Annotated in this window: 59 protein-coding genes, 1 other RNA gene, 1 pseudogene and 1 other annotated feature (2 of these 62 only partly in view); of the genes and pseudogenes, 52 read left to right on the top strand and 9 right to left on the bottom strand. The window is 39.9% G+C overall.

All coding sequences use genetic code 11. The features are described 5' to 3' along the window. The 4 genes from FBF83_RS13580 to yajC form a co-directional block, all read left to right on the top strand. Window positions 1–169, top strand: the 3' portion of a protein-coding gene (locus tag FBF83_RS13580; RefSeq protein ID WP_136947674.1) for a DUF2905 domain-containing protein. The gene continues 23 nt to the left of window position 1, outside the view; the window shows 169 of its 192 coding nt (coding positions 24–192); its start codon lies beyond the left edge, outside the window; it ends in the stop codon at window positions 167–169. Between the two features lie 98 nt (window positions 170–267). Then, window positions 268–1,314, top strand: coding sequence for a tRNA preQ1(34) S-adenosylmethionine ribosyltransferase-isomerase QueA (gene queA / locus FBF83_RS13575; protein ID WP_136947816.1), 1,047 nt, complete (start codon window positions 268–270; stop codon window positions 1,312–1,314). Next, entirely contained in the window at window positions 1,311–2,453 is a 1,143-nt protein-coding gene (gene tgt, locus FBF83_RS13570) for a tRNA guanosine(34) transglycosylase Tgt (protein WP_136947673.1), read from the top strand. The genes queA and tgt overlap by 4 nt, the downstream gene beginning before the upstream one ends. A 39-nt stretch (window positions 2,454–2,492) precedes the next feature. After that, window positions 2,493–2,765, top strand: a complete 273-nt coding sequence (gene yajC, locus FBF83_RS13565) for a preprotein translocase subunit YajC (protein ID WP_048312648.1) — start codon at window positions 2,493–2,495, stop codon at window positions 2,763–2,765. 44 nt (window positions 2,766–2,809) lie between these two features. Here the strand turns inward: yajC and FBF83_RS13560 are convergent, their stop codons facing one another. After that, window positions 2,810–3,199, bottom strand: a complete 390-nt coding sequence (locus FBF83_RS13560) for a TIGR04086 family membrane protein (protein WP_136947672.1) — start codon at window positions 3,197–3,199, stop codon at window positions 2,810–2,812. A 127-nt stretch (window positions 3,200–3,326) separates the two neighbouring features. Here FBF83_RS13560 and FBF83_RS13555 point away from each other — a divergent pair, with 127 nt between their 5' ends. Continuing rightward, on the top strand, window positions 3,327–4,616 hold the full coding sequence (locus FBF83_RS13555; RefSeq protein ID WP_136947671.1) for an ArsB/NhaD family transporter: 1,290 nt from the start codon (window positions 3,327–3,329) through the stop codon (window positions 4,614–4,616). A gap of 100 nt (window positions 4,617–4,716) precedes the next feature. After that, a complete protein-coding gene (locus FBF83_RS13550) occupies window positions 4,717–5,382 on the top strand; it encodes a DUF421 domain-containing protein (RefSeq protein WP_136947670.1) in 666 nt (221 codons plus the stop codon). Window positions 5,383–5,692: 310 nt separating this feature from the next. Here FBF83_RS13550 and spoVB read toward each other — a convergent pair whose 3' ends face one another. Then, window positions 5,693–7,246: a stage V sporulation protein B gene (gene spoVB / locus FBF83_RS13545; RefSeq protein WP_136947815.1), complete on the bottom strand. Its 1,554-nt coding sequence runs from the start codon at window positions 7,244–7,246 to the stop codon at window positions 5,693–5,695. Between the two features lie 120 nt (window positions 7,247–7,366). On the opposite strand from spoVB, the gene FBF83_RS13540 reads away from it, so the two are divergent. The 9 genes and pseudogenes from FBF83_RS13540 (at window position 7,367) to dtd (ending at window position 17,687) form a co-directional block, all read left to right on the top strand. After that, complete coding sequence (locus FBF83_RS13540; protein WP_136947669.1) at window positions 7,367–7,852, top strand: COG2426 family protein; 486 nt, start codon at window positions 7,367–7,369, stop codon at window positions 7,850–7,852. A gap of 20 nt (window positions 7,853–7,872) precedes the next feature. Then, the gene (locus FBF83_RS13535) at window positions 7,873–8,133 is read left to right on the top strand and encodes a post-transcriptional regulator (protein WP_240688096.1); all 261 of its coding nucleotides are present in this window, start codon (window positions 7,873–7,875) and stop codon (window positions 8,131–8,133) included. A gap of 110 nt (window positions 8,134–8,243) precedes the next feature. Next, window positions 8,244–10,458 (top strand): annotated as a pseudogene (gene secDF / locus FBF83_RS21365) (protein translocase subunit SecDF). Between the two features lie 107 nt (window positions 10,459–10,565). Then, window positions 10,566–11,465: a cation diffusion facilitator family transporter gene (locus FBF83_RS13525; RefSeq protein ID WP_136947667.1), complete on the top strand. Its 900-nt coding sequence runs from the start codon at window positions 10,566–10,568 to the stop codon at window positions 11,463–11,465. A gap of 47 nt (window positions 11,466–11,512) precedes the next feature. Continuing rightward, window positions 11,513–11,839 (top strand): LapA family protein, encoded by a 327-nt coding sequence (locus tag FBF83_RS13520; RefSeq protein ID WP_136947666.1) that lies wholly within the window; start codon window positions 11,513–11,515, stop codon window positions 11,837–11,839. A gap of 162 nt (window positions 11,840–12,001) precedes the next feature. Beyond that, entirely contained in the window at window positions 12,002–14,359 is a 2,358-nt protein-coding gene (gene recJ / locus FBF83_RS13515; RefSeq protein WP_136947665.1) for a single-stranded-DNA-specific exonuclease RecJ, read from the top strand. Then, a complete protein-coding gene (locus tag FBF83_RS13510) occupies window positions 14,360–14,872 on the top strand; it encodes an adenine phosphoribosyltransferase (RefSeq protein ID WP_048312657.1) in 513 nt (170 codons plus the stop codon). It begins immediately after the preceding gene. 187 nt (window positions 14,873–15,059) lie between these two features. After that, window positions 15,060–17,225, top strand: a complete 2,166-nt coding sequence (locus FBF83_RS13505) for a RelA/SpoT family protein (protein WP_420875136.1) — start codon at window positions 15,060–15,062, stop codon at window positions 17,223–17,225. 18 nt (window positions 17,226–17,243) lie between these two features. Beyond that, the gene (gene dtd, locus FBF83_RS13500; protein WP_136947663.1) at window positions 17,244–17,687 is read left to right on the top strand and encodes a D-aminoacyl-tRNA deacylase; all 444 of its coding nucleotides are present in this window, start codon (window positions 17,244–17,246) and stop codon (window positions 17,685–17,687) included. A gap of 38 nt (window positions 17,688–17,725) precedes the next feature. On the opposite strand, the gene FBF83_RS13495 is transcribed toward dtd, so the two are convergent. Then, the gene (locus FBF83_RS13495; protein WP_136947662.1) at window positions 17,726–19,159 is read right to left on the bottom strand and encodes an N-acetylmuramoyl-L-alanine amidase; all 1,434 of its coding nucleotides are present in this window, start codon (window positions 19,157–19,159) and stop codon (window positions 17,726–17,728) included. A gap of 144 nt (window positions 19,160–19,303) precedes the next feature. On the opposite strand from FBF83_RS13495, the gene FBF83_RS13490 reads away from it, so the two are divergent. The 4 genes from FBF83_RS13490 (at window position 19,304) to ssrS (ending at window position 23,238) form a co-directional block, all read left to right on the top strand. After that, window positions 19,304–19,477 (top strand): RNA polymerase subunit sigma-70, encoded by a 174-nt coding sequence (locus tag FBF83_RS13490; protein ID WP_240688095.1) that lies wholly within the window; start codon window positions 19,304–19,306, stop codon window positions 19,475–19,477. 80 nt (window positions 19,478–19,557) lie between these two features. Then, window positions 19,558–19,780: a binding site (T-box leader), on the top strand. A gap of 107 nt (window positions 19,781–19,887) precedes the next feature. Continuing rightward, entirely contained in the window at window positions 19,888–21,174 is a 1,287-nt protein-coding gene (gene hisS, locus FBF83_RS13485; RefSeq protein WP_136947661.1) for a histidine--tRNA ligase, read from the top strand. Then, a complete protein-coding gene (gene aspS / locus FBF83_RS13480) occupies window positions 21,171–22,958 on the top strand; it encodes an aspartate--tRNA ligase (protein ID WP_136947660.1) in 1,788 nt (595 codons plus the stop codon). Before hisS ends, aspS begins: the two co-directional genes overlap by 4 nt. Before the next feature lie 96 nt (window positions 22,959–23,054). After that, window positions 23,055–23,238, top strand: a non-coding RNA gene (gene ssrS, locus FBF83_RS13475) — 6S RNA. A gap of 499 nt (window positions 23,239–23,737) precedes the next feature. Here the strand turns inward: ssrS and FBF83_RS13470 are convergent. Beyond that, the gene (locus FBF83_RS13470) at window positions 23,738–24,406 is read right to left on the bottom strand and encodes an RsfA family transcriptional regulator (protein WP_136947659.1); all 669 of its coding nucleotides are present in this window, start codon (window positions 24,404–24,406) and stop codon (window positions 23,738–23,740) included. A 146-nt stretch (window positions 24,407–24,552) separates the two neighbouring features. Continuing rightward, entirely contained in the window at window positions 24,553–25,896 is a 1,344-nt protein-coding gene (locus FBF83_RS13465) for an AAA family ATPase (RefSeq protein WP_136947658.1), read from the bottom strand. Between the two features lie 146 nt (window positions 25,897–26,042). On the opposite strand from FBF83_RS13465, the gene FBF83_RS13460 reads away from it, so the two are divergent. The 18 genes from FBF83_RS13460 (at window position 26,043) to FBF83_RS13375 (ending at window position 44,422) form a co-directional block, all read left to right on the top strand. After that, complete coding sequence (locus FBF83_RS13460; RefSeq protein WP_136947657.1) at window positions 26,043–26,747, top strand: YczE/YyaS/YitT family protein; 705 nt, start codon at window positions 26,043–26,045, stop codon at window positions 26,745–26,747. Further along, window positions 26,680–27,099, top strand: a complete 420-nt coding sequence (cymR, locus tag FBF83_RS13455; RefSeq protein WP_136947656.1) for a cysteine metabolism transcriptional regulator CymR — start codon at window positions 26,680–26,682, stop codon at window positions 27,097–27,099. Before FBF83_RS13460 ends, cymR begins: the two co-directional genes overlap by 68 nt. 39 nt (window positions 27,100–27,138) lie before the next feature. Continuing rightward, window positions 27,139–28,281, top strand: coding sequence for a cysteine desulfurase family protein (locus FBF83_RS13450; RefSeq protein ID WP_136947655.1), 1,143 nt, complete (start codon window positions 27,139–27,141; stop codon window positions 28,279–28,281). A 44-nt stretch (window positions 28,282–28,325) separates the two neighbouring features. Continuing rightward, window positions 28,326–29,441 carry a tRNA 2-thiouridine(34) synthase MnmA gene (gene mnmA, locus FBF83_RS13445; protein ID WP_136947654.1) on the top strand — a complete coding sequence of 372 codons (1,116 nt, stop codon included), beginning with the start codon at window positions 28,326–28,328 and terminating at the stop codon, window positions 29,439–29,441. A 108-nt stretch (window positions 29,442–29,549) separates the two neighbouring features. Then, a complete protein-coding gene (locus FBF83_RS13440) occupies window positions 29,550–30,218 on the top strand; it encodes a tetratricopeptide repeat protein (protein WP_136947653.1) in 669 nt (222 codons plus the stop codon). Window positions 30,219–30,245: 27 nt separating this feature from the next. Further along, window positions 30,246–32,516 (top strand): ATP-dependent RecD-like DNA helicase, encoded by a 2,271-nt coding sequence (locus FBF83_RS13435; RefSeq protein ID WP_136947652.1) that lies wholly within the window; start codon window positions 30,246–30,248, stop codon window positions 32,514–32,516. Between the two features lie 389 nt (window positions 32,517–32,905). Beyond that, entirely contained in the window at window positions 32,906–33,094 is a 189-nt protein-coding gene (locus tag FBF83_RS13430) for a hypothetical protein (protein WP_048312679.1), read from the top strand. Window positions 33,095–33,119: 25 nt separating this feature from the next. Continuing rightward, window positions 33,120–34,184 carry an AI-2E family transporter gene (locus tag FBF83_RS13425; RefSeq protein ID WP_240688094.1) on the top strand — a complete coding sequence of 355 codons (1,065 nt, stop codon included), beginning with the start codon at window positions 33,120–33,122 and terminating at the stop codon, window positions 34,182–34,184. Window positions 34,185–34,551: 367 nt separating this feature from the next. Then, on the top strand, window positions 34,552–37,185 hold the full coding sequence (alaS, locus tag FBF83_RS13420) for an alanine--tRNA ligase (protein WP_136947651.1): 2,634 nt from the start codon (window positions 34,552–34,554) through the stop codon (window positions 37,183–37,185). A 78-nt stretch (window positions 37,186–37,263) separates the two neighbouring features. Further along, window positions 37,264–37,527, top strand: coding sequence for an IreB family regulatory phosphoprotein (locus FBF83_RS13415; protein ID WP_048312684.1), 264 nt, complete (start codon window positions 37,264–37,266; stop codon window positions 37,525–37,527). A 9-nt stretch (window positions 37,528–37,536) separates the two neighbouring features. Next, a complete protein-coding gene (gene ruvX / locus FBF83_RS13410) occupies window positions 37,537–37,956 on the top strand; it encodes a Holliday junction resolvase RuvX (protein ID WP_136947650.1) in 420 nt (139 codons plus the stop codon). 12 nt (window positions 37,957–37,968) lie between these two features. After that, the gene (locus FBF83_RS13405) at window positions 37,969–38,259 is read left to right on the top strand and encodes a DUF1292 domain-containing protein (protein ID WP_136947649.1); all 291 of its coding nucleotides are present in this window, start codon (window positions 37,969–37,971) and stop codon (window positions 38,257–38,259) included. Window positions 38,260–38,716: 457 nt separating this feature from the next. Next, entirely contained in the window at window positions 38,717–39,871 is a 1,155-nt protein-coding gene (mltG, locus tag FBF83_RS13400) for an endolytic transglycosylase MltG (RefSeq protein ID WP_136947648.1), read from the top strand. 85 nt (window positions 39,872–39,956) lie between these two features. Next, window positions 39,957–40,601, top strand: coding sequence for an O-methyltransferase (locus FBF83_RS13395; protein ID WP_136947647.1), 645 nt, complete (start codon window positions 39,957–39,959; stop codon window positions 40,599–40,601). A gap of 57 nt (window positions 40,602–40,658) precedes the next feature. Further along, window positions 40,659–41,297: a uridine kinase gene (udk, locus tag FBF83_RS13390; protein ID WP_169525481.1), complete on the top strand. Its 639-nt coding sequence runs from the start codon at window positions 40,659–40,661 to the stop codon at window positions 41,295–41,297. Window positions 41,298–41,379: 82 nt separating this feature from the next. Next, window positions 41,380–41,856: a transcription elongation factor GreA gene (gene greA / locus FBF83_RS13385; RefSeq protein WP_136947645.1), complete on the top strand. Its 477-nt coding sequence runs from the start codon at window positions 41,380–41,382 to the stop codon at window positions 41,854–41,856. A gap of 95 nt (window positions 41,857–41,951) precedes the next feature. Then, the gene (locus tag FBF83_RS13380) at window positions 41,952–43,679 is read left to right on the top strand and encodes a peptidoglycan D,D-transpeptidase FtsI family protein (protein ID WP_136947644.1); all 1,728 of its coding nucleotides are present in this window, start codon (window positions 41,952–41,954) and stop codon (window positions 43,677–43,679) included. 83 nt (window positions 43,680–43,762) lie between these two features. Further along, window positions 43,763–44,422: a YrrS family protein gene (locus FBF83_RS13375; RefSeq protein WP_169525453.1), complete on the top strand. Its 660-nt coding sequence runs from the start codon at window positions 43,763–43,765 to the stop codon at window positions 44,420–44,422. A 293-nt stretch (window positions 44,423–44,715) separates the two neighbouring features. Here FBF83_RS13375 and FBF83_RS13370 read toward each other — a convergent pair whose 3' ends face one another. Beyond that, on the bottom strand, window positions 44,716–44,922 hold the full coding sequence (locus FBF83_RS13370) for a YrzA family protein (RefSeq protein WP_136947642.1): 207 nt from the start codon (window positions 44,920–44,922) through the stop codon (window positions 44,716–44,718). Between the two features lie 159 nt (window positions 44,923–45,081). Here FBF83_RS13370 and FBF83_RS13365 point away from each other — a divergent pair, with 159 nt between their 5' ends. The 6 genes from FBF83_RS13365 (at window position 45,082) to FBF83_RS13340 (ending at window position 49,331) form a co-directional block, all read left to right on the top strand. Beyond that, window positions 45,082–45,720, top strand: coding sequence for a class I SAM-dependent DNA methyltransferase (locus FBF83_RS13365; RefSeq protein WP_136947641.1), 639 nt, complete (start codon window positions 45,082–45,084; stop codon window positions 45,718–45,720). A 19-nt stretch (window positions 45,721–45,739) separates the two neighbouring features. Further along, window positions 45,740–46,444: a 5'-methylthioadenosine/S-adenosylhomocysteine nucleosidase gene (gene mtnN / locus FBF83_RS13360; RefSeq protein WP_136947640.1), complete on the top strand. Its 705-nt coding sequence runs from the start codon at window positions 45,740–45,742 to the stop codon at window positions 46,442–46,444. Next, the gene (locus FBF83_RS13355) at window positions 46,437–46,904 is read left to right on the top strand and encodes an S-ribosylhomocysteine lyase (RefSeq protein WP_136947639.1); all 468 of its coding nucleotides are present in this window, start codon (window positions 46,437–46,439) and stop codon (window positions 46,902–46,904) included. The genes mtnN and FBF83_RS13355 overlap by 8 nt, the downstream gene beginning before the upstream one ends. A gap of 14 nt (window positions 46,905–46,918) precedes the next feature. After that, complete coding sequence (locus tag FBF83_RS13350) at window positions 46,919–47,842, top strand: PLP-dependent cysteine synthase family protein (protein ID WP_136947638.1); 924 nt, start codon at window positions 46,919–46,921, stop codon at window positions 47,840–47,842. Between the two features lie 3 nt (window positions 47,843–47,845). Beyond that, window positions 47,846–48,979, top strand: coding sequence for a bifunctional cystathionine gamma-lyase/homocysteine desulfhydrase (locus tag FBF83_RS13345; RefSeq protein WP_136947637.1), 1,134 nt, complete (start codon window positions 47,846–47,848; stop codon window positions 48,977–48,979). A 118-nt stretch (window positions 48,980–49,097) separates the two neighbouring features. Continuing rightward, on the top strand, window positions 49,098–49,331 hold the full coding sequence (locus FBF83_RS13340) for a YrhC family protein (protein ID WP_169525452.1): 234 nt from the start codon (window positions 49,098–49,100) through the stop codon (window positions 49,329–49,331). 74 nt (window positions 49,332–49,405) lie between these two features. Here FBF83_RS13340 and FBF83_RS13335 read toward each other — a convergent pair whose 3' ends face one another. Then, a complete protein-coding gene (locus tag FBF83_RS13335) occupies window positions 49,406–50,095 on the bottom strand; it encodes an OmpA/MotB family protein (protein ID WP_136947635.1) in 690 nt (229 codons plus the stop codon). Then, on the bottom strand, window positions 50,092–51,630 hold the full coding sequence (locus FBF83_RS13330) for a hypothetical protein (RefSeq protein ID WP_136947634.1): 1,539 nt from the start codon (window positions 51,628–51,630) through the stop codon (window positions 50,092–50,094). Before FBF83_RS13330 ends, FBF83_RS13335 begins: the two co-directional genes overlap by 4 nt. Before the next feature lie 518 nt (window positions 51,631–52,148). Here FBF83_RS13330 and FBF83_RS20940 point away from each other — a divergent pair. The 6 genes from FBF83_RS20940 to FBF83_RS13310 all read left to right on the top strand — a co-directional run bounded on the left by FBF83_RS20940 (window position 52,149) and on the right by FBF83_RS13310 (window position 54,769). After that, complete coding sequence (locus FBF83_RS20940; RefSeq protein WP_169525450.1) at window positions 52,149–52,295, top strand: hypothetical protein; 147 nt, start codon at window positions 52,149–52,151, stop codon at window positions 52,293–52,295. 25 nt (window positions 52,296–52,320) lie between these two features. Beyond that, window positions 52,321–52,467 carry a hypothetical protein gene (locus tag FBF83_RS20935; RefSeq protein ID WP_169525447.1) on the top strand — a complete coding sequence of 49 codons (147 nt, stop codon included), beginning with the start codon at window positions 52,321–52,323 and terminating at the stop codon, window positions 52,465–52,467. A 119-nt stretch (window positions 52,468–52,586) separates the two neighbouring features. Further along, window positions 52,587–52,730 carry a YrzI family small protein gene (locus FBF83_RS13325; protein WP_136947633.1) on the top strand — a complete coding sequence of 48 codons (144 nt, stop codon included), beginning with the start codon at window positions 52,587–52,589 and terminating at the stop codon, window positions 52,728–52,730. 137 nt (window positions 52,731–52,867) lie between these two features. Continuing rightward, window positions 52,868–53,689: an ammonia-dependent NAD(+) synthetase gene (gene nadE, locus FBF83_RS13320; protein ID WP_136947632.1), complete on the top strand. Its 822-nt coding sequence runs from the start codon at window positions 52,868–52,870 to the stop codon at window positions 53,687–53,689. A 92-nt stretch (window positions 53,690–53,781) separates the two neighbouring features. After that, on the top strand, window positions 53,782–54,228 hold the full coding sequence (locus FBF83_RS13315; RefSeq protein WP_136947631.1) for a hypothetical protein: 447 nt from the start codon (window positions 53,782–53,784) through the stop codon (window positions 54,226–54,228). Window positions 54,229–54,322: 94 nt separating this feature from the next. Further along, window positions 54,323–54,769, top strand: coding sequence for a hypothetical protein (locus FBF83_RS13310; RefSeq protein ID WP_136947630.1), 447 nt, complete (start codon window positions 54,323–54,325; stop codon window positions 54,767–54,769). Window positions 54,770–54,821: 52 nt separating this feature from the next. Here FBF83_RS13310 and hmpA read toward each other — a convergent pair whose 3' ends face one another. Further along, the gene (gene hmpA, locus FBF83_RS13305; protein ID WP_136947629.1) at window positions 54,822–56,036 is read right to left on the bottom strand and encodes an NO-inducible flavohemoprotein; all 1,215 of its coding nucleotides are present in this window, start codon (window positions 56,034–56,036) and stop codon (window positions 54,822–54,824) included. 194 nt (window positions 56,037–56,230) lie between these two features. Between hmpA and FBF83_RS13300 the strand changes: the two genes are divergently transcribed. The 3 genes from FBF83_RS13300 to sigK form a co-directional block, all read left to right on the top strand. Next, on the top strand, window positions 56,231–56,671 hold the full coding sequence (locus FBF83_RS13300; RefSeq protein ID WP_136947628.1) for an Rrf2 family transcriptional regulator: 441 nt from the start codon (window positions 56,231–56,233) through the stop codon (window positions 56,669–56,671). A gap of 54 nt (window positions 56,672–56,725) precedes the next feature. Next, complete coding sequence (locus FBF83_RS20930) at window positions 56,726–56,881, top strand: hypothetical protein (protein WP_169525445.1); 156 nt, start codon at window positions 56,726–56,728, stop codon at window positions 56,879–56,881. 132 nt (window positions 56,882–57,013) lie between these two features. Then, a protein-coding gene (gene sigK / locus FBF83_RS13295; RefSeq protein ID WP_136947627.1) for an RNA polymerase sporulation sigma factor SigK crosses the window boundary here: on the top strand, window positions 57,014–57,671 show its 5' portion. 56 nt of this gene lie beyond the right edge of the window; the window shows 658 of its 714 coding nt (coding positions 1–658); the start codon lies at window positions 57,014–57,016; its stop codon lies off the right edge, out of view.

The raw sequence follows: 57,671 nt of genomic DNA, 5'->3' as shown, positions 1-57,671 counted from the left end.
AGGGATTTCTTTTCTATTGATCGGAGTACTCTGGTCTTTTATCGGTAAATTACCTGGTGACATTGTTATTAGGAAAGGAAACACAACTTTCTTTTTCCCGATCGTAACGTCAATTGTCGTAAGTATTGTTCTTACATTAATTTTCTTCATCATCGGTAAGTTTCGATAAGAGATGTTTTGAACACGATTGTTGTTAGGGTGGGATAACAGAAGTAGCTGTGGTAAAATCATTTAAGTTGAACTATTAGAAGGACAGTGGTGAAGAAAATGAAAGTAAATGATTTTGATTTTGAACTTCCAGAACGTTTGATTGCTCAAGTACCTTTAAAGGAACGAACCAAATCCCGCTTAATGGTATTGGATCCTGCTGAACAAAAACTAGAGCATCGAGAGTTTTCGAACCTGGAAGATTACATAAAGCCTGGCGATTGCCTCGTTCTAAATGATACAAGAGTAATGCCAGCAAGACTTTATGGTACAAAAGAAGAAACTGGAGCCAAGATAGAAGTACTCCTTCTTAAACAATTAGAAAATGACAGCTGGGAAACGCTTGTGAAACCTGCAAAGCGCGTAAAGCCCGGAACTGAAATTTCATTTGGTGATGGAAGACTAACTGCTATATGCATTGAATCGTTGGAGCACGGTGGACGAGTCCTTGAATTTAAGTATGATGGGGTTTTCTATGAGGTTCTCGATCAGCTTGGCGAAATGCCATTGCCTCCATATATAACTGAAACGCTTGATGATCAGGAACGTTATCAAACTGTATTCGCAAAAAATCGAGGCTCTGCTGCAGCGCCAACAGCTGGCCTTCATTTTACTGAAGAAATGCTTGAACGTCTTGAGAATAAAGGTGTGCATGTCGCGTTTATTACGCTTCACGTTGGGCTAGGAACATTTCGTCCAGTTTCCGTAGACAATATTCTTGAACACGAGATGCACGGTGAGTTCTACCAATTAACCAAAGGGACAGCCGAATTGTTAAATCGGGTAAAAGATGAAGGCGGTAGGATTATATCAGTTGGTACAACCTCCACAAGAACCCTTGAAACAGTAGCATCGTCCCATGAAGGACGATTTGAAGAAGCATCTGGTTGGACAGATATTTTCATTTATCCAGGTTATACATTTAAAGCAATCGATGGACTGATTACGAACTTCCACCTGCCTCAGTCAACATTGATTATGCTCGTAAGTGCACTCGCGGGAAGAGAGTTTATTATCTCCGCTTATCGTAAGGCCGTAGAAGAGGAGTATCGCTTCTTTAGCTTTGGTGATGCGATGTTGATTTTGGAAGGGAGTACGAAAGAATGACAGAACCAATTCGGTATGAGTTAATTAAAACGTGCAAGCAAAGCGGAGCGCGTCTCGGTAAGCTTCACACACCACATGGAACGTTTGAGACGCCTATGTTTATGCCAGTAGGAACACTCGCGACTGTTAAGACGATGAGTCCTGAAGAGTTAAAGGAAATGGGAGCGGGCGTTATTCTAAGTAATACGTACCACCTCTGGCTTCGCCCTGGACACGATATTGTGAAAGAGGCAGGCGGTCTTCATAAATTTATGAACTGGGACCAGCCTATATTAACTGATTCTGGTGGGTTTCAGGTGTTTAGTTTGAGCGATCTTAGACAGATTGAGGAGAAAGGTGTACATTTCCGCAATCATCTTAGTGGAGAAAAGCTATTCCTATCCCCTGAAGGTGCAATGGACATTCAAAATGCGCTTGGTTCTGATATTATGATGGCATTTGATGAGTGCCCACCATATCCAGCAGAATACGATTATATGAAGAGCTCAGTTGAACGAACAAGCCGATGGGCAGAGCGCTGTCTAACTGCTCATGCTCGTAAAGATGTACAGGGCTTATTTGGAATTGTTCAAGGTGGAGAATACGAAGAGTTAAGAAAACAAAGTGCACAGGATCTAGTATCGCTTGATTTTCCAGGGTACGCTATCGGCGGACTTTCAGTTGGTGAACCGAAAGATGTGATGAATCGTGTTCTAGATTTCACAACACCACACCTTCCAAGCGATAAACCTCGTTACTTGATGGGAGTTGGTTCACCGGACTCTCTTATCGATGGCGCCATTCGTGGCGTTGACATGTTCGATTGTGTCTTGCCAACGCGCATTGCACGTAATGGGACATTAATGACAAGTAATGGACGTCTTGTTGTTAGAAATGCGAAATACGCTCGTGATTTCGGACCGCTTGATGAGAATTGCGATTGCCGTGTTTGTCGTAACTATTCAAGAGCGTACATTCGTCATCTCGTAAAAGCCAATGAAACATTTGGTTTTAGATTGACAACTTACCATAATCTCTATTTTCTGTTAAACTTGATGAAGCAAGTTAGGCAGGCGATCATGGATGACCGTCTTCTTGACTTCAAGGAAGAGTTTTTTGAGCAATATGGTTTCAATAAACCGAATGCGAAAAACTTTTAATCTATAGATGGGTCACTTTTAGAAAGGGGGGAAAAGAGTATGGGTTCAACGTTAATGAATTTAATTCCGCTACTACTTATGTTTGCGATTTTCTATTTCCTTTTGATACGTCCTCAACAGAAGCGCCAAAAGAAAACAAGAGAAATGCAGGCAAGCCTTGAAAAAGGAAATAAAGTTGTTACTATTGGTGGTATGCATGGCATTATTGATGCAATGGATGAAGGTACAATTACAATCCGCACAACTGATGGTACAAAGATGGTGTTTGACCGAGCGGCAATCCGTGAATCAATCACTGAGAATACTAAGTAATACATGCAAAAGAGCGTCCTCACGAGAGGACGCTCTTTTCATGTTTAAGCTTCTCGTTGACTTCCTCCTTTTAAATTGACACCGATAATGCCACCGAGAATACAAACAAGCCCATATCCTCCATGATAAAGGAGTTGTTCACCATTCATACTGACTCGGTATCCAAGGTACTGGATAAGAAAGAGAAGGATCATATACATACACGCAGTTCCTCCACCGAGCAACCACCCGCGTTCTCCACCCTTTCCACCTGCAATCAATCCACCTATGAAAAAGGCGATTACAGAAACAACAATAATAATAGGACTGATACCCTGTTGTGATACGGCTGTGAATCGAAGAATGAGTGATAATAACACGCTTGTTGCTAATACAATTACGACGATCGTTAGTAATCCTGATCCCATACTCGAGAGTGCATGTTTAGACCTCATCGTACTCCCCCTTTATATGAATGGTTTGTACATTCTATTCATTGCGTTGTGAAATAGAAGTCCAATCATGAATTCGCACAGCTCGTCATACGATGTTAGAAAAGGGACAAGGAAGGGGCAGCAGGGATTGGAAATGATCATCGCGCTTATCATATTTGTTCTTGCGTATGTTGGCATCATTACTGAAAAAATAAATCGAGCCCTTGTTGCCTGCGGTGGCGGGTTGCTCATGCTACTTAGTGGGATTACAACCACTGATTCAGCATTTATGAAGCATGTGGATTGGAATACCATTGCTCTTCTTTTTTCAATGATGATTCTTGTGTCCATCACAAGTCAGAACGGATTATTTGAATACATTGCAATTAAACTTGCTCAGCAAGTAAAAGGTAAGCCATTACCATTATTAGCTGTTATCGGAACGCTTACGGCAGTTGGATCAGCACTTCTTGATAATGTAACGACAGTTCTTCTTCTCGTACCAATTACATTAACGCTTACCAGAATATTAAAAGTCACTAGCCTTCCTTTTCTTATTGTCGTTATATTATCTTCAAATATTGGTGGGACGGCTACACTAATTGGTGATCCTCCAAATATCATGATTGGTCAGGCTGTTGATCACCTTGATTTTAATGATTTTCTTTATAACCTTGCTCCAATCGTAGTCGTCATCTATGCGGTTATCATTACTTTGCTATTGTTTTTCTACCGAAAACGACTTAAAGTAGACGATCAACACCGTCAGTCATTACTCAGATTAAATGCAGAGGATTATTTGAAAAGAGGTCCTTTATTATATAAATCATCTATTGTATTGTTGATGACGATATTTGGGTTTCTCCTACACCCTTTTCTTCACACGGACCTTACGAACATTGCAATGGCGGGTGCAGTTCTTCTATTATTACTAACGCAAAATGAACACAAAATTGAAGAAGTATTTGAATCAATTGAATGGGTGACACTATTTTTCTTTATTGGCCTTTTCATACTAATTGGCGGATTAGAAGAGGTAGGGATAATTGACGAAGTAGCAAGAGCGATTTTGCTTTATACCGATGGTGATATGCCCAAAACATCTTTAGTCATTCTTTGGGGGGCTGGAATTCTATCTGCCTTTCTTGATAATATTCCATTTGTCGCTGCAATGATTCCTGTTATAACTGAGTTTTCAGGATATGGTATGACAAATCTTGATCCGCTCTGGTGGTCTCTTGCATTAGGATCCTGTCTAGGTGGAAATGGCACATTAATCGGTGCATCGGCCAACGTTGTTGTAGCAGGTCTCGCTTTAAAAGAAAAACAGGAAGTTCGCTTCATCGAATTTCTCAAGATTGGTATCCCTGTTGTGTTTATCTCATTAATAATCAGTACCATATATGTTTATTTTCGTTATTTGCTTCCTTATTATTAGAGGGAAGCTTTTTTATTTTCGTCTTTTTCCAATACCTTCCTTTATGCTGGATCAATCACATGGTCACACTAAACAAAAGAAGATGAAAGGAGGGCTCGAAATGGAGTATATGACGATAATTTTGAGGACGCTTGTTCTTTACTTCTTAATCATTGTTGTGTTTCGAATAATGGGGAAACGAGAAATCGGTCAGCTCAGTATCCTTGATTTTGTTGTTTCGATTATGATTGCGGAACTAGCGGTTACGTCAATCGAAGATCCCAACACGCCGATGATTCGGACAATTGTACCAATGGGAATTCTTGTGATGATTCAAATCATAATGGCATATGTTTCTCTCAAAAGTGAGAAGGTGAGGGAAATTGTCGATGGCAAACCCACTGTATTAATTGATCGAGGTAAAATTGATGAGACAGCAATGAAGAAACAACGCTATAACTTTGATGATCTCCTCATACAACTGAGAGAGAACAACATTGCATCCGTTTCAGATGTTGAATTTGCCATTCTCGAGCCTTCCGGAAAGCTTTCTGTTATCAAAAAAGAAGATGATACTAAACAGAAAGATGCTGGAACTTTATTACCGTTACCACTTATTCTTGATGGTAAAGTGCAAGAAGAACATCTCGAACGAATTGGTAAGACGTCACTATGGCTTCGTCAGGAGTTAAGAAAAGTAGGTCAAAAGGATATTAAATGTATTTCCTACTGCTCACTTCATAAGAATGGAAGTTTTTTTATAGATATAAAAAACGAGAAAAAGTAACCGATATTGGTTACTTTTTTTAGGTTCTTATGAAAAGGCTCTTTTCGTAGACATGGTTGTTATAATGTAGTGGTTGACTTCCACTCCAGGATGCTCGCTTTCCGCGGGGCGGGCGGTAAGCCTCCTCGTCGCTTACACTCCTGTGGGGTCTCACCTGTCCCGCTAGTCCCGCAGGAGTCGAGCATCCTTCCGTTCCAATCAATTAAGTGTGGTTCTTTATACAAAACTTTTTAAAAGCAACAATCTTTTAGAAAAGAGCTTTTAGAAAAAAGACTTTAAAAATTCACCTATATAAAATTCCAAGTCTTCCTCAGTGTACGAACTTCCCGATAAATGGAAGTCTTCTTAAATCATTTCGATTAACTAGACCAAGGAGTAGTAAAAGTAAAGTATAAACGATGGATGTTGCGCCAATGGCTATAACCGTTCCGAAGATATCTGATGATGATGTAGCAAGAATTTGGTAGAAGAAATGCCCTGCGAAGGCAGCAAGAATAATTGCTGCAACACCTTTAAGTAAATCACTAACTACGATGGAAAAGCCAATAGCTTTCACTAAAGTGGCGAAGTGAAGTAGTGTAACGAGTAATATACCTATAACAATTGCGAGTGCTGCTCCCATTATCCCGAGTTCTGGTCTAGTTGCTAAGAAGAAAATAGCAGCCAGTTTAACTGCAGCTCCAATGAAGCTGTTAATCATCGCTGCCTTTGCAAGATCGAGCGCTTGAAGTGCTGCTCCAAGAGGTCCTTGAAAGTAATAGAAGAAAAAGAATGGTGCCATTACTTGGACATAGATCGCTACTTGAGGTGCATTGTACATGATATCCATCAATGGTACAGCGAAAATATATGTGACAACGACTGAGAGACCTCCTGCAACCATGGAAAGACGAATAGCTTGACTTAATCGGTGTTGAATTTGTTTATATTGTTTCTGAGCATGTGCTTCACTTATTGCGGGTACGAGTGACACCTGCAAAGAGTATGTGATAAAAGTCGGGAGAAAGAGGAGTGGAATGGCAAGCCCTGATAAATGTCCATACTGTTTTGTAGCAAGGCTTGTAGCTACCCCTGCAATTGCAAGACTATTTGCAACCATAATGGGTTCAAAAAAATAGGAAATTGAACCGATTAATTGACTTCCTGTCGTAGGGAGAGAAATTCTCATTAAATCGTTAAATGTTTTTCTGCCGCCTTTTAAATAATTGAAAAAGCCTTTCCTAATCTTCACTCGCTTTTTCATTTTAAACATTGAGAACATAAAGAGAAGGGAAGCAAGTTCACCTAGCACGACGGAAACCATTGCACCTGCAGCGGCATATTCAACCCCATAAGGAAGGAAAGCGCCTGTTAAGATAGCAACGAGACAAATTCGCACAATTTGTTCAATAACTTGAGAATAAGCAGAAGGTCGCATATTTTGAAGGCCTTGAAAATAGCCGCGAAGGACAGAGGAAAGGGCAACGATAGAAACGACAGGTGCTATAGCTATAAGAGGATAGAAAGTGCGCTCGTCTGTGAAAACAGTCTTTGATAAGAGTGGAGCCGCTAGTACCATAACGGTCGTAAAAATAATGCTAAGTACGGTTGTGATGGAGAGTGAGACAATTAGTATTCGTTTGATTTTCTGGCGATCACCTTCTGCATCAGCTTCAGCAACCATCTTTGAAATAGCAACAGGTAGTCCCATACGTGTTAACGTAATGGTTAGAATTAGGGTCGGAACAGCCATCATGTATAGACCGACACCTTCTTCTCCCATAACTCGAACCATCACAATACGGTTAATAAATCCGAGCACCTTTGTAATCAGCCCAGCAAGAATTAGAAAAAGAGTCCCTCGTAAAAAGGTTTGCTTTGACATATTCACCCAACTTTCCATCCAGAATACCCCTGCAAAATTGTAGAAAAGTCTAGATATTTTTTATCACTATGTATATGCTTATTAGGGGACAAAGCATGACAGGCATATAGGAGTGTTTTAATGAAAGAAGCAATTAAACAATTCGTTGTAGAGAACTTAGGTTTTCTTCCACAGGAAGTGATTGTAGTGATCATATCTGCACTTCCAATATTAGAGTTACGAGGAGGATTGCCTCTGGCATATGCTTTTGATTTCTCGTTTCTAAAAGCCTTATTTCTAAGTTTACTTGGAAACGCACTGCCGATCATTCCATTACTGCTTCTCTTTCAACCGCTTAGTAATTGGTTCATGAGGTTTGAGTGGTATAAGAGATTCTATGATTGGCTTTATCACCGCACACTGAGCAAAAGTAAGAATGTCGAGAAATATGGAGCAATAGGATTAATTCTATTCACCGCTGTTCCGCTTCCAACTACAGGAGCATACAGCGCATGTGTAGCAGCAGCGCTTTTTGCGATACGATTTAAATACGCCTTTCTATCCATTCTTACAGGAGTGGTTATTGCTGGTTTAGGTGTAGGTGCAGCGATTTACTCGATTTTCTAAAAATGAGAGGAGACAGAATGATGGAAGAGTGGAAGAAAGAAGTATATCCGGCGCTAGAAAGTAAGCTAGATGAATTTCATTTGTTAGGATACAACGGGGCGACCACAGATGAAATCTGGGAATGTCTCCTTGCTCGTCTGAAACGAAATAAAGATTTAGACGATATTCAAATGCATCGTCTTGTAAACGAAATAATGCGCCTTTCTACAAATGAATACATGAACTGGCTTACAATTCATGCTTATAAAGGGACAGATATGTTCAGAAAGCAAGAAGCTTAGTCACACTGAAATTGACAGAAAAATTCATATATCTGTATAATAACTAGTATTGTGGCATTTTGACCTACATAAGAAATAATGCTGGGTGTTTAGAGAGGAGTTTTTGTTCCATGGTAAAAAAAGGCCGGATCGTAGCGTTCTTTTTGATCGTCCTTCTGCTTGGTGGATTGATCGGGACAACGGTTATGGGTGTAACAAAAGAAATTAAGTTAGGCCTTGATTTGCAGGGGGGGTTTGAAGTTCTGTATGAAGTAACGCCTGCTCAAGAAGGTCAGGAACTTAGTCAAGACCTTTTAAATAGTACTGTAAGTGCTTTGTACAAGCGTATTAATGTTCTCGGGGTTTCAGAACCTCGTATCACTATAGAAGGCGAAGACCGTATTCGCGTTCAGCTTGCTGGTGTTAAAGATCAGAACCAAGCGCGTGAGCTACTCTCAACACAGGCGGAGCTAACGTTCCGTACAACTGATGATAAAGAGCAGATGAGCGGTGCTGATTTGAAGGAAGGCGCTGCGAAAGTAGTGTTTGATAACAATCAGCCTGTTGTCCAAGTAACGCTTAAAAATCCTGAAAAATTTGCTAATATTACTCGAGAAATAAGTCAATTACCACCACCTGATAATCGCCTTGTGATTTGGCTTGATTATGAAGAAGGCGACTCATATCAAGAGGAAGTTACTAAGCCTGCTGATGAGCAGAAGTTCATTTCAGATCCTGCTGTTAGAACGGTTCTCTCACAAAATACAGTAGTGATTTCAGGACCTCCATTCCAGCTTGAAGAAGCTGAAAATTTGAAGGAGTTGCTAAATGCAGGATCTCTTCCAGTCCAGCTCGAGGAAATCTATTCAACATCTGTCGGTGCTCAATTTGGGGAACAGTCGCTTAATAAAACTGTCCTAGCAGGATTTATCGGTATAGGATTGATTTTCTTATTCATGCTATTTTATTACCGTCTACCTGGAGCGATTGCTGTTATTACGCTAAGTGTGTATATCTATCTTATTCTTGTTGTATTTAATTGGATGAATGCCGTGTTAACACTCCCTGGTATTGCTGCCCTTATTCTTGGGGTCGGGATGGCTGTTGATGCTAATATCATCACATATGAAAGAATTAAAGAAGAGATTCGTTCAGGAAAGTCGATCATGTCAGCTTTTAAAGCGGGTGGAAGACGCTCCTTTACCACAATCTTTGACGCAAATATTACAACCCTTATTGCTGCTGGTGTGTTATTCGCCTATGGAACAAGTTCTGTTAAAGGGTTTGCGGTAATGCTCATTACAAGTATCGTTGTCAGCTTTTTGACTGCTGTTTGGGGTTCACGAATACTACTTGGCCTATGGGTTAAGAGTAGGGCATTAAATAAGAAGCCCGGACTTTTTGGCGTAAAGGAGAGTGAGATCGATGAGCTCTAAAGTAAGAGATATTAAATTTGATTTTGTTAAACATCGTAATAAGTTCTTTGCGATTTCACTTGCACTTATCGTTCTTGGTGGTTTGGCAATTGCTATATTTGGTCTAAACTTGGGCATCGACTTCTCAAGTGGCTCACGCGTGGATATACAGTCGGATAGCACGTTGACTACTGAAGAAGTAACCAAAGAACTTGAAGAACTTGGGCTTGAGCCAGAATCCGTCACCCTTGCAGGTGGTGGCGAGATGGCAGTTGCTGCCTTCAAAGATGAGTTAAATAAAGATGAAGTGGCTGAAATTAAAAACCAATTCACGGATTTATATGAAATAGAACCAAGTATAAGTACGGTATCACCTGATGTAGCCGTTGACCTCGCGAAAAATGCGTTCATCGCAGTTGCAATTGCATCAGTTGGAATTATCTTATATGTTGCCCTTCGATTTGAATGGCTACAGGGCTTTGCTGCAATAGTTGCACTTTTTCATGATGCATTCTTTATTATTGCAGTGTTCAGCATCTTGCAGATTGAAGTAAATATAACTTTCATAGCTGCTGTTCTCACAATCGTTGGTTACTCCATTAATGATACGATCGTTACATTCGATCGAATCCGAGAGAACATGAAATTTGAGAAGAAAATCAAAACATTTGATGATGTTGCTCGTGTCGTTAATAAAAGCCTCGTTCAAACATTGGCAAGATCAATTAATACAGTGTTAACAGTTGTATTTGCGGCTCTTGCGTTAACGATTTTTGGCGGTGAAGCCATTCGACCGTTTGCTGTTGCATTGTTAATTGGTCTTATAGCAGGAACGTACTCTTCGATCTTTATTGCCTCTCAATTATGGGCGGTTTGGAAAGGGAAACAACTTAAGAAGAAAAAGTTCGCTCCAGTTGAAAGCGAAGTATAGAGTGAAAGAGAGCCATGGCTATGCCATGGCTCTTACATGTCGCTATCAGCAAGATTTAGAATTTGGTATTAAGGGAAATGCTATAAGGAATTGTTAGAGGTGAGAGAATGAACAAAGAAGAACGTTTTCGGAAAGCAGAGATTGCAGCTATTGTTGGGATTTTAGGGAATATTGTCCTTGCTGTATTAAAAGGGGTTATTGGTTATATAGCCAATAGTCGGGCTCTTATTGCTGATGCAGCCCATTCTGCTTCAGACGTTGCCGGTTCGTTTGCCGTTTTTGTTGGCTTGCGTGCTGCAAAACTCCCCCCTGATAAAGACCACCCTTACGGTCACGGGAAAGCAGAATCCATTGCGGCAATTATCGTAGCTGTATTGCTTCTACTCGTAGGTGTTGAAATTGGGATTAGTTCAGGTAAAGCTATTTTTCAGCCAATTGAAGCACCTGGCACACTCGCTTTATATGCTGCCCTTGTTTCCATTATTGTTAAAGAAGCAATGTTTCGTTATAAATATCGTTTAGGTACAAAAATTAAAAGTGATGCCCTGATCGTCAATGCATATGAGCATCGTTCTGATGTGTATTCTTCAATTGCTGTTCTCATCGGGATCGCTGGTGCTATTTTAGGAAGTAAATTCGATTTATCATGGCTTATCTATGCAGACCCCATTGCAGGGATTTTTGTTTCTATTCTGATTGGGAAGATGGCAATTAAACTTGGTTTCGAATCAATTCATACAACACTAGATCATGTTTTGCATGAAGAAGATACGGTTCAATATAAGAAAGTAATTGAAGAGATGGATGGCATTGTGAATCTCGATGAATTTTATGCTAGAGAGCACGGTCACTATGTTATTATTGATGTGAAGCTCGGTGTCGACCCAGACATTTCAGTGAGAGAGGGGCACGATATCGGTAAGGCTGTGAAAGAACGTTTGCTGCAAGAAGATGAAGTACATGATGTGCTTGTCCACATTAATCCTTATGAACCAAAGGAAAAATAGATCTAGTAATGGAATAGGTATAGAAGTAGAAGGGGAGGTAGATGTGGATGAAAGGACAATGGGGATTGGTTATTGCCCTTGTTTTCGCTCTAATTATTGCAGTATTTTCAGTTGTGAACGTTGATCCGGTTCAAGTGAATTATGTTTTTGGTACGTCAGACTGGCCACTTGTACTAGTTATTTTAGGATCAGTATTAATGGGAGCCATTCTCGTACTAGGTTTTGGGATGGTCAAGTATTATAGATTGAAAAAAGAGCTTAAGAAGTTGCAAAAGGAAAACGCGCAGCTTCGAGCTGATGCTGAACAAAAACCTGTTGACGTTCCCTTAGATGGTCCTACCGAGGATGAAGGAATGGATTCAGACGGAGAATAATTGATTTGCCCCCCATTCTCATGGGGGCTTATTTTTTGGTTTTGATTATAGTACGAAGCCGGAATCATATAGCCCATCATTTGTAAGAATAAGATTCCTCCTCTCAAACTATGGTCAAATATGTCCAAACTATATATAATGAACTGGTTAAGAGGTGATTCGATGTTAAGATCTAAAACACGCTGGAAACTAGCTGAAACAGATGAAACAAACATTGATCGGCTCCAGAGTGAACTAGGTATTTCTCGACTAGCTACCTCATTACTTGTGAATAGAGGTATCGAGGGAGAGGAAGAAGCAAGAAGGTTTTTATATAAAGAAAATTTATCCTATCATGATCCTTATTTAATGGATGGTATGAAAGAATCTGTTGATCGTATTCAACATGCTATAGCAAAGAATGAAAGAATTTTAATTTATGGAGATTATGATGCTGATGGCGTAAGTAGTACGACCGTTCTCGTTTATACGCTCCGAGAGCTTGGTGCTAGTTTTGACTATTACATTCCAAATCGTTTTACTGAAGGATATGGACCAAATGAAGCGGCATTTCGCCAGGCAAAAGAAGACGGCTACGATCTAATCGTTACAGTTGATACAGGTATATCAGGAGTTCATGAAGCAGAAGTGGCAAAGGAAATAGGTATTGATCTTATTATTACAGATCACCATGAGCCACCTCCTGTACTACCTGATGCATATGCAACAATTAATCCTAAGAAACCTGGTTGTGGTTATCCATTTAAAGGGTTAGCAGGAGTTGGAGTTGCGTTTAAACTTGCTCAGGCCCTGCTTGATCGAATTCCTGGCCATTTACTAGAAATTGCTGCAATGGGTACGATTGCTGACCTTGTTCCATTGCAGGATGAGAATCGTTTAATTGCAAGTGAAGGGATTCGTGCACTGCAAAACTCGAGCAAACCAGGCATTAAAGCTCTACTTGATGTTTGTGGATTAAAAGGACAGGAATTAAATGAGGAGCATCTTGGATTTGGTATAGGACCACGTCTAAACGCAGTAGGACGGCTTGAAAGTGCAGATCCTGCTGTTGAGCTGTTAACAACGGATGATTTTGAACTTGCTGAACAGCTTGCTAGCGAGATTGATGCATTAAATAAAACACGTCAAGAACTTGTGAATACAATGACACAAGAAGCGATTGAAGAAGTAGAGACGAATGATCTGCTAAACGAAAACAATCGTGTTCTTATTATCGCAAGAGAAGGATGGAACGCAGGTGTAATCGGAATCGTTGCTTCAAGGCTTGTCGAAAAATATTATCGTCCAACCATTGTTATGAGTATTGACCGTGAAAAAGGGGTTGCGAAAGGGTCTGCACGAAGCATTGAAGCATTTGATATGTTTATGAACCTCTCTGAATGCAGAGATATTCTCCCACACTTCGGCGGGCACCCTATGGCAGCTGGAATGACGATTGACCTTACGTATCTTGAAAGTCTTCGTGAAAGATTGAATGAACAGGCATTAGAGAAATTAACCGAGAAGGATTTAATGCCACTTACGAAGGTGGATTTGCACTGTAAAGTAGAAGACATTACGCTTGAAACGATTGAAGAGATGAATTTATTAGCTCCTTTTGGAGTAAGTAATCCGAAGCCTGTTGTGATGTTGAAGGATGTTCATTTGTCGCAAATTAGAAGAATCGGTAGCAAAGACAATCATTTGAAAGTAGCGCTTGAGGAAAATGGTGCCACTCTTGATGGCGTAGGCTTCAACTTTGGCTATGTCTTTGAAGAGATTGCTTCTAGAGCTGCAGTAAGTGTTATTGGGCAACTATCTGTTAATGAATGGAATGGGTTAAGAAAGCCACAAATCTTCGTTAAAGATATGGCAGTAAATGAGTGGCAGTTATTTGATTATCGAGGTATTCGTGACTTAAAGAAGCGGCTCGAATCCTTACCTCTAGATAAGTTATTGATGATCTCTTTTCAGGAAAGCACAGTTACTAAACTTGGCATTGAGCAATGGAAGGATTTCGTTATAACATCACCACTTAAAGAAAAGAATTTAACGTTCGATAATAAGTATGTCGTGCTTCTTGATCTACCAGACTTAGAAGAAGATCTTGTTGAGTTGTTCAAAAAGGGTGGCTTACCAGAGCGAACATACGCTGTTTTTGAGCATGAAGAAGATCATTTCTTTTCAACACTGCCTTCGCGTGAAGATTTTAAATGGTACTATGCATTCTTAATGAAAAAGGGAAGCTTTCACTTAAGAGATGCAGAAAAGCTTGCTAAACATAAAGGCTGGTCAAAAGAAACCGTTCACTTCATGTCACAGGTGTTTTTTGAGTTAGATTTTGTTACAATGGATGATGGACTGATTTCTCTAAATCCACAATCTGTTAAAAGTGAATTAACTTCTTCCAAAACGTATAGGAGTAAGCTTGAGAAGGCAAAACTTGAAAATGACTTTTGCTATTCCTCCTATCATGCTTTGAAAAGTTGGTTCGATCAATCAGTTAATTGTTCCAATAGCACTGAGGAGGCCATAAAGTAAATGAATTATAAAGATTATATTGCAGTTGTTGAAGACTATCCAAAAGAGGGTATTCGTTTTAAGGACATTACCCCACTTATGCAAAATGGAGAAGCTTACAGCGCTGTTGTGAATGACATTGCAGACTTTGCAAAAGATAAAGATATCGATGTAATTGTTGGACCAGAAGCAAGAGGGTTTATTGTAGGTTGCCCGGTTGCTTATATTCTAGGTATTGGTTTTGTACCTGTACGTAAAGAAGGCAAACTTCCTCGCGAAGTAGCAAAAGTAGATTACGGTCTTGAATATGGTAAAGACGTACTTACAATTCATAAGGACGCTATTAAGCCAGGACAAAGAGTTTTAATTACTGACGATTTGCTTGCAACAGGTGGAACGATCAATGCAACGATTGAATTGGTAGAACAGCTTGGTGGAGTAGTTGTTGGCCTAGCGTTTATGATTGAACTTTCTTATCTAGAAGGACGTAAAAACCTTGACCGACATGATATATTTACGTTGATGACATACTAAAGTGTGGAGTGTCCGAATTGCCGGACGCTCTTTCTCTTTATGATGTATTGTTAAGCCTATCCAGTGCTTACCAGTTAGGAAAAACGACATTTTTCTCTTATTCTCTTTACATGGTGACTTTTTTTAACGATAATAGAAGCAATATACCAACAGTAATCAAGGTGATTTGATGACGATAGAAGAAGTAATGGAAAGAGCGGAGCAGTATCTGTCTGAAGACGATCTCTCCTATCTTAATAGAGCTTATGAATACGCGCGCAATGCACATGAAGGCCAGTACCGCAAATCGGGTGAACCCTATATTATTCATCCTATTGAGGTTGCTGGCATTCTTGTTAATCTTGAAGTGGACCCTGTCACAGTTGCTGGGGGCTTTCTTCATGATGTCGTCGAAGACACCGACGTGACGCTTGAACAAATTTCTGATGAATTCAGTCCCGAGCTTGCCATGCTAGTTGATGGCGTAACGAAACTGAAGAAAATCAAATACAAGTCCAAGCGTGAACAGCAAGCTGAGAATCACCGTAAGATGATGATTGCCATGGCGCAGGATATCAGGTGTATTCTCATTAAACTAGCTGACCGCCTTCATAACATGCGTACGCTTAAACATATGCCTAAAGAAAAGCAGATGCAGAAAGCGAATGAAACGCTTGAAATATTCGCACCCCTCGCTCATCGTCTCGGAATTTCGACGATTAAATGGGAGCTAGAGGATACAGCACTTCGTTATTTAAATCCTCAGCAATATTATCGGATTGTTAATTTGATGCAAAAGAAACGAGCAGAACGTGAAGGGTTCGTTCATGAAGTAGTGGACGAGATTCAAGAGCGGGTGAAGGATGTGTCGATTGACGCTGAGATATCTGGTCGTCCTAAACACATCTACAGTATCTATCGCAAGATGTCCAAACAGCATAAGCAATTTAATGAAATCTATGACTTGCTAGCAGTTCGTATTGTCGTCAATAGTATCAAGGATTGCTATGCTGTTCTTGGTATCATTCATACGTGCTGGAAGCCTATGCCTGGTCGTTTTAAAGATTATATCGCGATGCCTAAAGCAAATATGTACCAATCTCTTCATACAACGGTTATTGGACCGAAGGGTGACCCACTCGAGGTTCAAATTAGAACGTCTGATATGCATAAAGTAGCTGAGTACGGAATCGCAGCTCATTGGGCTTACAAGGAAGGCGATGAGAATCAAGTAAATAGCTCTTTTGAGAAGAAACTTTCTTGGTTCAGACAAATCCTTGAATGGCAAAATGACGTTTCCAATGCAGAAGAGTTTATGGAGTCTCTTAAGATTGACTTATTCAGCGACATGGTTTTCGTTTTCACACCTAAAGGCGACGTGTTTGAGTTGCCTACAGGTTCTGTGCCGCTTGATTTCGCATATCGAATTCATACCGAAATCGGTAACCACTGTATCGGTGCAAAAGTGAATGGTAAAATGGTACCTCTTGATCACCGTTTAAAAACAGGAGATATCGTTGAGGTTCTAACATCAAAGCATTCTTATGGACCGAGTAAAGACTGGTTGAAAATCAGCCAAAGTTCTCATGCCAAGAACAAGATCAAGCAATGGTTTAAGAAAGAAAAGCGCGAAGAGAATGTTGAAAAAGGCAGAGAACTGGTTGAGAAAGAAATTAAAAGCCATGGTTTTGAATTAAAAGCAGTTCTTACAGCAGATAACATTGCAAATGTATCGAAAAAGTTTAACTTTACTAGTGAAGAAGATATGTATGCAGCCGTTGGGTACGGTGGGATTACTGCAGCGCAAATCGCGACAAGGTTAACAGATAAAGCTCGTAAAGAGAGAACGAAGGAACAAGAAGAAGAGCTTGCAAAATCAATCATTGAGGGTAAAACCACTCATACCCCTGCCCGTCCTCCAAGAAGAGCGGAATCTGGTGTGCGCGTAAAGGGCATTGATAATCTCTTGATTCGTCTTTCGAGATGCTGTAATCCTGTACCTGGTGATGATATCGTAGGATACATTACAAAGGGCAGAGGTGTCTCGATTCACAGGAAAGATTGCCCGAATGTGAATGAGGACAATGCTCAGGAGAGACTTCTTGAGGTTGAGTGGGAAAGTGACTCGCCCAAAAATTACAATGTCGATATTGAAATTAGTGGTTTTGATCGCAGAGGATTGTTGAATGAAGTACTACAAGCTGTGGCAGAAACCAAAACGGATATGACGTCAGTATCAGGCCGTTCAGATAATAATAAAATGGCGACCATTAGTATGACAGTGTCGATTCGAAATACTGCTCACCTTCAAAAAGTAGTCGAGCGAGTAAAACGAATTCCTGACATCTATGCTGTTCGCAGAATTATGCAGTAGTTTAGAAAGGAAGTCTTTATGAAAGCCGTTGTGCAGCGTTCAAAGCAAGCGTCAGTTACTGTTGATGGGAATGTGACTGGAAGTATTGATTCTGGTCTTGTCGTTCTTTTAGGGGTTACACACGACGATACAGAGAAGGATGCCGCTTACCTTGCGGGTAAAATTGCTAACTTGCGAATCTTTGAGGATGAGAATGACAAAATGAATCTTTCCGTAAAGGATGCAAATGGGGCAATTCTGTCGATTTCACAATTCACGCTTTATGGCGATTGCCGTAAAGGAAGGCGTCCTAACTTTATGAAAGCAGCAAAGCCTGATGAAGCAAACGTATTGTATGAAAAGTTTAATGCTTTTTTGCAAGACGAGGAGCTTGATGTGCAGACAGGTATTTTTGGGGCGATGATGGATGTCCAACTAACAAATGATGGACCTGTTACGCTTATTATTGATAGTAAGGAATAGGGAAAAGCCGCGGAGCAGTCTATGCTCCGCGGCTTTTTTTATTGTAAAAAGGAAAGAATACCATCTGCAATTTCGGTTGTGATTTCTGCCTGGTAGTCTATTCTGTTTACTAACTGTTCCTCCCATGGATTAGATAAAAAACCAAGCTCCAGTAGAACGGAAGGCTGTCTATTATTTCGAAGCACGTAGTAATTACCAAACCTTATTCCACGATCTCTAAGTGAAGTATCATCTCCAATTTTATTATGAATGGCAGATGCTAAGGACATGTCACTCTGTTCATAATAATAAGTGGTCGTTCCGTTAGCCGTTGGATCGACAGTGCTGTCGAAGTGAATACTGACAAATGCATCCGCATTATATTGCTCTGAGATAGTGGTTCTCTCACCTAGTGAAATGTAGGTGTCGCTGTCTCTCGTTAATATTACCCTGACACCAGCGCTTTTTAGTTTTTCAGCAATGGTTGAAGTTGTACGCAGTGTAAGGATTTTCTCGAAAGTTGTAATGCCTTGAGCCCCGCTGTCATTTCCACCATGTCCTGCATCAAGAACAACAGTTTCTTTAGAATTTAGATTCTGTTTGGTGGAAAGCTGAGATGCAGTCGAAACAACCCACTCCGCTACATAAGCAGACATTCCATCATGTAAAGCAACTTGATACCATTGTCCTTCCTTTGTTACTATTTGATATTTTTCATGGAGACTTGCTTGTGCAATCACCCCATGTTCTAATCCAGGTCCGCTTCGTAAATTTGTTGCTTGATATAGGATCGTTGCATAACCAGAAATTCCGCTTTTCTGGGTTTCTTTAAGAAAAGAGTTGTCTACCCAACCTGTTTGGCCATTCTCATAGCGGATGAAACTCCAGTCATTTTCTTTCTTTACTTCCTCTACAACTGAACCTGAAGGAAGTTGGGAAATAATGCGGTTATCCATTCCTGGAGCTTCACGTACATTCAAAATTCTAGCCTGAACTTCTTTAGTTGTAGGAGAAGATTTGCCTTGATTAGATTCGTTGGTTGAGTTGACTAACCAGGATGCAACCCAGCCTTCTTGCCCATTGTAGTCGATTGCAATCCAATCCTTCTCTGTTTTAACTACATTCCATTTAGTACTTAAATCGATGCTCCCCAAAACAGTAAATTCTTTCCCTGGACCAGCACGAACCTGAAGGTCGGATACGGTTGATTCAATGGTTTTGGCGGAATCATCTTCTATCGTTACCGTGACAAGTCTGCGCGCAACCCAACCGACTTTGTCTGAATCTAATTTAATCTTTATCCATTCACCATCCTCTTCTAAGATCGGATGTGAGTCGTCTTGATGAACCTGAGTGATAACGGAAGAAGAAAGAGTTGGAGCTGATCGAACATTAACCGTTTGATTAAAATCCGCCATTTTTTCAGCAGAAGCTACTGAAGGCAACGTGAATAAAATAATAAATAGCAATATGAGTACAGGATAACTTTTCAAAAGAAGACTCCTTTCAGTTTGTCTTGATGACCGTACACAGCATAAGTTCTTTATCGGTTAAAAAGATTCCTTCGTTAAGTAGTAAATCCTCTGTTTTTTGGTGAAACTAATAGTACAATTCACATAAAAAGAGGATGAGATCTGTTGAGATCAACAAATAAAGAAATGATGAGTTATAATGTATCCCAACCAGAGTTCGGTGTGGACTTTCATGATTTTCTTCAAAAAGAACAGTGCTTATCAAATATGGAACTTGCTGAAGAATTTGGACTGTCATTGAAAAGTATAAAAATTATGAAACAAAAAATGAAGCGATAATGTTTGTAAAAGCGAGTGAAATGGACTTGACAAAAAAAACGCTGACTCGTATGATAGAAAACAATTCAGTAAATCGATACGAAGCTCCGATGAGGAAGAAAAGTAAAAAAATTTCGGATTGATCAGAGAGGAAATGCCTTTGGCTGAGAGCATTTCTCAATACCGCTTTTTTGAAAGACACTTCCAAGGATCATCTCCGAACAGATTGCTCAGTAGGGGATGACGTAAACAGGCGTTAACTGTTTAAGCGGAAGGACTCGTCCTTCCATTAGGGTGGCACCGCGGGTAACTCTCGTCCCTGAATTTCGATTCAGGGATGGGAGTTTTTTTTGTATTCAAAAAGGATCAGCGCAATAGGTGCCCTAACGTAACTGTAGGCTTCTCGGTAGTGATTAAAGGAGGACAAAGACATGAGTTTTCAAATCCCTAGAGGTACTCAGGATATTGTGCCTGGTACATCTGAGTTATGGCAATATATTGAAGGTAAGGCAAGAGATATTTGTCGTCGATATAATTATCACGAATTACGCACACCTATTTTTGAACACACAGAACTCTTTCAACGTGGTGTAGGAGATACAACGGATATCGTTCAAAAAGAAATGTATACCTTTCAGGATCGCGGCGATAGAAGTCTAACTCTTCGTCCAGAAGGAACAGCATCAGCAGTACGTGCATATGTGAACAACAAAATGTACGGTTTGCCAGAGCAACCTGTAAAACTTTATTACATTGGCCCAATGTTCCGGTATGAACGCCCTCAGTCAGGTAGAATGAGACAATTTGTTCAATTTGGGATTGAAGCACTTGGAAGTAACGATCCATCAATAGATGCTGAAGTAATAGCACTAGCAATGGGACTATATCAAGAATTAGGACTTAAGAAGCTTAAACTATACTTAAATAGTCTTGGTGATAAGGAAAGTCGTGAAGCACATCGTAAAGCACTTATTCATCACTTCGAGCCTCGCATTGGCGAATTCTGTAGTGATTGTCAAAATCGTTTAGAGAAAAACCCACTTCGAATTCTTGATTGTAAAAAAGACAGAGATCATGAATTGATGGCAACTGCTCCTTCAATTATTAATTATTTGAATGAAGAGTCAGCGCAATATTTCAGTAAAGTGAAGGAAGCGTTGGATCATATGAATATCGAATATGTCCTGGATGATCGTCTTGTTCGGGGATTAGATTATTACAATCATACTGCATTTGAGATTATGAGTGATGCTGACGGCTTTGGCGCTATTACAACACTTAGCGGAGGTGGCCGCTACAATGGTCTAGTCGAAGAAATGGGTGGTCCATCAACACCTGGTATCGGTTTTGCAATGAGCATTGAACGGTTGTTAATGGCTCTAGAGGCGGAAGGTATTGAATTGCCAGTAGAGAAAACGATTGATTGCTATGTCGTTACAATGGGTGAGGAAGCTCAAGCTGTTTCAAATGGTCTTGTTCAAAAGCTTAGAAAAGCAGGGATTTCTACAGAACGAGACTACCTTGATAAGAAAATGAAAGGTCAGTTCAAAGCAGCTAATCGTCTTCAAGCGAAGTATGTAGCTATTCTCGGTGATGAAGAAATCGAGCGAAACGAAATTAATGTAAAAGATATGATAACTGGTGAACAAGAAGCCGTAAGTCTAACTGAAGTGTCATCATATCTCAAAGAGAAATTAAAGGAGGAAGATGGAGAATGATCGGAAGAAGCCATTCATGTGGGAAAATTCGTAAGAGCGAAATTGGAGAAACAATAGAATTAAAAGGATGGGTGCAAAAACGACGCGATCTTGGTGGACTAATTTTCATTGACTTTAGAGACCGTTCTGGAATTGTCCAGGTTGTTTTTAACCCGGATGTATCTAAGGAAGCGCTAGAACTTGCTGAGAAGGTAAGAAGTGAATATGTTCTAGGTATTAAAGGGAAGGTAGTTGAACGTGGAGAAGGTACGGTTAATGCAAACCTCCCTACAGGTTCTATCGAAGTACATGCTGAATCGCTTGAAATACTCAATGCTGCTAAAAACCCGCCGATCAGTATTTCAAACGATGTTGAAGTAGGAGAAGATATTCGCCTTAAGTATCGTTACCTTGATCTTAGACGACCTGTTATGCAGGATACATTTAAACTTCGTCACCGCACGACGAAAGTAATCCGTGACTACCTTGATTACAATGAATTTCTAGAAATTGAAACGCCTATGCTAACAAAAAGCACGCCAGAAGGAGCACGTGATTACCTTGTACCAAGTCGAGTACATGAAGGAGAGTTTTACGCTCTTCCTCAGTCTCCACAATTGTTTAAACAACTCCTGATGGTATCAGGCTTTGAACGATATTACCAAATTGTACGTTGTTTCCGAGATGAAGACCTTCGCGCGGATCGCCAACCTGAATTTACGCAGGTGGACATTGAAACATCATTTCTTCCTAAAGAAGATCTCATATCCATGATGGAAGAAATGATGACAGCTGTTTTAAAAGAAACAAAAGGAATAGAAATTGAAAAGCCTTTCCCTCGTATGTCTCATGCTGAAGCAATGAATCGCTATGGATCTGATAAGCCAGACACACGTTTTGGAATGGAATTCGTTGATGTATCTGAGCTTGTAAAAGACTCTGACTTTAAAGTATTCTCTGGTGCTGTATCTTCTGGAGGAGCGGTTAAGGGGATTAACGCGAAGGGTGCAGCAAGTAAGTATTCACGTAAAGACATCGATGCACTAACAGAGTATGTGAAAACGTACAAGGCAAAAGGACTTGCATGGCTTAAAGTTGAAGAAGATGGTTTAAAGGGACCAATTTCTAAATTCTTTGATGAAGCACTTTCAGCACAGTTACAGGAAGCGTTCGATGCAGAAGCGGGAGACCTTCTTCTCTTTGTAGCTGACAGCAAATCTGTTGTAGCTGACAGTCTTGGATCTCTTCGTTCAAAACTAGGGAAAGAGCTTGATCTGATTGACCAATCCAAGTTTAACTTCCTATGGGTGATGGACTTCCCACTTATGAGTTACGATGAAGAAGCGGATCGTTATTTTGCAGAGCACCATCCGTTTACTATGCCATTAAAAGAAGATCTTCATCTTCTTGAAGATGAGCCAGGTCAAGTTCGTGCTGATGCGTATGACCTTGTTCTTAATGGATATGAGCTTGGTGGCGGATCTCAGCGTATCTTCCAGCGCGATATCCAAGAAAAAATGTTTAAAGCGCTAGGATTTACTAAAGAAGAAGCTGAAGAAGAATTTGGTTTCCTACTTGATGCTTTCGAATATGGCACTCCACCACACGGAGGAATTGCGTTTGGTCTTGACCGTCTTGTGATGCTACTTGCTGGAAGAACAAACTTACGTGACACAATTGCATTCCCTAAGACAGCTAGTGCAAGCTGCTTGTTAACAGAAGCGCCTTCTCCAGTTAGTCAAGAGCAGCTCAAGGAACTGAATCTTGAACTTGCTAAAAAGCCTGTTACCGCTGAAAAAGAATAGAGTGTTCAAGCAAATGGTAAAATAATAAAAAGGACCTAAAACGCGAGCGTTGAAATCGTTTTGAAGGTCTGCTATAATTCAATTACAAGTTAACGAAGAGTCCTGAAGTGTACGTTTACTTCCATAATAATTTGAGCCAACACTTTTACAACGGGAGCCTGATCCTTTCCGTCCAGAGTACATGCCTCGGTAGCTGAGGACGTACGAAGGATGGAATAGGGCACCCACCTGCCAATGCAGGTTCAACGATTATGGAAAGGACGGCACAGTTGGGGCTCTTCTTTTTTTATGACAAATAACAAAGCATCAGTTCAATGAACTGATGCTTTTTTTTGTATGAGAAATTGTTTTGTCGATAGTGTGTTCTCATCTAAGAGTTTTAGTATTTCAGTTTCTAAACGCTCGTCTCCGCTTTTCGTGTCTAGCTGCGTGGCCAGACCCTCTGGCACTTCACCCTATAACTCGAACACAAAGAACGTGTTCAAAATATAGGGCTCCAGTGCCTGCCGTGTCTAAACGCCCACTTCCGCCTTTCGTGAGATCCAGCTACGACTCGCAGAAACTCCGATATTTCACTCTTTCATCGGAACACAAAAAGCGTGTTCCAATTCAAGAGTTCCAATATCTTCGTTTCTAAACGCTCGTCTCCGCCTTTCGTGAGATCCAGCTGCAGTGGGCAGACACTCGGTCACTTCACCCTATAACTCGAACACAAAGAACGTGTTCAAATTATAGGGCTCCAGTGCCTGCCGTGTCTAAACGCCCACTTCCGCCTTTCGTTATCTCGCAAGTTTTTCTAAATTCCCGTTCTTGTCCATTTTAAAGCCGGGTACGTTGTGATCTTCGTTGTCGTTTAGGACTACCATTCTTCTTGCTCGGTCCATGATTTGGATGAGAGATTGATAATCCTCTTTCATGACCTGTTGTTCGTTTTCTAGTGTTTTGATTCTTTGGTGGAGAAGAGTGTTTTCTTCTGTTAGGTGTTGATTCTCCAATTCTAGTTTCTCGAGATTTGTCCTCAGTCTGCTTGTTCCAGATGCGGATTGCTCGAGATTTGATAAGTAAGAAATAACATCTCTCATTGTCATTTGCTTTTGGGTTACAACTTGCTCAGTTTGTTTGACAGGTGTTTCAATCATTGTCTGAGAGAGTGTTTGTTCACTTTTCATCATAGAAGGGCGTACTTCTTTTTCTGTATATGTTGGCTGTCTGATTTCTGCACGTTTCATTTCTTTTCTTTGCTTTTTAGCTAGCTTCAAAGCTTGTTCATAACGTTCACGTACAATCGCATTCCAGCGGAAGCCTACTGCTGCTGACGTGCGGCTGAGTCGATCACCAACTTCATCAAAAGCTTTTAATTGTGTACTACCTTCTCTAACATGCCGCAGCACTGTTTCGGCAAGCATTAAATCATCTTCATGAGACCACGCATCTTGTCTTACTTTCATTTACATTCAGCTCCTTTATCTTCATTTCATAGCGTTTTGAAAGTAATCATAGCTTTGCCAGTATGAAAGAATTTATACAGAAGTCTTGTGAAAATGAGATAGATTGTAAGAATACAAAGAAAAACAGCAGTGCTCATGCACTGCTGTTAAGCTTTCTTGTTATCAGATTTAATACGTTCTGCGAAGTAATCCAGTCGTTTTTGAACAGTACGTTCATGGCCGCGGTCAGTAGGTTTATAGAACGTTTTACGAGTCATGTGGTCAGGGAGATATTGTTGTGGCACATAACCTCCAGGGAAACTATGAGGATATTTATAATCTATTCCGTGTCCAAGTTCGGATGCTCCTTTGTAGTGAGAATCTCTTAAATGAACTGGAACTGTGCCGCTTTTCTCTTTTTTCACTGCTTCAAGGGCTGAGTCAATTCCTTTAATTACAGCATTGCTTTTTGGAGCAGTGGCTAGATATAGTGCTGCTTCTGCAAGTGGAATTCTAGCTTCAGGCATACCAATGAACTCAACAGCGTAGCTTGCCGCATGTGCTACAAGAAGTGCATTTGGATCAGCTAGCCCAATATCCTCAGCAGCGTGAACGTATAATCTTCTTGCGATAAAACGCGGATCCTCACCTGCATAAATCATTTTTGCGAGCCAGTATAATGTAGCGTCTGCATCAGATCCTCGTATACTTTTAATAAAAGCTGAGACAGTATCATAGTGGTTGTCACTATCTTTGTCATATTGTAATACCCGCTGTTGAATTGATTCTTCTGCAATAGCAAGCGTGATAACGAGCTTCCCACTCTCATCTGGGGTCGTCGTTAATACGGCAAGTTCAAGTGCATTTAGCGCAGTTCGAGCGTCTCCATTAGATACATCAATGAGGTGTTCGATCGCTGAATCTAGAATCTCAATATCATATCTACCGAATCCACGGTCTTGATCATGGATGGCTTGATGCAAAATATCTTTTATCGTGGTTTCATTAAGATGTTCAAATCGAAATAATCTTGAACGAGATAGAAGGGCGGGATTAATTTCGAACATCGGGCTCTCTGTTGTAGCGCCGATTAGAACGATCGTTCCGTCTTCGACAAATGGCAGGAGGGCATCCTGTTGTGATTTATTAAAACGGTGAATCTCATCAATGAATAGCACTGTTCTTCTATCATCCATCTTTAATCTATCTTTTGCTTCTGATGTTAGTCTTCTAATATCAGCTACACCTGAAGTAACAGCATTTAATTGCTCGAAATGAGCGGATGTCGTGTTTGCGATGATGCGAGCGAGTGTTGTTTTACCTGTCCCAGGAGGACCAAAAAAAATCATCGGTGTTAGCTGATCTGCTTGAATCGCTCTTCGTAACAATTTTCCGTCACCGATTATATGATCTTGTCCGATAAATTCTTCTATGGACCTGGGGCGCATTCTACTTGCAAGCGGTCCAGAAGAAGTGTTGTTCTTGTCAGGAGAATAATCAAATAAATCCATCAAACACCCGTCCTTTCATAGATAGTTGAAACATACTATACGTCTTTTGGAAATGCAAGAAAAACCGGTTCATGCTATAATAGCGAAGGTTTACTAACAGAATCAATGGCGAATAAATGAGTTAAGATCGAGTAAAGAGGGATAAAATGAAACCAGGAAACAAAGCGTCGAGGTTCTGGATGAGCTGGGTTGTTTTTACAGTTGGTCTTCTTGTGATGGCTTTTGGAATAGCACTCATGATTCGTGCAGAAATTGGAAGTGCACCGTGGGATGTTTTTCACATTGGCCTTTACCAACAGTTTGGATTAACAATTGGGACATGGTCGATTATCATTGGTTTTGTCATCATTGGTTCGACGTCTTTACTAGAGCGCTCCTGGCCGAAACCCGGTGCTTTTCTTAACATGTTACTGGTTGGTTTATTCATTGATTTATATCTATGGCTTCCAATTCTTAAAACACCAGATCAATTAATTGGAAAACTAATCATGCTGATAAGTGGTATTCTCATTATGGGGTATGGAATTGGATTGTATATTGCAGCAGATAGAGGAGCTGGTCCACGAGATAGCCTTATGCTCGTTTTAACTAAGCGAATAGGTTGGAAAGTACAGCATATCAGGCTTTCGATGGAAATGGTTGTGCTTACTCTTGGCTGGTTATTGAAGGGTCCTGTTAATATTGGAACACTCTTATTTTGTGTGACGATTGGACCGATTGTTGGCTATTCATTGCCTCAATGCAAGATGCTTGTGGCTCGATTGATAGAAAGAGGTGGAAGAAATGAAGATATCGACAAAAGGAAGATACGGATTAACCATTATGATGGAGTTAGCAAAAAAGCACGGTGAAGGTCCTATTTCGCTTAAATCCATTGCAAGAAGTAAAGATTTATCTGAGCATTATCTTGAGCAACTTGTTGCACCACTTCGAAACGCAGGTCTTGTAAAGAGCGTGCGTGGTGCTTATGGTGGCTATATCCTTGCGCAGGATGCAAGCACAATTACAGCCGGAGATATTATTCGTGTTCTTGAAGGACCGATTAGTCCAGTTGAAGTAATGGATGATGAAGAACCTGCGAAGCGTGATCTCTGGTTGAAAATTAGAGATGCAGTTAAGGATGTACTGGACTCCACTACCCTTGAAGACCTTGCAACATATGAAGGTGAAGGAGAGCAAGACAGCTACATGTTCTATATTTAGTATAACCAGCGTGTTGCTGGTGTTAAGAGGTGAAGAGTAATGAAGGCAATATATATGGATCACGCTGCAACCTCGCCCGTTCATCCTCAAGTAATTGAAGCAATGGTGGCTTCGTTACAGAATGATTTTGGTAATCCTTCAAGTATTCATCAATTTGGGCGTAAAACTAGACATGCACTTGATGAAGCAAGAAGCAGCATAGCAAAAAGTATAAGAGCTGTTCCTAATGAAATTGTTTTCACAAGTGGAGGAACAGAAGCTGACAATCTCGCCATTATTGGAGCTGCAAAAGCGAATGTTGAAAAAGGGAAGCACATTATTACAACAGCCGTTGAGCATCACGCAGCACTTAACGCTTGTAAGAGTCTTGAAGCGGAAGGCTTTGAAGTTACCTATTTACAAGTGAATGAGAGTGGAAGAATTTCTATTGAGGACCTTAAAGGAGCTATTCGCCAAGAAACTACGTTAATTACAATTATGTACGGTAATAACGAAGTTGGAACGATTCAGCCGATTACAGAGATTGCTCAGATTACTAAAGAACATGACATTCTCTTTCATACAGATGCCGTTCAAGCATATGGCCTAATCGATCTTGATGTAAGCAAGCTCGGTGTGGATTTACTATCTGTTTCTGCACATAAAATAAACGGCCCTAAAGGCGTTGGTTTTTTATATGTGAAAGATGGAACAAAGCTTGTGCCGTCTTCTCAAGGTGGGGAGCAGGAGCGTAAGCGTCGGGCTGGAACTGAAAATGTTGCAGGTATTGTTGGCATGGAGACAGCTGTTAAGCTTATGTATTCGGATCGAGAAGAGAAAGTTAGACTTTATCATAAAATGAAAGAAACAATGACCGAGATCTTTAAGAGAGAATCAATTCAATATTATTTAAATGGTGACCAAAATAATGTGTTACCTCATGTTCTCAATGTAAGCTTTCCTGATGCGAAAGTGGAACCGATGTTGATGAACTTAGACTTAGCAGGTATTGCTGTATCAAGTGGCTCAGCGTGTACTGCAGGATCTCATGAGCCGTCACATGTATTAAAAGCCATGTACGGAGATAATGAGCGTACACAAACAGCCATTCGATTTAGTTTTGGATATGGCAATACAGAAGAAGATGCGACACAGGCGGCAGAGGAAGTCGTTAAGATTGTCAATCGGTTAAAGAAGTTATAAAATAGTCAGGACACAATTTGTGTTAATGAAGAGGAGGTGCAACCATGACAGCACGAAAGAATGAAGATACTAGAGTCGTGGTTGGAATGTCCGGAGGCGTTGACTCATCAGTTGCAGCCCTTATGCTAAAAGAACAGGGCTATGATGTGATCGGCATTTTCATGAAAAACTGGGACGACACCGACGAAAACGGAGTATGCACAGCGACAGAAGACTACAATGATGTTATCCGTGTATGCAACCAGATCGGCATTCCGTACTACGCAGTCAACTTTGAGAAGCAATACTGGGATAAAGTGTTTACTTATTTCCTTGATGAATATAAAGGTGGACGTACACCAAATCCAGATGTTATGTGTAATAAAGAAATCAAGTTTAAGGCATTTCTAGAGCATGCGCTAACGCTTGGAGCAGATTATCTTGCAACTGGGCACTATGCTCAGGTCGTTGAACGTGATGGAGAAGTGAAGATGCTTCGTGGCGTTGACGACAATAAGGATCAGACGTACTTTTTGAATCAGCTTACTCAGGAACAACTTTCAAAAGTCATGTTTCCACTTGGTGGAATTGAGAAGAAAAAAGTCCGTGAAATGGCTGAAGAGGCTGGTCTTGCTACTGCTAAGAAAAAAGATAGCACAGGTATTTGCTTCATTGGCGAGCGCAACTTCAAAGAATTTCTTGGGCAATATCTTCCTGCTCAACCGGGTAAGATGATGACGCTTGATGGCGAAGAAAAAGGTACCCATGATGGATTGATGTACTATACGATCGGTCAGCGTCACGGTCTTGGTATTGGCGGCGATGGTGAGCCTTGGTTCGTTGTCGGTAAAAACCTTGATAGCAATGTGTTATACGTTGATCAGGGCTTCCATAACGATTTGCTCTATTCTGATTCACTAATTGCTGTTAACTCAAGTTGGGTTTCAGATCTTCCAATTCAGAATCAATTCGCGTGCACAGCGAAGTTCCGCTATCGCCAAAAGGATTCTGGAGTTACCGTTCTGAAACTTGACAATGATCGGTTGAAAGTGACGTTTGATGAACCAGTTCGTGCTATTACACCTGGACAGGCTGTTGTTTTCTATAATGGAGATGAATGTCTCGGTGGTGCAACGATTGATCAAGTATTCAAGAATTCAAGTGAACTCACATATGTTTAACAACAAGCCTCATTTCAATTTGAAATGAGGCTGTTTTTTGAGGTGGGGAAACTGTCGCCAAGTTATGCTAAACTAGAGATTAAGCTAAAGAAATAAGGAGTTTTTATAATGAGTAATAAAAATGAACAAGCAATAGAAGCGATGAATAATGGAGAGCTTGAAAAAGCGGTTACGCTTCTTTATGAAGCAATTGAAGAGAATCCCAAAGATCCAATTGCTTATACGAATATTGGAAATCTACTTGCACAGGCTGGAGAAATTAAGCAGGCAGTTGCTTATTTCGAGAAAGCGATTGATCTTGATGAAACTCAAGGAACGGCTTATTATGGTGCCGGAAATGCTTTCTTTGAGCTTGAACAATACAAAGACGCGGCAGATATGTACCAGAATGCTATACAACAGGGACTTGATCAAAGTGATGTTCACTTTATGATTGGACAGTGCTTTGTTATGCAAGATGCGATGCGTCTAGCCCTTCCGTTTTTCCAGCGTGCAGTTGAACTCAATGAGGCTGATACAGAAGCAAGATTTCAGTATGCGCTTTGTCTTGCTCAAGAAGGAGCAGTCGAAGTGGCATTGCCACAATTTGAGAGAGTTGTGGAGGAAGACCCAGAACATGCAGATGCATGGTTTAATCTTGGTGTAAGCCACGCTTATCAAGAAGATATAACAAAAGCGATAAGTTGCTTTGACAAAGCACTTGCTATTCAACCAGATCACCTCCTAGCAGGTAACGGCAAGAAGCAAATGGAACAAGCGATGAACAATAACAATTAAATTCTAAGTTATTGGGGAGAAGATCTTATGGTTGAGCCGCAAAAAGGATACATCAAAGGAAGACCGATTCAAATGATCTTTTTTAATGAAGAGAGTTTGTATGGGGTGGCAAGACTTCGTATTGCCGAAACAAATGAGGCGTATGATGAACGTGAAGTAGTCGTAAATGGGATGATTCCAAGATTACTTGAGGATGAAACGTATATATTCTACGGTCGCTTCACAGATCATCCTCGATATGGAAAACAATATTCTGTCGAGTCATTTGAAAGGCAGCTTCCAGAATCAAAGCCTGGACTAGTTCAATATTTATCAAGTGATCTATTTCATGGGATCGGTGAGAAGACAGCTGAAGCGATTGTCGATACCTTAGGGGAACGCGCAATTGCTAAAATCATGAGGGAACCTTCTATTTTAAGCAAAGTTCCGAAGCTAACTGAAGAAAAGGCAAAGAGTCTCTATGATTCTCTTATGGAACACCAGGGGCTAGATCAGATTATGATTCGGCTAACAGAACTTGGATTTGGTCCAAAGCTATCGATGAAAGTTTTTAAGGCATATAAACAAGAAACACTAGAAGTTGTAGAATCAAATCCGTACCAATTGATCCAAGACGTAGAGGGTATTGGTTTCAGACGTGCAGATGAACTTGGCAAAGCAATTGGTATTGAAGGTAAGCATCCTGACAGAATAAGAGCTGCATGTCTTCATACATTGAATGAGCAGACACTTCAGGAAGGACATGTGTATCTTGAGTACGATACACTTGTGAAATCCGTTGATGAATTGCTAGGGGACAAGCTTGACGAAGCTGATATTTCAAGAGAACTTATTTCCCTTTATGAAGCCGATAAGCTGATTCTTGATCGAGAGAGAATTTACTTGCATTCTCTTTATTATGCTGAAAAAGGTCTTGTAACGGGATTAAATAAAGTGATGTCTCAAACGGAGTACGCAGATTCTTTTCCTGAGTCAGAATTCTATCGAGCTCTAGGTGAACTTGAAGAGCGACTAGGTATTCAATATGCTCCATCGCAACGAGATGCAGTGCAAAAAGCGATTGCTTCGCCGTTCATGATTCTTACCGGAGGACCAGGTACTGGAAAAACGACCGTAATAAAGGGAATTGTTGAATTGTACGCTGAGTTAAATGGGCTTTCACTTGAGCCAAAAGATTATTCGAAAGATAACCCATTTCCTGTTCTACTCGTAGCACCTACTGGAAGAGCAGCTAAGCGTATGAGTGAAGCGACCGGTCTCCCCGCTTTTACAATACATAGATTGCTTGGTTGGAAAGGCGAAGCCGGTTTTGAACACGATGAGAATAATCCAATTGAAGGGCGATTACTCATTGTAGACGAAGTTTCAATGGTGGATGTATGGTTAGCCAATCAACTTTTTAAATCTCTTCCTCCTCAAATTCAAGTGATTGTAGTTGGTGATGAAGATCAGCTTCCTTCAGTTGGGCCTGGTCAGGTCCTAAAAGATATGATTGATTCGAATGCTGTTCCTGTAAGCAAGTTAACGGATATTTATCGTCAGGCGGAAGGTTCTTCTATTATTGATCTTGCACATTCAATAAAGGAAGGCGAATTGCCGAAAGAATTTCATAAACCTACACCAGACAGAAGGTTTTTCCCTTGTTCTCAAGCGCAAATCATTGAAGTAGTGTCTCAAGTTTGCGGCAATGCTCTCCGAAAAGGGTATTCTCCAAGAGATATTCAAGTACTTGCACCAATGTATAGAGGTTCAGCGGGAGTTGATCGTTTAAATCAAGAGCTACAAAAGCTTTTTAATCCTCCTTCTGAACAGCGAAGGGAACTTCCACATGGTGATCTTGTTTACAGAGTTGGAGATAAAGTACTTCAACTCGTCAATAATCCTGAAGAAAATGTTTATAACGGTGATATGGGTGAAATTGTTTCTATTTTCTTTGCTAAGGAGAATGTTGAAAAGCAGGACCAACTGGTCGTCTCGTTTGATGGGCAAGAAGTTGTTTATGATCGTCCAGACTTCAATCAATTAACACACGCTTACTGCTGTTCCATTCATAAGTCACAGGGGAGTGAATTCCCGATTGTTGTTCTTCCGATAGTGAGAGGTTATTATCGTATGCTACGTAAAAACCTTCTTTATACCGCGGTTACAAGAAGTAAAGATTATTTGATTCTCTGCGGCGAAGAAGATGCCATTAAGCTTGCTATTCAAACGGAAGATGATCAGGATAGAAATACGAGATTAACGGAGAAGTTACAAGAAATGATTGGTGAACAAACAACAATTGAAGAATCGATCTAAAAGTCAGAGGAACATCCTCTGGCTTTTTTTATTGGATGTTTTCCAAAAACTCTTTTTAAGATTGTTATTTTTAAAAAGGGGTTTGTATTAAAACGCACACTTCAAAGTTGATTGGAGCGGAAGATGCTCGACTCCTGCGGGATTAGCGGGACAGGGACAGGTGAGACCCCGCAGGCGCGCCGAGGAGGCTCACCGCCCGCCCCGCGGAAAGCGAGCATTCTGGAGCGGAAATCAACAACTACTCTTATAGCAAAAGCAACACTGTTTTAAAATGCAGCCTTTTTATTAGAGTGAGGAAGCATTTGAATCAGCTATCAGTATAGAATCATCTTCAAATGGGCAAGATTGTGTATATCTTTTTAAAATGCTGGATTAGGAGGCATAGAGAAATGGTATGTCCAAATTGTAAAAGTAAAAATATCGGAAAAATTGGTGCGAATCAATTCTATTGTTGGAGCTGTTTCGTGGAGATGTCGATTGTAAAAGGCGTTCTTTCTCTACATCAGGTAGAAGAAGACGGTTCTCTTACATCGCTTGACGATCTATTTGAAGACTATGACATGCGTATTGAGTTGTAGATTAACATTGCGGGAGGAATAGTCATTGAAACGAGAATGGAACCTTAATTGGCTCATTTATCTAACGACCCTTCTGCTTGTTTTTCTATGTGTCTATTTGCTTCTTAAACTTTCGCCAATCTGGAAGCCTGCAATACAAGTGTTAACAGTTTTGCTTGTTCCTTTTCTAATCGCTTCACTCATCACATATTTACTTCATCCCATTGTTGAAAAAATCCATAAAGAAGGACTTCCAAGAGGTATTGCTGTTCTCTTAATCTATGTTCTCTTTTTTGGTGGAACAGGTTATGCGATATTTAAAGGCGTACCTCATATCGTTAAGCAGTCTCAAGAGTTAATGGAAAATGTCCCAATGTTTATGGATACGTATCGTGATACGGTTCATCACATGTATGATTATACGTCTCATTTACCACCATCTCTTCAAGGTAAAATAGATCAGGCATTTCAAGATGTCGAGAATACAGTGAATCATACACTTACAATTGCGATAGAGCTTGCTAAAAAGCTGTTAAGCTCATTTTTCGTGATTATGATTATCCCTTTTATCGTTTTCTATTTACTGAAAGATTTTGAAACGCTAAAGAAAACGACATGGCGAATAACCCCTCCAAAGTGGAGAGAGCCTGGGAAAGAATTACTAATTAGAATTGATGAGTCGCTAGGAAATTACATTCGTGGTCAGTTTTTTGTTATTTCAGTACTCGGTGTATTGGCAGCTCTAGGCTTCTGGCTTATTAAATTGCCGTACGGAATTCTATTAGGTGTCATTGTTGGCGTGACAGATATCATTCCATACTTTGGACCTTTTCTTGGTGCTGCGCCTGCTCTTTTGATTGCATCGACTGTTTCAATGAAGATGGTTATAATAACAGTAGTTGTAATTATCGTCTTACAATTTATTGAAAGCAACATTCTTTCTCCATATATTGTTGGAAAAAGTCTTCACATTCACCCTGTTATTATTATCTTTGGACTTCTTGCAGGTGGGGAAATAGCTGGTGTCATTGGTCTGATTTTGGCTGTACCAGTACTTGCTGTTTTAAAAGCGCTCATACTTTATCGCAATAAGCGTGACGCAAGCGATTGACAAACGATTGCTGCTCTGACTATAATAATCGCAGAGATTAAGAAAAGAACACATTGACGGATCGAGTACGCTGAACACTATTCTTGAATACAAACGTATTCATTAGAGAGAAGCTCCATGGCTGGAAGAGCTTCAGGAATCAGATCAGCAGAACGCTAATCCTGAGTGCGGATTAATCCCCGCCGTCTCGACCTCGTTACGGTCGCTTGAGGTGATAAGCGCAAGTTTGCTTATAACCAGGGTGGTACCGCGTGAGCTTATAAAACTCTCGTCCCTGATTTATTCAGGGGTGGGAGTTTTTTGTATGGAAAAAAGCTCACACCTCTCGGATGAATTTTCGTTTAAACCAATTTAAGGAGGATGTTTTATGAAAGAGCTAACTTCAGCTGATGTAAGACAAATGTTTCTTGATTTCTTTAAAGAAAAAAGCCATTCGGTTGAGCCGAGTGCTTCCCTTGTACCACACGAAGATCCTACGCTTCTCTGGATCAATAGTGGAGTGGCTACGCTAAAAAAATATTTCGATGGACGTGTAACTCCAGATAATCCGAGAATTGTTAACGCACAGAAATCAATTCGTACAAATGATATTGAAAATGTCGGCAAGACAGCAAGACACCACACATTCTTCGAGATGCTTGGAAACTTTTCAATTGGGGATTACTTTAAAGAAGAAGCAATTGAATGGGGATGGGAATTTCTCACTAGTAAGGAATGGATCGGTTTTGATGCTGACAAATTATCCGTAACAATCCACCCAGAGGATGATGAGGCATATACAATCTGGAGTGAAAAAATCGGTCTACCTGAAGAAAGAATTATACGTCTTGAAGGAAACTTCTGGGACATTGGTGAAGGGCCAAGTGGTCCAAATACGGAAATCTTCTATGATCGCGGCGAAGAATACGGAGCAGAAGATCCAGAAGAAGAGCTTTATCCTGGTGGAGAGAATGAGCGTTATTTAGAGATTTGGAACCTTGTTTTCTCCCAATTTAATCATAATCCTGATGGAACGTATACACCACTTCCTAAGAAAAACATTGATACTGGTATGGGACTAGAGCGAATGGTTTCTGTTATCCAGGATGCAAAGACGAACTATGATACAGATCTTTTCATGCCAACGATTCGTGAAACAGAACGAATGGCTGAGGTGAAATACGGTGATTCTAGAGAAGGAGATACAGCCTTTAAAGTAGTTGCTGACCATATTCGTACTGTAACTTTCGCTATTGGTGATGGTGCTCTTCCATCAAATGAAGGAAGAGGGTATGTATTAAGAAGACTTCTCCGTCGTGCTGTTCGATTTGCGAAACAGATTGGTATTAATCGTCCTTTCATGTATGAGCTTGTGCCTGTTGTTGGTGACATCATGAAAGAATTCTATCCAGAAGTGAACGAAAAGAAAGAATTCATTCAGAAAGTAATTAAGAATGAAGAAGATCGTTTTTATGAGACCCTAAATGAAGGTCTAGCAATTCTTTCTGACATTATTAAAAAAGAAAAAGAAGCTGGAAACACAATGATTTCTGGTAGCGATGTATTCCGTCTCTACGATACGTATGGCTTCCCTGTTGAATTAACTGAGGAATATGCAGAAGAAGAAGGTTTGGAAATCGATCGTACTGGATTCGAAGAAGAAATGGGTATGCAGCGAAAGCGTGCACGGGATGCACGTCAGGACACAGGCTCTATGCAAGTTCAGGGCGGTGCACTAGGCGACATTTCAGTAGCAAGTGATTTTGTTGGATATGAAGAGCGTTCGATTCATACAGAAGTTGTTGCAATTGTGAAGAACAAAGAACTTACTGAGGAAGCAACTGAGGGCGATGAAGTTCAAGTGATATTACAGCAAACACCTTTTTACGCAGAAAGCGGCGGACAGGTTGCAGATCCTGGCGTCATTCGCGGAGAGGACGTCCAGCTTCGTGTAACAGATGTACAGAAAGCGCCAAATGGACAACATGTGCATACAGCAGTTATTGAATCTGGTTCAATTCAAACAGGTGCAAAAGTTGTTGCGGAAATTAATCGAACAAACCGCTCTGCGATTGTTAAGAATCATACCGCAACTCACTTACTTCATCAGGCATTAAAGGATGTTCTAGGTGACCATGTTAATCAGGCTGGGTCACTAGTTGGATCAGAACGTCTCCGTTTTGATTTCTCTCACTTCGGTCAAATTTCGTCTAGTGAACTTGAAGAGATTGAAAAGCGCGTCAATGATCAGATCTGGGCTAATATCCCTGTGAACACAATGGTTAAACCAATTGAAGAGGCAAAAGCAATGGGTGCAATGGCATTATTTGGTGAGAAATACGGAGATACTGTAAGAGTTGTTCGAGTTGGAGACTATAGCCTTGAATTGTGTGGCGGTACTCACGTGCAGAATACAGCTGAAATTGGTCTTTTCAAAGTTGTTTCTGAGTCAGGAATTGGTGCAGGTACACGAAGAATCGAAGCTGTAACAAGTGAGGGAGCTTACCAGGTACTGAATGAGCAAGTGTCTATTTTGAAAAACACGGCTGACTTGTTAAAATCAAATGTGAAGGACGTTCCATCGCGTACAGAAGCATTACTAGGTCAAATTCGAGATCTACAGCGACAAAATGATTCTCTAACATCCAAGCTTGCGAATGTTGAAGCAAAACAAATGGCAAGTGATGTTCAAGAAGTGGATGGCGTGAAGGTTGTAGCCAAACGAATTGAGACAGACATGAACAATTTGCGTAGTATCGTAGATGATTTGAAATCTCAACTAGGAAGCGTGATTGTCGTACTAGGTAGCGGAGCAGACGGAAAAGTTCAGCTTGCAGCAGGAATTACAGACGACCTTGTAAAAGAAGGTTATCATGCAGGAAAATTAATTAAGGAACTTGCTACTCGCTGTGGTGGCGGTGGCGGTGGCCGCCCTGACATGGCACAAGCTGGCGGTAAAAACCCTGAAAAGTTGGATGAAGCACTTGCATACACAGCAGATTGGGTGAAATCCATTTCCTAATTTGGTTTCATTAGTGTACAATAAGGTTAGTTGACTAGTTACGATTCTAGATGGGGATCGGAGAAAGAGGTGTAAGGAATGAGTTCGATGGACAAAACAATGAAATTTAATTTTCCAGACGACGCATATAATCATGATGTCCAGGAAGTGTTGCTCACCGTCTATAGCGCTCTTCAAGAAAAGGGCTACAATCCGATTAACCAGATCGTGGGTTATCTCCTTTCTGGGGATCCGGCTTACATTCCGAGACACAATGATGCGAGAAGCTTAATTCGTAAGCTTGAACGAGACGAATTGATTGAAGAGCTTGTTAAATCGTATCTTACTCATCATCAAGGATAAGGAGACAGCATGAAAACACTTGGTTTGGATGTTGGCACGAAAACAATTGGCGTTGCACTTAGCGATGCGATGGGGTGGACCGCTCAAGGATTAGAAACGGTGAAACGTGATCCTGAAGCACAGGATGTTATTCCTGATCGTTTAATGGAAATTATTAAAGGGAATGATGTCAGCAAGATCGTTGTTGGACTCCCGAAGAATATGAATGGTTCGATTGGCCCAAGTGGAGAGGCATGCATGGCATTCGCTGATCTGATTGGAGAACATACTAATTTGCCTATTCAAATGTGGGATGAACGTCTAACGACCGTCGCTGCTGAGCGGATGTTAATTAGTGCTGATGTGAGCCGCAAAAAGCGCAAAAAGGTAATCGACAAAATGGCTGCTGTTATGATTCTGCAAGGATACTTAGACAGCAAGCAAAATTAATGAGGTGAAAATATGGAGGAAAAAGAACGCATTATCATACCAGACGAAAACGGTGATGAGCATCTATTTGAAGTTCTCTTTACTTTCGATGTAGAAGAGAATGGACATTCTTATATGACAGTCGTCCCTGCTGATCAAGCTGATAGTGAGGACGAAGTAGAAGTTTACGCTTTTCGTTACGAAGAAGAAGACAATGAAGAACGTGACTACAAGCTATTCCCTATCGAATCAGATAAGGAATGGGAAATCGTTGAAGAAATGCTCAACACTTTCTCTGAAGAGGAAGAAGAAGCAGACGAATAAAAGAATGACGAAGCTACCGGTGAAATCATCGGTAGCTTTTTTCTTTAGGTTAGTTTCTTTTTTAAAGGCTCTTTTCTAAAAAATTGTTGCTTTTGAAAGAAGTTTTGTATAAAGAACCCCACTTAGCTAATTGGAGCGGAAGGATGCTCGACTCCTGCGGGACTAGCGGGACAGGTGAGACCCCACAGGCGCAATGTTTTAGTGCGCCGAGGAAGCTCAAGCGTCCCGCCCCGCGGAAAGCGAGCATCCTGGAGCGGAAATCCCTCTCACTCTTATAGCAACAATGTTTACGAAAAGAGCCTTTGGTTAAGAAGTTACCGATTTAAGGAAATGACTACAAACTTTAAAGGGAAACTTGTATAATACATAATGGAGAAAAATTGACGAACGTTGGCATTGTCGCTGACAATATGTCGACTTATAGTATAATAGGAAAAGATGAAAGGGGGCCACGGCGTTGTCTGATTATAAAGACTTGTATAAAGAGAAGCTATTGAAGCGCCAGAATGAGAATCATACCGTACGAAAAATCGTATTTATTATTTTATTGCTTTTGACCATAACGGTGGCTGCCGTTATTACAGGTGGTTACTTCTACATAAAAAATATTCTTGAGCCTGTTGATCCAGATAGCAATAAGGATACGACAGTTACAATTCCGATTGGTTCATCAACCTCGTCGATTGGTAAGACGCTAGAAGAAGAGGGAATAATCAAGGATGGTACAGCGTTCCGGTATTACGTTAAATACAAAAATGAAAGTGGCTTTCAAGCTGGAGACTATGAGCTTTCTCCTTCGATGACAATGGATGAAATTATTTCAATCATGAAAAGTGGGAAAGTAATGAAGGACGCCGTGGCGAAAATTTCTGTGCCTGAAGGAATCTGGCTTGAAGATATCGCTGCTCGAATAGCCAAGGAATTAGATTTAAAACAAGAAGATGTAATAAAGAAACTTGATGACAAAGATTATGTAAAGGCGTTAATCAATGAATACTGGTTCTTAACAGAGGATGTCTTACAAGACGATATTCGTCATCCACTTGAAGGCTATCTTTTCCCAGCAACGTATGATTTTGAAGAAGAGCCATCAGTTGAAATAGTGGTTAAGGAAATGTTGGACAAAACAGATCGAGTTCTTACAGATTATCGATCTGAAATTGAAGACCGTGATTACTCTATTCATGAAATGATGACGTTAGCTTCTATCATTGAAGAAGAGGCATCTGCAAAAGCAGATCGAACTAAGATATCAAAAGTGTTCTACAATAGACTTGAAGAGGACATGATTTTACAGACTGACCCTACAGTAGTTTATGCTAGAGGTAAACAATCAGGTGAGATTACTCAAAAAGATCTTGATAAAAAGTCACCTTATAATACGTATACTGTAAAAGGTCTCCCTGTTGGACCTATTGCGAATCCAGGTAAATCCTCTATTGAAGCTGCAATTGAACCTGCCAAAACAGATGCACTTTATTTCTACGCTCGACCGAGCGGGGAAACTCTTTTCTCAAAAACCAATGCCGAACATAATAAAAAAGTGGCTAAATATAAGAATGAGTGGGAAGAGTATTATAAGAAGAAAGAAGAAAAGAAGAAAGAAGAATAAAAATTTGAGGGGAATGGGGAGATAGGCTACCATTCCCCTTTCGATTATGATAAAATTATTCGGGTTACATGAAGGAGGACCGCTCATGATATCCGATCATGTGGAACAATATCTAGAATCTTTGCGGCCAAAACGAGAAGGTTTAATGGAAGAGATGGAAGTGTACGCTAGAGAGAATCATATTCCTATTATGGAGCAGACAAGTCTCGCTGTGATGCTACAGCTTTTATCATTTTTAAAGCCTAATCGAATTTTGGAAATTGGAGCAGCCATTGGCTACTCAGCCATCCGAATGGCTGATCTACTGCCTGAAACTGCTATTATTACCGTGGAACGTGATGAAACTCGTTATAAAGAGGCGGTAGCAAATATTGAAAAAGCAGGATACTCAGATCGCATAACAATTTTATATGGCGATGCATTTGAACTCGCTGATGAGCTTAAGCAATATGGACCATATCAAGCGCTGTTTATCGATGCAGCAAAAGGACAGTACCAGCGTTTCTTTGATGAATTCTTTGGCGTTGTTGAAGAACAAGGAATTGTACTTTCTGATAATATATTGTTTCGAGGTATGGTAGCTGAAGAAGAGATACAAGAGAAACGCTTTCGATCGATGGTTAAAAAACTTCGTCAATATAATGAATTTCTAATGTCTCATCCTGATCTGTACACAACCATCTATCCTATTGGAGATGGACTTGCTGTCAGTCAGCGAATAAACTCATGATGATGGAAAACCGGCGTGCGATCGTACGAGCGGTTTTTCTATAATAGAAGGGGAAGGATTATGGTTAATAGACCTGTTGTAATTGGAGTTGCCGGAGGTTCTGGTTCGGGGAAAACCACGGTAACGAGAGAGATATTTAAACAATTTGCTGATCAATCAGTACTTGTCATTGAACAAGATTCTTATTATAAAGATCAGAGTGAGAAATCAATGCCAGAGCGTTTAGGGACAAATTATGATCACCCACTCGCCTTTGATAATGACTTACTAATTGAACATGTGAAAGAGTTGATGTTATACAACTCGATTCAAAAACCCGTCTATGACTATACAGTTCACACAAGATCTGATAAAATTATTCCTGTCGAACCAAAAGATGTCATTATTTTGGAAGGTATCCTAATTCTTGAAGATGAACGTCTTCGTGATTTAATGGATATTAAACTATTTGTGGATACTGACGCAGATCTACGAATATTAAGAAGAATGGTACGAGACATTCGTGACAGGGGAAGAACGCTTGATTCTGTCGTAGAGCAATATACATCAGTTGTACGCCCAATGCATCTTCAGTTTATTGAACCGACTAAGCGTTACGCTGATATTATTGTTCCAGAAGGTGGCCAGAACAGAGTAGCAATCGATCTGATGGTTACAAAGATTCATACAATACTCGAAGAAAAAGCAATGCTATAAGGATAAAACGAGGTATAATTACCTCTTTTTTTCATACAGTTTATTACGATTGATGCCCTTAATTGATGAAGGAGTGAAAGAAATGGCAGAGGATAAAAAATATTATATGACCCAGGATGGGAAAGAAAAACTTGAGAAGGAGCTTGACCTTCTTAAAACAGAAAAAAGAAAAGAAGTTGTAGAACGTATTAAGATCGCTCGAAGCTTCGGAGATCTTTCAGAGAACTCGGAGTATGACGCTGCAAAAGATGAACAGGCGTTTGTTGAAGCGCGCATTACAACTGTTGAAAATATGATTCGTAACGCAGAAATTATTGAAGAAGATAACAGTTCTTCTAGTGTTGTTTCAATTGGAAAACGTGTTAAATTCGTTGAAATTCCTGATGGCGATGAAGAAGAATATATTATTGTAGGTAGTGCTGAAGCGGATCCATTTGAAGGAAAGATTTCGAATGATTCTCCAATGGCAAGAAGCCTGCTTGGTCGTCAAATCGGGGAGAAAGTTAATGTACAAACTCCAGGCGGAGAAATTCGTGTAGAAATTCTAGAAGTTAAATAATAGGAGTCAGAAGAAGGGATAGCCAAAAGGGCTGTCCTTTTTTTGTGAGTTTGAAAAGCGGGACATCGGTCGAAACTCATAAAGAGGTGAAATGTATGAGAAGGAAAAGGATGAAGGGAATTGCAATTCTTTTTCTGTGTGGGTTCCTAATTCTGATCGGTCGACTTGTTCAACTTCAATTAATTGAAACAGAATCCTATTCCAAACAAGATATAAACCTTATTGAGGCGAGCATTAATCAGCGTACCCAATCATATGTGCTAGATGAAGGTAGGGGGACGCTTCTCGATAAAAATGAGACTCCATTGAGTGATTCCAGCCCCTCCCTTGTTCTCTTTCCTTTTTTAAAGGACAGAGAATGGCCAATCGAAGTAGTTGCTTCAATTGTTAATGAATCTCCTAAGAAACTAGAGCAAGCTTTTGAAGGCAAGAAACAACCCTTCACATATAAGAAAGGTCTATCGGTACAAGAGATGGAGAAAATCAATCAATTAAGTATTCCTGGCGTTTATGCCGTATATAAACCTGGTGTTGAAGGGCAGTTAGCAGGCCATGTTATTGGTAGTGTTAGACCGAATCCGGAACTTGTTAAGTCAAAATACCCTGAAAAATGGGATGAGGGATTAATTGATAAGAATACAAAATTAGGTATTTCTGGTCTGCAATTAGCATTTGATCCGTTTCTAATTTCTGAAGGGGATACGACTCTTCTTTATCATGCCGATCGTCAGGGTAATCCTTTACTTGGACTTGATGTGAAAATGTTCTCAACATCAGATTCATTCTATCCCCTTCAAATAAAGACAACACTTGATTTAGACAAACAGAGTGCTTTAGAAAAAGCAGTTGATCAGGCAGGTATTACAAATGGTGGGGCTGTTCTAATCGATATTGAAAAAAATAACCTTCTTGGTATGGTTAGTCGTCCATTGTTCAATACTGAAGATCCTTTGGGAGCTGGTGCAGTTAATCAGATGTTAAAAGGTTATTTTCCGGGTTCTGTATTCAAAACAGTTGTTTTAGCAGCTGCATATGAACACGGGATTTCAACGAGCCGAACTTTTGATTGCAATCGGAATTTATACCGTGATGGACCCGGGAAACGTGAACTTGGCACGTTAAATCTAAAAAACAGTTTTGCAGTTAGTTGTAATGCAGCATTTACAGAGCTTGCAGAAGAATTAATTAAGGATGATCCTAAGTTTATCGAGAATACAGCAAAGAAACTTGGTATCGCTTCAACCGTAGGATGGGAAGACTTGCTTTATCATTACGAAGACTTTAAACAATTCCCGGATGAGTCGAACCCCGTTTTCTTTAAGAATGAGAAAGATAAATCAGTAAAAAAAGCCATTGATCAAACGGCGATAGGACAGTTGAATGTAAAGCTAAGCCCCCTTGCCATCGCAAATATGATGTCTACAATCGGTAGGGGAGGAGAACCAAAACAAGTCAGAGTTGTAAGTGACATTCTGTATAGAAATCATTCAACTTTTTTAAGTTTTAAAGAAAAGCGGGCTGGTAAAGGTCAATTATCCAACGAAGTAGTGAAATCTCTTCAGCAATCACTTAGAGAAGTAGTATTAAGTGGAACAGGCCGCTCTTATTTAAATGATCTGCCTTTTGCTGTTGCTGGAAAATCTGGAACAGCAGAGCTTGGTGAAAACGTTCCGTATGACCATCAGTGGTTTGCAGGGTATTTCCCATATGATTCTCCTCGATATGCACTTGTTGTAGTAGACTTTGAACGAAAAGAAAAGCAGTATCGAGCATATGAAGCATTTGCAAAGATCGTTACGCATTTATATGAAAATGAGAGATAATCACGAAATAAAAGTCAAGCCTTCTACGAATCCTTTAGAGATGATAGAATAAGAACAACAGTTAAATAGAGGAGTGGATGGGCGTGAGATCGCGATATGGTGACCGTCATTCAAAGAGAAAACAAAATATTGTACTAAACAGTTTAATTGGACTTGTGCTTGCAGTGATTCTAGTCCTCGTTGCGAACATCTTCTTTTTCGGAGATGCACCTGAGCAAACGGCAGGTCAAGAACAGCAAACAGCGCAATCTGATACAAATGAAGAAACGAATAGTAGTGAAGATGCCGTTACCTCTGATGAAGCGGACTCAGAAGATTCAGATTCGAATAACTCAGAATCAGCTGATGAAGATAGTAACGAAGAAAGTTCTGAAGAAGATAAGATTAAGGAAGAAAATAAAGACAAAGAGAAAGAAAAAGAAGATGAACAAGCTGAACAAGAGCCAGGCGAACCGAACCTTGAGGGTCCATGGGAACCTGTAGGTACTTCGCAAAGTGGTGATAATCATAGATCTAGTTATACCATTGGTTCTGATGACTGGAATGAAAAAATCAAAGCAGTTGAATCGGTTATGGGATTATCGGAGAATGAAATGACCATTTGGAAGATAGGTGGAAATGGAGGTCCTCAACAGTCCTATGCTAGAGTGAGTAAAAAAGGTTCAGGAAATCAAGTGTATTATATAGAACTTGAATGGATTGATGATAAAGGTTGGAAGCCGATAAGTGTTAGTAAAGAATAAAATATTTAGGCTCTTTTCTAAAAGATTGTTGCTTTTGAGAAAATTACTGAATAAAAAAACCGAATTTCGCTAATTGGAGCGGAAGGATGCTCGACTCCTGCGGGACTAGCGGGACAGGTGAGACCCCACAGGAGCGTTAGCGACGAGGAGGCTCACCGCCCGCCCCGCGGAAAGCGAGCATCCTGGAGCGGAAATTAATCACTTATCTAAAAGTAACAATTTCTACGAAAAGAGCCAATTTTAAATAAAAGGAAGCATCCAAAATTGGATGCTTCCTTTTATTCGTTATCTAGTTACTTTGACTTAAAATGAACAACTGCTGAGTAATAAGGTCGGCCTGTTTTTTCGTGTATTACGGCATGATGCTGAACATTTTGAACCTGCAATAGTAAAGCACGATTGTTATCAATCTGTATTTGAATTTTCTTCTCAATCTCTTCAAGAGAGAAGCCTTCAAAAAATTCTACTTTATCGTCAATTCTTTCGAGTGAAAAGCTCATTTTGTTTCCCCCTTCTCTTCTATCCACGTAACAGTTTACACATAATTGTTTAAAGAGACAAATTGATAATAGAAAAAGAATGTGATAAGTTAGAACTATAATGCATATTATTCATACCTTAATAGTATGAATTTAAATTAAGAAAGCGATGTGAAAGTAATGGGAAGAGAGTTTATAGATTTATTTGAGCGCTGGGCTGATTCATACGATACGACAGTTTCTGGTCAGGATGAAGAATACCGTGATGTTTTTAAAGGCTATGATGGAATCCTATCAGCAGTTGCTCAAACTTCCTCAGGTCATGTTCTTGAATTTGGAGTTGGAACAGGAAATCTGACTTCGATATTGCTTAAAAGAGGGCTGACAGTAACAGGTGTTGAACCATCAAAAGCGATGAGAGAAAAAGCGAGTGAACGATTACCTTCTCTAACAATCCATGATGGTGATTTTATGAACTTTCCAAAGCTTACATCACCTGTTCAAACAATCGTGAGTACGTATGCATTTCACCACCTAACAGATCAAGAGAAGGATAAGGCCATTCACAATTATAGCCAACTACTGGCTCAAAATGATAAAATTGTATTTGCGGACACAGTATTCCAAGATGAGAATGCTAAATTACAAATGGAACAGCAAGTGAAGGCAAAAGGCTATTTGAATTTACTTCAAGATTTACAAACGGAGTATTATACAACTATCCCAGTGTTAGAGGGATTATTCCAAAAGCATGGGTTTCAAGTAACCTTCACTCAGCTAAATGACTTTGTTTGGCTGATGGAAGCAGTCAAAATTTGAACAGGTAAAGGAGTACATTATGAAGATCGGTATTATTGGAGCTATGGAAGAAGAAGTTAGAATTTTGCGAGATCGCCTGGATCATCGCGAGGAACAAGTAATAGCAGGGTCAGAATTCACCACAGGAAAGATCGATGGTCAGGAGATTGTTCTCTTGAAATCAGGTATTGGTAAAGTGAACGCTGCCATCGGAACAACACTAATGAATCAACTATTTAAACCAGATTATATTCTTAATACGGGATCTGCAGGTGGATTTAATCCAAATCTTAAAGTAGGCGATATCGTTATTTCTAGTGAAGTTCGTTACCATGATGTAGATGCTACTATCTTTGGTTACGAATATGGCCAGGTTCCACAAATGCCGGCTCTTTACGAACCGGACAGAATGCTTGTTGATGCTGCAGAACGAAGTGCAGAAAAAGTAACAGAACATCAAGTGATTAAAGGAATGATTGCGACTGGCGATTCATTTATGAATGACGCAGAACGAGTGGAATACGTTAGGTCAAAGCTTACTAATCTTGATGCTGCTGAAATGGAAGCTGGAGCGATTGCTCAGGTTTGCTATCAATTTGGGACGCCTTTTGTCATTATTCGCTCTTTATCTGACATAGCTGGTAAGGAATCTAACATTTCATTTGAGGAGTTTCTAGATACAGCTTCGATAAATTCAGCAAATCTTATTTTAAATCTAGTGGAGGAGTTGAGAAAGAATGGCTAAAAAAATGAACGTAGAAAGTTTTAATCTTGATCACACAAAGGTTGTAGCTCCTTATGTACGTCTTGTAGGCGTAACAAAAGGTCCTAATGGCGATGAGATTTACAAGTATGATATTCGTTTCAAACAACCAAACAAAGATCATATGGAAATGGCCGGACTCCACTCTATTGAACATTTAATGGCAGAAAATATACGCAATCATATGGAAAACGTAGTGGACATTGGTCCAATGGGTTGCCAGACTGGTTTCTACTTAGCGGTATTAAATCATTCCAACTATGATGAAATTCTAGAAGTACTTGAGAAAACTCTTCAAGATGTTCTCAATGCAGATGAAGTTCCTGCATGCAATGAAGTACAGTGCGGATGGGCTGCGAATCATAGTTTAGAAGGAGCAAAAGAAATTGCAGACGAGATGCTTTCACATCGTGATGAGTGGCATATCGTCTTCGCTGAATAGGAAGGTCATACTCAATGGAAATCTTTAATAATGTTCACGAGCTCGTCGGCCGTACTCCGGTCATCGAGCTCCATCATTTTGATTTACCTGAGGGTGTTCGGCTTTTCGCAAAGCTTGAGTTCTATAATCCAGGAGGTAGTATTAAAGACCGGTTAGGTCAAGAACTACTTCAGGATGCGATTCATTGTAACCGAATAGCTCCAGGTGGCACTTTTATTGAACCGACTGCTGGAAATACTGGTATTGGTTTAGCACTGGCAGCTGTAAATCGAGGATACACAGTGATGTTCGTCGTTCCAGAGAAGTTCAGTATGGAAAAGCAGGATTTAATGAGAGCTCTCGGTGCAAAAATCGTTAATACGCCTACTGAGCTCGGAATGAAAGGTGCTATTGCGAGGGCTAAAGAGCTTCATCTAGAAATACCCAATTCCTATATGCCACAGCAATTTGGTAACCCGGCTAACCCTCTTACCTATTACAAAACACTAGGTCCGGAGCTTTTCAAACAATTGGATGGGAAAGTGAATGTTTTTGTAGCAGGAGCAGGGACTGGCGGCACTTTCATGGGCACAGCCAGGTATTTGAAAGAACAAAGTGCTGAAATAAAAACTGTTATTGTTGAACCAGAAGGGTCGATCCTTAATGGTGGAGAAACTGGTCCTCATAAAACGGAAGGAATTGGGATGGAGTTTCTGCCTGAATACATGGACGAAGCTTATTTTGATGGGATTCATACAGTGACAGATGAGGTAGCTTTTAGAAGGGTGAAGGAACTTGCAGAGAAGGAAGGCCTTCTAGTTGGAAGTTCTTCAGGAGCTGCACTTGAAGCTGCATTAATTGAGGCTAGTCAAGCAAAGCCTGGCACAAATATAGCTACCATTTTTCCAGATAGTAGTGAAAGGTACTTAAGTAAGAAGATTTATCAGGGAGGCATTTGAGCAATGAAGCCAAAAACAAAGCTTATTCATGGAGGCATTACCGGAGATCCACAAACAGGTGCTGTATCGGTTCCTATTTATCAAGTGAGCACATATAAACAAGAAGCAGTCGGTAAGTTCAACGGTTATGAGTATTCACGAACTGGTAATCCTACACGTCATGCTCTTGAAGAGCTGATTAAAGACCTCGAGAATGGTGTAGCAGGATTTGCATTTGGCTCAGGGATGGCTGCCATCTCTTCTGTTATGATGCTATTTAATTCAGGCGATCATGTTGTTATGACAGACGATGTTTATGGTGGAACGTACCGTGTCATGACAAAAGTGTTAAATCGTCTAGGAATCGAATCAACATTTGTAGATACAACAGATCTTAATGTAGTAAAAGAAGCGATTCAAGAAAATACAAAAGCAATTTATGTAGAAACACCTACTAATCCTTTGCTGAAAGTAACAGATATTCAAGCTATTTCAAAACTTGCAAATGACAACAATCTCTTATCTATTGTTGATAATACATTTAACACACCATACTGGCAAAACCCTATTGATCATGGTGCTGATATCGTACTTCACTCAGCGACCAAATATCTAGGTGGGCACAGTGATGTTGTAGCAGGTCTTGTTGTTGTAAATTCGAAAGAGCTTGCAGAAGAAGTTCACTTTGTCCAAAACTCTGCTGGTGCTATTCTAGGACCTCAAGACTCATGGTTACTCATTCGAGGATTAAAAACACTTGGTGTTCGTATGGAAGAGCATGAGAAAAACACTGCCAAAATCGTAGAGTTTTTAAATAACCATCCTTCAGTGGAGAAAATTTACTATCCTGGTTTAAGTACTCATCCTGGTAATGATATTTCGGTCAATCAGTCTCGAGGCTTTGGCGGTATGGTATCATTCGATATCGGCAGTGCTAAAAAAGCTGATGAACTGTTAAGCAAAGTGAAGTATTTCACCCTTGCTGAGAGTTTAGGAGCGGTAGAAAGCTTGATTTCAGTCCCTGCAAGAATGACACACGCTTCTATACCAAAAGATCGCCGTTATGAACTTGGTATTACAGAAGGACTTGTCCGTATCTCTGTTGGACTTGAAGATGCCGATGATCTTATTGAAGATCTCTCAAACGCATTAGGATGATAGTTAGGCCCTTATCCGTACCTTGGATGAGGGTCTTTTTTCGTTGACTGGTAAGAGTTACATCTCTCAGAGTACCCTTTGATATGGTAGAATAAGAGACATGAGAGGTGAGCGCGTTATGAAGCAACTTCAAGATAAAATGACAGATTATAAACGTTTCGCGTTTGTTTTGCTTAGTTTAAGTGTTTTCTTATACATTGGGTCTTTCCTTCCAGTTGAAGGTAAGTCAGACGGTGGAACGCTTATTTTGACTGGTGGAGGCTTTCTTCTAGTTGGTATTGCGCTATTTTTCTATTCACGCGCGATCGCCATTCAAAAAAAATTAAACGAACATGAAGATATAAGGAAATAAATTACTAATAAAGAGCCACTCCCGTTAGGGAGTGGCTCTTAGGGTATTTATAGAAGCAAATAGGACGAAGGTGATTAATAGGTCATGATTTCTTTTAGACGTCCCTGCCACTTTTCATCGTCGAGAATAATTTGAAAAGAGATTCGTCGATTTTTCTTATAAGCTTCATTTGTATTTTCAGCAACTACAGGTTTATATTCAGAATAACCTGTTGCAGCAAGATACTTGGCATAATCAGGGGTTGCGAGTCGCGGATTTGCCTTCATTAATTCTTTTACTACCGCAACAGAACGGTCGGCTGAAAGTTTCCAATTATCATAAGGAACTTTGTCAGTATGACCTTCAATTAGGATAATATAGAGATATTGACTAATATCTTTTTCATCTATTAAATTAGCAAAAACTTCCGCTAAATCGTTGAGTACTTTTTTCCCTTCAGGACTAATTTCAGCACTCCCGGTATCAAATAGAATATCTCCCTCAACAGATATCGTATTATTTGGACCACGAACTACTTGATCTTTCCCTACATTTTCTTCAAGCTGCTTTTCTATTAAATCACTAATGTGTTTTTTAACATCAGCTACTTTTGCAAGCTCTTGCTTCATAACAGTTTGGTCATAGGCATCATAAATCATTTGAACAAAAGCAATGATGGCGATAAAAAGCATAACAAGAACGATCATCGCCATCATATCGGCGAAACTTGGCCAGTAATGCTCTTCATCGTTTTGTATCTGAAATCTCCGCTTTCTATTCTTCATCGGTTATCACCGATAATTCGAGATTGAATAGGCTGTGTTGGTGATTGTCTTCTTATTTGTTCTTCATATAGTCGAAGTTGAAGCTGGTAGGATTCAGAGAGCTGATGTTGAATATCTTTTAATTCACGAGCAAGGCCTTGATACAAGGAGTCTAGACTGTTCGACAAGGACCTCATTTCGTGCTGAAGGGGCTGATCTCGCTGATCACGTTCCATTTTATGAATAATAGGTTCAAGAGCTTCACGTTTTATCTTATCAAGCGATGTATACCATGCTTTCTCCATCTGTGAAACAGATTCAGCAAAATCCTGTGAAGCTCTTCCATATTGATTCTGCTTATCTTGATAGCGATAATACCATTCATCCTGCATCTGGTGGACGCGACGTTCAAGTTCTTCTTGAGAACCCTGATACCGCTGCATTTGCTCATCTAGCCCTCTTAAATAATGCTGACCTGTTTCCTCCGCCTTTTTCTGCGTTTCTTTTATTAGTTGATCAGAACGTTGCACAAGTTGTTCAAATTTGCGTTGTCCTGTCTCATGGTGCCTTGATAGGGCCTGGAGCTGGTTCTCTAAAGTTTTCAGTCGGTTACCTAGTTCAAGAATACCATTGGTGGCTTTTTCTTGGACGCCGTCTAGTTGAGTAAAAGATTCTTGAAGCTTGATACTGAATGTTTCTAATGTAGAGGTGCTATTAGAGAATTGTTCTGTATAGGTTCGTTGAGAAGTTAATATTGCTTGGACGTCTTTCATCGCTTGCTCTAGCCCAGATGTAAAGTTAATCATACTAGAAGAGAAATTCCCAAGTGTTTCTTGAAAACTATCCTGAATTCTACCTGCTAAGCGGTCTAAGATACGCTCCATTTCGTCATGAGGCTTTTCTTGAGATAGACTGGCATTCAAATTATGATCTAGGAGAGATTCGCAGTCTGAGATGATTTTTTCTAGATAATAAGCTGTTGTACGTCCTCCAGTTAATACACCATTTTGGATTAGTGTTAGAAATAGTGCGTTCCCAATACCAGCGATACTTGTAATAAACGCTACACTCATACCTTGAAAGGGACTTGAGATGGCTTCGATAACAGAAGCGAGGTTTAAATTTGCATCATCTGGTTTTTGGGACAAAAACATGAGCGTTTCTTGCATAGAAGAGATCGCCATCGTTAAGCCAATAAACGTGCCGAGTATACCAATAATAATAGATGTAGGGGGAAGCTGTTGCATAAATCGCATGATCCCACCAGCTGGTACACGAGCAATGCCAAAGAGTGGAACGGATTCCTTGAAAAAGTGTTTTTCAATAAGTGCCTGTGTATTTACTTGAGATACGCCAGCAAGGTGATAGGTTTTGTATTCTTTCATGACATTCTGAATCCATGGTGCGGTATAAGAATTTGATTCATTCTGTAGTTCAGCATTTTCAATATCTCTGAGCCATTTTTTCATTTGTAAGCTAATTTGAATTGTTGCTGTAACACCCAAAATAGCTAGGAAACCAATAATGAAAAGCACGATTGTCGTAACACTTAGCATGTTTTCACCTCCGCTTTGTATATGTGTATGTCCTACTTTACAGAACTTTCTTGATTTCTGATGGTAGGCCTAAGACGGTTTTGGAAAATGGGGAAAATTGTCGAAAAAGATAGTTTTTATAAAATATTTAGGTAATTTGGTAAAAAAGGTTTACAAAGGAAAAAGTGATGGATATACTTACCTATGAAAACAATATGAAAAAAGGAGGTCGAACAGAATGATGAAGATTTCGATGGATATGACGACTGCAACTCTAACTTTAACTGAATATGTACGCTCTGTTCGACTCGGTCCTTAATAAGAGGGAATCCTTTTTTACTAACGGATTGAAAAGCCGCAGGTCGACGCCTGCGGTATTTCTATGCTTTTTTTGCCGCAGGAACATGTCCTGCGGCTTTTTGTATCCAAATTTTGAGAGGAGGAAATAAAATGGCATATGGAAAAACAAGAATGGAAAAGCAATATCATCGGAGAAAATGGGTCCCCTGAAATAATAGAAAAGAAGGGAGGTCGTTAACATGTTACCATTCCATTTAGTGATCATAACTAGAGTGAAGAGCGTCTTCCGACGAAGCCTATCTTCCGAACTGCATCAGCGCTCAATTCATAATCGTTTGACTGAAGATGAAAGCAAACGATATCGTGCTTCGATGTGGCTATCCTAATTCAAACCAATAAGGAGAGATGATCATGTTAACGATTAATTTATTATTTGTAACAATTGGCATTCGTGTTCATGAGAGAACAATGCAAGAAGAAAAGCATTATGTACAAGTGAAAGAGCAAATGGAGCACAAAACAGAGCGAATCACTGAAAATCAGCCCTGGTTATTTTAAATAAAAAAATGGAAAGGAAGAGGAAGATGAAAGCACCAAATGAATTGGCGATACAAAAATGGATGACCGTAGAGAAAGGCTTGACCTGAAAGGAATTAACAAGAGAGGAGTGGATCGGAATGACTTTGAACCTATTGTTTGCTACAATCACTGTTTCAATCAAACGTAACCGGAAATCGCTTGATCAAGAGTTGGATGTTATTAGAAGAAGAGGCTTGATTGAATCAAACCAATATAAACAAAGTTTCTATATCCATCATTAATTAAAAGACAGGGCTCTCCCTGTCTTTCTACATATTAGTTAAATTAAACTGTTTTTTGAAATAAGTGAATGGGTATTGATAAGTAGTGCAGAATGTATAAAAATAAGAAATGCGTTAGAGAAAAGGAGTGACGAAGAATGAGAGAATTACAAAAGGAAATTGTGGAAGAGCTTGGTGTACAGCCCTCAATTGATGTTAAAGAAGAAGTCAGTAAAAGGATTGGTTTCTTAAAAGCTTATCTTAAAAAAAGCGGAACAACTGGGTTTGTTCTTGGAATTTCTGGTGGTCAGGATTCTTCGCTCGCTGGTCGATTAGCACAGCTTGCTGTTGAAGAACTTCGTGAAGAGGGAACTGAGGCTTCGTTTATTGCGGTTCGACTTCCATATGGGGAACAGAAAGACGAGGACGATGCACAGGCAGCATTACGATTTATTAAACCTGATCAAACGGTTACGATTAATATTAAACCTGCAGTAGATGCTTCCGTATCTACATATCTTGAAGCTACAGGTAATGAACTAACTGACTTTACTAAAGGGAATAACAAAGCAAGAGAGCGTATGATTGCACAGTACAACATTGCAGGGGATGAAAAAAAGCTTGTCATTGGAACGGATCATGCAGCAGAAGCTGTAACTGGTTTTTATACAAAACATGGAGATGGAGCTTGCGATATTACACCACTATTTGGGTTAAATAAACGTCAGGGACGCGCCATTCTGGAATACTTTGGTATGCCCGAGCATCTTGTTGAGAAGGTACCAACTGCAGACCTTGAAGACGATCGACCTGCTCTTCCGGATGAAGAAGCACTGGGTGTAAGCTATGATCAGATAGATGATTATCTTGAAGGAAGAGAAGTTCCAGAGAAAGCTGCAAAGACAATTGAAAGTCACTTCGTTAAGACAAGGCATAAACGTAATATGGCTGCTACCATTTTTGATAACTGGTGGAAATAAGTATTGTAAGGGACCTGAATAAGGTCTCTTTTTTTTGAATATAAATAGATGTAGAGTTCCGCCATTTTAGGACTGCGAAGGGGAAATCGAATGTGAAGAAGAAAGAACATCACTTTCAACAAATCATTCGTAAGTTACAAGAACTTTCAGGATTAGATGTGGACATTCTATTAGAAGATCATTTTCCTGGAAGACGGATGATTGGGGGAAAGTATTCACTAGAAACGAATGTGGTTACGATCTATCTTGAAGAAGTGAGAAAACAGTGCTTTCGTCTCTACGGGTCTGATGAGAAATTATTGGATTACTTCTCAGTGATCCTTGCACATGAACTTGGTCACGCAGCTGATCAGACTCTGATGGAATTGTCGATGGTACGAGCAGGTAATTCGGATCAGCAAAAGAGAAAGCAACTTTCTATTAGAATGGAAGAAAACGCATGGAACTATGCGAGAAGACTTGTTCCAGAACTACAAAATATATTAAATGTTGTAATGGAGCGCTCGCTAGCTATGTATGAAATAGAAAGAGATAAATGAAAAGAATTTTCAAAAAATATATACAAAATTTGATTACCTTGATAAGATTAATAAAATCTGATTCACAGCCATTTTACGTAAAGGTGTGAAGGTAATGAAGGTAATCAAAACGTATTACCCGAAAGTGAAGGCAATCGAACTGTTCATGTCTCTCGTGTATGGTATTGTTGTTAGCTTTGGCACTCTGTTACTATGGTTGAAAGGTGATTTATCGTTTGAACGATGGCGGTCATTCATGTTGATTGGACTCATTTATGTTTCGTTTTGTGCGCTGTTAAGCTTCTGTATAAGAACTCAGCGAATTGAACTGACAGAGTATGGAATAGAACACAAGTTATTGGGCATAAGTCGAAGAAGTGTGGCTTTTACTTCTATGAAGACAGTAACGTTTGGGAAAGTAAACGGATCCCCTGTTGTAGCTATAGAAAATAAATATAACAAAGAAACAATTTTTGTCCCTTATATACCTTTTGAGCAAGACTGGGGTGAAATTAATACTCAAATTAAAGAGCGTAATGGAACAGTTATTATTACCATTTGAAGAAGCGCCGATTAGGCGCTTCTTTTGCAACTTTATAAGTAATATCTAAGTATTATTCCATTGACGTTTCAAGTGCTACTGCAGGACCGAAGAACTCATAATGCATCTGAGTTTCTGATACACCAAGCTTTTCTAAAGCTTCTTTCACCGCTTTCATAAACAGTAGAGGTCCACAGAAATAGTAGTGTGTTTCTGGATCCAGTGAGAGGATTTCACTTAGCCATTCATGATCAACAAATCCTTCTTTGTGATAAATTCGATTATTGAGATCTTCTTGTGTAGGAGATTCATAACATACAAAATAGTTGAGCGAAGGGTGTTTGAGGCTCGTCACTTCCTCATGAAACGCATGGACACTTCCATTGACCGATGCATGGATAAATGTCGTTTTTCGACCTTGATTTGCACTGCTTTTCAGCATACTAAGCATTGGAGTAATTCCCACCCCGCCACTCAATAACACGATTGGAGTGGATTCTTCATTCAAATAAAAATCCCCAGCAGGTGCTGTAATGCTCAATTTGTCATTTTCCTTTACATGATCATGTATGTAATTAGAAACAATCCCATCAGGCTTTGACGCGTTTTCTTCCTTTTTTAAAGAAATACGATAGTAAGGTTTCTCTGGAACGTCAGAGAGGCTATACTGACGAATATGTGTAAACTCATCACCCGGAATTTCAACCTTAACACTAATGTATTGTCCTGATTTAAATGAGGCGATTGGCTTACCATCAACAGGTTTTAAATAGAAAGAGGTGATAACGTCACTTTCATGTTCTTTACGATCAACAACAAAGACGCGTTCCTTATCCCATCCTCCAGGCTGTTTTGCTACTTCTTTATACATCTCATTTTCTACTTCAATAAACACGTTTGCAATGACTCCATATGCTTCTTCCCATGCACGCAAAATCTCTTCAGAAGCATCATCTCCAAGTACTTCTTTAATCGCCATTATGAGATGCTCCCCAACAACAGGATAATGTTCTGGTTTAACACCGAGACTTCTGTGTTTATGGGCTACTTGTTTAACAACAGGGAGGATAGCTTCTAATTGATCAATGTGTTTGGCAGCGGCATAAACTGCGTTTGCGAGTGCTTCCTGTTGCCTTCCCTGCTTTTGATTAGCATGGTTGAAGATGTTTAATAGTTCAGGATGGTTCGTGAAAAGCATGTTATAGAAGCGTTTCGTAATTTCAAGTCCATGAACTTCTAGAACTGGAACGGTTGATTTTATTGTTGCTATAGTTTTGGGTGATAGCATGAAAACGACCTCCAATTTAAAGATGTATTTATAATACATATTTATGGTACCTGCTTCGTATGCCAAAAGCAATATATTGAATACATCTTTAACGAGTTGTTCACAATTGAATTAAAGCAGTATACAAGGCCATGTTATTGTTGGTGTGATAAAATAGACCTATGAACAATGTAGTGAAATGAGGCTGAATGATAATGCGTTTAACAAATTATACAGATTACTCTTTAAGAATGCTGATTTATCTAGGGAGTATGAAGAACGATAAATTAGCCAGCATACAAGAAATTGCAGATTCCTATCAAATTTCAAAAAATCATTTAATGAAAGTAGCACATGAGCTTGGAAAAAAAGGGTATATAGAAACGATTAGAGGGAGAAATGGTGGATTACGACTTGCTCAACACCCTGAAGAGATTAATATCGGTCAAGTTGTAAGAAGTACGGAAGAGGATTTTAATCTAGTTGAATGTTTTGATAAGGAAAACAATACATGTGTGATTAGTTCTGCATGTCGGTTGAAGCATGTCCTTCATAACGCATTATCAGCTTACTTTGAAGTGCTAGATGGTTATCAGCTTGCAGACTTAATCGTAAACAACGAGACGATTATGAAGTTGCTCACGTCAAATCGATAAAGTAGCAATATGATTATATCCTGAATACACTGCCATTAGAGGAGTGTGGCAGGTATGGAATGGTTTGAAATGATCGGGCTTGGCGGAATTATTACGACTTTTGCAATTATCCGATTAAAATATGGCCGTAATTCTGCTCATCATCGCTATTTGAGAGAAGAAGTTATGTTGGAGAAATGGTCGAGAGAAAAGAAAGTAGATCGTGAGTAATTCAGAAGACGCAACGGGTTAACCGGAGCGTTTTTTCTTTTTTGGATGGGAATTGATGAGGACAGACACAACCGAGTAGGCACATACATAAACTTAAATTATAGTAACAGCCCATAATTGGGAGGTGAGTATGTGTCGTTACTGGCAGCGCTTGCTTACGTGTGTAAGGAAGTTCTTTTCTTTGTCTCATTTGTTAAGAACAATGCCTTTCCTCAGCCTCTTTCAAGGAAAGATGAAAGAAAGTATTTAGAATTGATGGCAGAAGGAGATGAAGATGCAAGAAATCGCCTTATCGAACATAACCTTAGGCTTGTTGCTCATATTGTCAAAAAGTTTGAGAATACAGGAGAAGATCCTGAAGATTTAATCTCAATTGGTACAATCGGATTGATTAAAGCAATCGAAAGTTATTCAACAGACAAAGGTACAAAGTTAGCTACCTATGCAGCCAGGTGTATTGAGAATGAAATCCTTATGCACCTACGCGCCCTTAAGAAAACGAAAAAGGACGTTTCCTTACATGATCCGATCGGTCAGGACAAAGAAGGGAATGAAATCTCCCTCATTGATGTTCTAAAGGCTGAAACGGAAGACATTGTAGAACTCATTCAACTTAACATGGAAAAGAAAAAAATCTATGAATACATTCATATCCTTGATGACAGGGAGAAGGAAGTTATTGTTGGACGTTTTGGATTGACTCTTGAAAAAGAACTCACTCAGCGTGAAATAGCAAGGCAGCTTGGAATTTCAAGGAGCTATGTCTCTCGTATTGAAAAACGTGCTTTGA

This window comes from Guptibacillus hwajinpoensis (genome assembly GCF_005144865.1).
Taxonomy (GTDB): Bacteria; Bacillota; Bacilli; order Bacillales; family Guptibacillaceae; genus Guptibacillus; species Guptibacillus hwajinpoensis_A.
Note: the sequence above shows the minus strand (reverse complement) of the source record. Positions and strands in the feature narration are given on the sequence as shown.

Excerpts from the sequence above, each read along its gene's own strand:
- spoVB (WP_136947815.1), bottom strand. The coding sequence starts at position 7,246 with ATGTCAAAGCAAACCTTTTTACGAGGGACTCTTTTTCTAATTCTTGCT.
- alaS (WP_136947651.1), top strand. The coding sequence starts at position 34,552 with ATGAAAGAGCTAACTTCAGCTGATGTAAGACAAATGTTTCTTGATTTC.
- FBF83_RS13365 (WP_136947641.1), top strand. The coding sequence starts at position 45,082 with ATGGGAAGAGAGTTTATAGATTTATTTGAGCGCTGGGCTGATTCATAC.
- FBF83_RS13535 (WP_240688096.1), top strand. The coding sequence starts at position 7,873 with ATGGAAGAGTGGAAGAAAGAAGTATATCCGGCGCTAGAAAGTAAGCTA.
- FBF83_RS13465 (WP_136947658.1), bottom strand. The coding sequence starts at position 25,896 with ATGGATTTATTTGATTATTCTCCTGACAAGAACAACACTTCTTCTGGA.
- FBF83_RS13335 (WP_136947635.1), bottom strand. The coding sequence starts at position 50,095 with ATGAAGAATAGAAAGCGGAGATTTCAGATACAAAACGATGAAGAGCAT.
- FBF83_RS13325 (WP_136947633.1), top strand. The coding sequence starts at position 52,587 with ATGACTTTGAACCTATTGTTTGCTACAATCACTGTTTCAATCAAACGT.
- FBF83_RS13355 (WP_136947639.1), top strand. The coding sequence starts at position 46,437 with ATGGCTAAAAAAATGAACGTAGAAAGTTTTAATCTTGATCACACAAAG.
- FBF83_RS13395 (WP_136947647.1), top strand. The coding sequence starts at position 39,957 with ATGATATCCGATCATGTGGAACAATATCTAGAATCTTTGCGGCCAAAA.
- FBF83_RS20935 (WP_169525447.1), top strand. The coding sequence starts at position 52,321 with ATGTTAACGATTAATTTATTATTTGTAACAATTGGCATTCGTGTTCAT.
- FBF83_RS13560 (WP_136947672.1), bottom strand. The coding sequence starts at position 3,199 with ATGAGGTCTAAACATGCACTCTCGAGTATGGGATCAGGATTACTAACG.
- FBF83_RS13450 (WP_136947655.1), top strand. The coding sequence starts at position 27,139 with ATGAAGGCAATATATATGGATCACGCTGCAACCTCGCCCGTTCATCCT.
- FBF83_RS13435 (WP_136947652.1), top strand. The coding sequence starts at position 30,246 with ATGGTTGAGCCGCAAAAAGGATACATCAAAGGAAGACCGATTCAAATG.
- FBF83_RS13345 (WP_136947637.1), top strand. The coding sequence starts at position 47,846 with ATGAAGCCAAAAACAAAGCTTATTCATGGAGGCATTACCGGAGATCCA.
- FBF83_RS13415 (WP_048312684.1), top strand. The coding sequence starts at position 37,264 with ATGAGTTCGATGGACAAAACAATGAAATTTAATTTTCCAGACGACGCA.
- FBF83_RS20940 (WP_169525450.1), top strand. The coding sequence starts at position 52,149 with ATGTTACCATTCCATTTAGTGATCATAACTAGAGTGAAGAGCGTCTTC.
- yajC (WP_048312648.1), top strand. The coding sequence starts at position 2,493 with ATGGGTTCAACGTTAATGAATTTAATTCCGCTACTACTTATGTTTGCG.
- FBF83_RS13470 (WP_136947659.1), bottom strand. The coding sequence starts at position 24,406 with ATGAAAGTAAGACAAGATGCGTGGTCTCATGAAGATGATTTAATGCTT.
- FBF83_RS13510 (WP_048312657.1), top strand. The coding sequence starts at position 14,360 with ATGAATTATAAAGATTATATTGCAGTTGTTGAAGACTATCCAAAAGAG.
- FBF83_RS13330 (WP_136947634.1), bottom strand. The coding sequence starts at position 51,630 with ATGCTAAGTGTTACGACAATCGTGCTTTTCATTATTGGTTTCCTAGCT.
- FBF83_RS13440 (WP_136947653.1), top strand. The coding sequence starts at position 29,550 with ATGAGTAATAAAAATGAACAAGCAATAGAAGCGATGAATAATGGAGAG.
- nadE (WP_136947632.1), top strand. The coding sequence starts at position 52,868 with ATGAGAGAATTACAAAAGGAAATTGTGGAAGAGCTTGGTGTACAGCCC.
- ruvX (WP_136947650.1), top strand. The coding sequence starts at position 37,537 with ATGAAAACACTTGGTTTGGATGTTGGCACGAAAACAATTGGCGTTGCA.
- dtd (WP_136947663.1), top strand. The coding sequence starts at position 17,244 with ATGAAAGCCGTTGTGCAGCGTTCAAAGCAAGCGTCAGTTACTGTTGAT.
- aspS (WP_136947660.1), top strand. The coding sequence starts at position 21,171 with ATGATCGGAAGAAGCCATTCATGTGGGAAAATTCGTAAGAGCGAAATT.
- FBF83_RS13430 (WP_048312679.1), top strand. The coding sequence starts at position 32,906 with ATGGTATGTCCAAATTGTAAAAGTAAAAATATCGGAAAAATTGGTGCG.
- hisS (WP_136947661.1), top strand. The coding sequence starts at position 19,888 with ATGAGTTTTCAAATCCCTAGAGGTACTCAGGATATTGTGCCTGGTACA.
- FBF83_RS13350 (WP_136947638.1), top strand. The coding sequence starts at position 46,919 with ATGGAAATCTTTAATAATGTTCACGAGCTCGTCGGCCGTACTCCGGTC.
- queA (WP_136947816.1), top strand. The coding sequence starts at position 268 with ATGAAAGTAAATGATTTTGATTTTGAACTTCCAGAACGTTTGATTGCT.
- cymR (WP_136947656.1), top strand. The coding sequence starts at position 26,680 with ATGAAGATATCGACAAAAGGAAGATACGGATTAACCATTATGATGGAG.
- FBF83_RS13380 (WP_136947644.1), top strand. The coding sequence starts at position 41,952 with ATGAGAAGGAAAAGGATGAAGGGAATTGCAATTCTTTTTCTGTGTGGG.
- recJ (WP_136947665.1), top strand. The coding sequence starts at position 12,002 with ATGTTAAGATCTAAAACACGCTGGAAACTAGCTGAAACAGATGAAACA.
- mnmA (WP_136947654.1), top strand. The coding sequence starts at position 28,326 with ATGACAGCACGAAAGAATGAAGATACTAGAGTCGTGGTTGGAATGTCC.
- tgt (WP_136947673.1), top strand. The coding sequence starts at position 1,311 with ATGACAGAACCAATTCGGTATGAGTTAATTAAAACGTGCAAGCAAAGC.
- FBF83_RS13300 (WP_136947628.1), top strand. The coding sequence starts at position 56,231 with ATGCGTTTAACAAATTATACAGATTACTCTTTAAGAATGCTGATTTAT.
- FBF83_RS13370 (WP_136947642.1), bottom strand. The coding sequence starts at position 44,922 with ATGAGCTTTTCACTCGAAAGAATTGACGATAAAGTAGAATTTTTTGAA.
- FBF83_RS13505 (WP_420875136.1), top strand. The coding sequence starts at position 15,060 with ATGGAAAGAGCGGAGCAGTATCTGTCTGAAGACGATCTCTCCTATCTT.
- FBF83_RS13520 (WP_136947666.1), top strand. The coding sequence starts at position 11,513 with ATGAAAGGACAATGGGGATTGGTTATTGCCCTTGTTTTCGCTCTAATT.
- greA (WP_136947645.1), top strand. The coding sequence starts at position 41,380 with ATGGCAGAGGATAAAAAATATTATATGACCCAGGATGGGAAAGAAAAA.
- FBF83_RS13540 (WP_136947669.1), top strand. The coding sequence starts at position 7,367 with ATGAAAGAAGCAATTAAACAATTCGTTGTAGAGAACTTAGGTTTTCTT.
- FBF83_RS13405 (WP_136947649.1), top strand. The coding sequence starts at position 37,969 with ATGGAGGAAAAAGAACGCATTATCATACCAGACGAAAACGGTGATGAG.
- FBF83_RS20930 (WP_169525445.1), top strand. The coding sequence starts at position 56,726 with ATGGAATGGTTTGAAATGATCGGGCTTGGCGGAATTATTACGACTTTT.
- hmpA (WP_136947629.1), bottom strand. The coding sequence starts at position 56,036 with ATGCTATCACCCAAAACTATAGCAACAATAAAATCAACCGTTCCAGTT.
- mtnN (WP_136947640.1), top strand. The coding sequence starts at position 45,740 with ATGAAGATCGGTATTATTGGAGCTATGGAAGAAGAAGTTAGAATTTTG.
- FBF83_RS13525 (WP_136947667.1), top strand. The coding sequence starts at position 10,566 with ATGAACAAAGAAGAACGTTTTCGGAAAGCAGAGATTGCAGCTATTGTT.
- FBF83_RS13310 (WP_136947630.1), top strand. The coding sequence starts at position 54,323 with ATGAAGGTAATCAAAACGTATTACCCGAAAGTGAAGGCAATCGAACTG.
- FBF83_RS13550 (WP_136947670.1), top strand. The coding sequence starts at position 4,717 with ATGGAGTATATGACGATAATTTTGAGGACGCTTGTTCTTTACTTCTTA.
- FBF83_RS13340 (WP_169525452.1), top strand. The coding sequence starts at position 49,098 with ATGAAGCAACTTCAAGATAAAATGACAGATTATAAACGTTTCGCGTTT.
- FBF83_RS13460 (WP_136947657.1), top strand. The coding sequence starts at position 26,043 with ATGAAACCAGGAAACAAAGCGTCGAGGTTCTGGATGAGCTGGGTTGTT.